General features: G+C 69.8%; 51 protein-coding genes and 4 pseudogenes (2 of these 55 cut by a window edge). 38 read left to right on the top strand and 17 right to left on the bottom strand.

All coding sequences use genetic code 11. From position 1 onward, the window contains the following. Window positions 1-955 carry the 3' end of a nitrate- and nitrite sensing domain-containing protein gene (locus M2157_RS03355; RefSeq protein WP_280864353.1) on the top strand. Its footprint begins 1,049 nt before the window's first position, so only the last 955 of its 2,004 coding nucleotides appear in the window; its start codon lies beyond the left edge, outside the window; its stop codon occupies window positions 953-955. A gap of 63 nt (window positions 956-1,018) precedes the next feature. On the opposite strand, the gene M2157_RS03350 is transcribed toward M2157_RS03355, so the two are convergent. Then, the gene (locus tag M2157_RS03350; RefSeq protein WP_280864352.1) at window positions 1,019-2,110 is read right to left on the bottom strand and encodes an alpha/beta hydrolase-fold protein; all 1,092 of its coding nucleotides are present in this window, start codon (window positions 2,108-2,110) and stop codon (window positions 1,019-1,021) included. A gap of 106 nt (window positions 2,111-2,216) precedes the next feature. Here M2157_RS03350 and M2157_RS03345 point away from each other — a divergent pair, with 106 nt between their 5' ends. The 4 genes from M2157_RS03345 (at window position 2,217) to M2157_RS03330 (ending at window position 6,960) form a co-directional block, all read left to right on the top strand. Then, on the top strand, window positions 2,217-2,429 hold the full coding sequence (locus M2157_RS03345; RefSeq protein ID WP_280864351.1) for an MbtH family protein: 213 nt from the start codon (window positions 2,217-2,219) through the stop codon (window positions 2,427-2,429). An 8-nt stretch (window positions 2,430-2,437) separates the two neighbouring features. Further along, a complete protein-coding gene (locus tag M2157_RS03340; RefSeq protein ID WP_280868158.1) occupies window positions 2,438-4,015 on the top strand; it encodes an amidohydrolase in 1,578 nt (525 codons plus the stop codon). Then, a complete protein-coding gene (locus M2157_RS03335) occupies window positions 4,012-4,242 on the top strand; it encodes a hypothetical protein (protein ID WP_280860265.1) in 231 nt (76 codons plus the stop codon). Before M2157_RS03340 ends, M2157_RS03335 begins: the two co-directional genes overlap by 4 nt. Before the next feature lie 948 nt (window positions 4,243-5,190). Further along, window positions 5,191-6,960 carry a cation:proton antiporter gene (locus M2157_RS03330; protein WP_280864350.1) on the top strand — a complete coding sequence of 590 codons (1,770 nt, stop codon included), beginning with the start codon at window positions 5,191-5,193 and terminating at the stop codon, window positions 6,958-6,960. A gap of 24 nt (window positions 6,961-6,984) precedes the next feature. Here the strand turns inward: M2157_RS03330 and M2157_RS03325 are convergent, their stop codons facing one another. Next, window positions 6,985-8,832: a glycoside hydrolase family 15 protein gene (locus M2157_RS03325; RefSeq protein ID WP_280864349.1), complete on the bottom strand. Its 1,848-nt coding sequence runs from the start codon at window positions 8,830-8,832 to the stop codon at window positions 6,985-6,987. A 289-nt stretch (window positions 8,833-9,121) separates the two neighbouring features. On the opposite strand from M2157_RS03325, the gene M2157_RS03320 reads away from it, so the two are divergent. Beyond that, window positions 9,122-10,414 (top strand): DUF2254 domain-containing protein, encoded by a 1,293-nt coding sequence (locus M2157_RS03320; RefSeq protein ID WP_280864348.1) that lies wholly within the window; start codon window positions 9,122-9,124, stop codon window positions 10,412-10,414. Between the two features lie 50 nt (window positions 10,415-10,464). Here M2157_RS03320 and M2157_RS03315 read toward each other — a convergent pair whose 3' ends face one another. Then, window positions 10,465-11,841, bottom strand: a complete 1,377-nt coding sequence (locus tag M2157_RS03315) for a chloride channel protein (RefSeq protein ID WP_280860260.1) — start codon at window positions 11,839-11,841, stop codon at window positions 10,465-10,467. Between the two features lie 846 nt (window positions 11,842-12,687). Here M2157_RS03315 and M2157_RS03310 point away from each other — a divergent pair. Further along, the gene (locus tag M2157_RS03310) at window positions 12,688-13,422 is read left to right on the top strand and encodes a translation initiation factor IF-2 (RefSeq protein WP_280864347.1); all 735 of its coding nucleotides are present in this window, start codon (window positions 12,688-12,690) and stop codon (window positions 13,420-13,422) included. Between the two features lie 247 nt (window positions 13,423-13,669). Here M2157_RS03310 and M2157_RS03305 read toward each other — a convergent pair. Further along, a pseudogene (locus M2157_RS03305) lies at window positions 13,670-13,777 on the bottom strand (IS5/IS1182 family transposase); the annotation flags it as partial. 329 nt (window positions 13,778-14,106) lie between these two features. On the opposite strand from M2157_RS03305, the gene M2157_RS03300 reads away from it, so the two are divergent. After that, window positions 14,107-14,982 carry a nuclease gene (locus M2157_RS03300; RefSeq protein WP_280864346.1) on the top strand — a complete coding sequence of 292 codons (876 nt, stop codon included), beginning with the start codon at window positions 14,107-14,109 and terminating at the stop codon, window positions 14,980-14,982. A gap of 342 nt (window positions 14,983-15,324) precedes the next feature. On the opposite strand, the gene M2157_RS03295 is transcribed toward M2157_RS03300, so the two are convergent. Continuing rightward, window positions 15,325-15,783, bottom strand: a complete 459-nt coding sequence (locus M2157_RS03295; RefSeq protein WP_280860256.1) for a MarR family transcriptional regulator — start codon at window positions 15,781-15,783, stop codon at window positions 15,325-15,327. A gap of 63 nt (window positions 15,784-15,846) precedes the next feature. Here M2157_RS03295 and M2157_RS03290 point away from each other — a divergent pair, with 63 nt between their 5' ends. From M2157_RS03290 to M2157_RS03280, 3 genes and pseudogenes are all read left to right on the top strand, one after another. Then, window positions 15,847-16,215, top strand: a complete 369-nt coding sequence (locus M2157_RS03290) for a VOC family protein (protein WP_280860255.1) — start codon at window positions 15,847-15,849, stop codon at window positions 16,213-16,215. Window positions 16,216-16,639: 424 nt separating this feature from the next. After that, window positions 16,640-17,077: pseudogene (locus M2157_RS03285) on the top strand (inositol monophosphatase family protein); the annotation flags it as partial. A 47-nt stretch (window positions 17,078-17,124) separates the two neighbouring features. After that, window positions 17,125-17,769: an NAD(P)-binding domain-containing protein gene (locus tag M2157_RS03280; protein ID WP_280864345.1), complete on the top strand. Its 645-nt coding sequence runs from the start codon at window positions 17,125-17,127 to the stop codon at window positions 17,767-17,769. Between the two features lie 566 nt (window positions 17,770-18,335). Here M2157_RS03280 and M2157_RS03275 read toward each other — a convergent pair. After that, a complete protein-coding gene (locus M2157_RS03275; protein WP_280864344.1) occupies window positions 18,336-19,307 on the bottom strand; it encodes a WYL domain-containing protein in 972 nt (323 codons plus the stop codon). Window positions 19,308-19,443: 136 nt separating this feature from the next. On the opposite strand from M2157_RS03275, the gene M2157_RS03270 reads away from it, so the two are divergent. The 6 genes from M2157_RS03270 (at window position 19,444) to M2157_RS03245 (ending at window position 24,796) form a co-directional block, all read left to right on the top strand. Further along, complete coding sequence (locus M2157_RS03270) at window positions 19,444-19,839, top strand: RidA family protein (protein ID WP_280868157.1); 396 nt, start codon at window positions 19,444-19,446, stop codon at window positions 19,837-19,839. A gap of 1,172 nt (window positions 19,840-21,011) precedes the next feature. Further along, window positions 21,012-22,070, top strand: coding sequence for a YihY/virulence factor BrkB family protein (locus M2157_RS03265; protein ID WP_280860251.1), 1,059 nt, complete (start codon window positions 21,012-21,014; stop codon window positions 22,068-22,070). Window positions 22,071-22,485: 415 nt separating this feature from the next. Then, window positions 22,486-22,905, top strand: coding sequence for a phage holin family protein (locus M2157_RS03260; RefSeq protein ID WP_280860250.1), 420 nt, complete (start codon window positions 22,486-22,488; stop codon window positions 22,903-22,905). After that, window positions 22,902-23,369, top strand: a complete 468-nt coding sequence (locus M2157_RS03255; RefSeq protein ID WP_280864343.1) for a DUF3618 domain-containing protein — start codon at window positions 22,902-22,904, stop codon at window positions 23,367-23,369. The genes M2157_RS03260 and M2157_RS03255 overlap by 4 nt, the downstream gene beginning before the upstream one ends. Continuing rightward, window positions 23,369-23,635, top strand: coding sequence for a DUF4235 domain-containing protein (locus tag M2157_RS03250; RefSeq protein WP_280860248.1), 267 nt, complete (start codon window positions 23,369-23,371; stop codon window positions 23,633-23,635). Before M2157_RS03255 ends, M2157_RS03250 begins: the two co-directional genes overlap by 1 nt. A gap of 480 nt (window positions 23,636-24,115) precedes the next feature. Then, the gene (locus M2157_RS03245; protein WP_280864342.1) at window positions 24,116-24,796 is read left to right on the top strand and encodes an adenylate kinase; all 681 of its coding nucleotides are present in this window, start codon (window positions 24,116-24,118) and stop codon (window positions 24,794-24,796) included. Between the two features lie 98 nt (window positions 24,797-24,894). Here M2157_RS03245 and M2157_RS49075 read toward each other — a convergent pair. The 3 genes and pseudogenes from M2157_RS49075 to M2157_RS03235 all read right to left on the bottom strand — a co-directional run bounded on the left by M2157_RS49075 (window position 24,895) and on the right by M2157_RS03235 (window position 26,175). Next, a pseudogene (locus M2157_RS49075) lies at window positions 24,895-25,347 on the bottom strand (transposase). Between the two features lie 91 nt (window positions 25,348-25,438). Then, entirely contained in the window at window positions 25,439-25,651 is a 213-nt protein-coding gene (locus M2157_RS03240) for a hypothetical protein (protein ID WP_280864341.1), read from the bottom strand. Window positions 25,652-25,734: 83 nt separating this feature from the next. Continuing rightward, window positions 25,735-26,175 (bottom strand): AAA family ATPase, encoded by a 441-nt coding sequence (locus tag M2157_RS03235; protein WP_280864340.1) that lies wholly within the window; start codon window positions 26,173-26,175, stop codon window positions 25,735-25,737. Window positions 26,176-26,589: 414 nt separating this feature from the next. Between M2157_RS03235 and M2157_RS03230 the strand changes: the two genes are divergently transcribed. Further along, window positions 26,590-27,108: a hypothetical protein gene (locus M2157_RS03230; RefSeq protein WP_280864339.1), complete on the top strand. Its 519-nt coding sequence runs from the start codon at window positions 26,590-26,592 to the stop codon at window positions 27,106-27,108. On the opposite strand, the gene M2157_RS03225 is transcribed toward M2157_RS03230, so the two are convergent. Continuing rightward, window positions 27,100-28,413: a DUF6348 family protein gene (locus M2157_RS03225; protein WP_280864338.1), complete on the bottom strand. Its 1,314-nt coding sequence runs from the start codon at window positions 28,411-28,413 to the stop codon at window positions 27,100-27,102. The two genes, M2157_RS03230 and M2157_RS03225, sit on opposite strands and share 9 nt — an antisense overlap. A gap of 1,105 nt (window positions 28,414-29,518) precedes the next feature. Further along, on the bottom strand, window positions 29,519-30,067 hold the full coding sequence (locus M2157_RS03220; RefSeq protein ID WP_280864337.1) for a MarR family transcriptional regulator: 549 nt from the start codon (window positions 30,065-30,067) through the stop codon (window positions 29,519-29,521). Window positions 30,068-30,212: 145 nt separating this feature from the next. Between M2157_RS03220 and M2157_RS03215 the strand changes: the two genes are divergently transcribed. From M2157_RS03215 to M2157_RS03205, 3 genes are all read left to right on the top strand, one after another. Next, window positions 30,213-31,700, top strand: coding sequence for a carotenoid oxygenase family protein (locus M2157_RS03215; RefSeq protein WP_280864336.1), 1,488 nt, complete (start codon window positions 30,213-30,215; stop codon window positions 31,698-31,700). Between the two features lie 464 nt (window positions 31,701-32,164). Then, the gene (locus tag M2157_RS03210; protein WP_280864335.1) at window positions 32,165-33,682 is read left to right on the top strand and encodes an aldehyde dehydrogenase family protein; all 1,518 of its coding nucleotides are present in this window, start codon (window positions 32,165-32,167) and stop codon (window positions 33,680-33,682) included. Between the two features lie 16 nt (window positions 33,683-33,698). Continuing rightward, window positions 33,699-34,319 (top strand): nuclear transport factor 2 family protein, encoded by a 621-nt coding sequence (locus tag M2157_RS03205; protein WP_280864334.1) that lies wholly within the window; start codon window positions 33,699-33,701, stop codon window positions 34,317-34,319. 225 nt (window positions 34,320-34,544) lie between these two features. On the opposite strand, the gene M2157_RS03200 is transcribed toward M2157_RS03205, so the two are convergent. Continuing rightward, window positions 34,545-34,709 carry a hypothetical protein gene (locus tag M2157_RS03200; RefSeq protein WP_280864333.1) on the bottom strand — a complete coding sequence of 55 codons (165 nt, stop codon included), beginning with the start codon at window positions 34,707-34,709 and terminating at the stop codon, window positions 34,545-34,547. On the opposite strand from M2157_RS03200, the gene M2157_RS03195 reads away from it, so the two are divergent. Further along, window positions 34,708-36,132 (top strand): MFS transporter, encoded by a 1,425-nt coding sequence (locus M2157_RS03195; protein ID WP_280864332.1) that lies wholly within the window; start codon window positions 34,708-34,710, stop codon window positions 36,130-36,132. The two genes, M2157_RS03200 and M2157_RS03195, sit on opposite strands and share 2 nt — an antisense overlap. A 110-nt stretch (window positions 36,133-36,242) precedes the next feature. On the opposite strand, the gene M2157_RS03190 is transcribed toward M2157_RS03195, so the two are convergent. Together M2157_RS03190 and M2157_RS03185 are read right to left on the bottom strand one after the other, a co-directional pair. Continuing rightward, window positions 36,243-37,448 carry an MFS transporter gene (locus M2157_RS03190; RefSeq protein ID WP_280864331.1) on the bottom strand — a complete coding sequence of 402 codons (1,206 nt, stop codon included), beginning with the start codon at window positions 37,446-37,448 and terminating at the stop codon, window positions 36,243-36,245. 162 nt (window positions 37,449-37,610) lie between these two features. Then, window positions 37,611-38,555 (bottom strand): LysR family transcriptional regulator, encoded by a 945-nt coding sequence (locus M2157_RS03185; RefSeq protein WP_280860233.1) that lies wholly within the window; start codon window positions 38,553-38,555, stop codon window positions 37,611-37,613. Window positions 38,556-38,684: 129 nt separating this feature from the next. Here M2157_RS03185 and M2157_RS03180 point away from each other — a divergent pair, with 129 nt between their 5' ends. The 13 genes from M2157_RS03180 (at window position 38,685) to M2157_RS03120 (ending at window position 51,224) form a co-directional block, all read left to right on the top strand. Beyond that, window positions 38,685-39,683, top strand: coding sequence for a fumarylacetoacetate hydrolase family protein (locus tag M2157_RS03180; RefSeq protein ID WP_280860232.1), 999 nt, complete (start codon window positions 38,685-38,687; stop codon window positions 39,681-39,683). Continuing rightward, window positions 39,680-40,636 carry a cyclase family protein gene (locus M2157_RS03175; RefSeq protein WP_280864330.1) on the top strand — a complete coding sequence of 319 codons (957 nt, stop codon included), beginning with the start codon at window positions 39,680-39,682 and terminating at the stop codon, window positions 40,634-40,636. The genes M2157_RS03180 and M2157_RS03175 overlap by 4 nt, the downstream gene beginning before the upstream one ends. Window positions 40,637-40,701: 65 nt before the next feature. After that, window positions 40,702-41,832: an FAD-dependent oxidoreductase gene (locus M2157_RS03170; RefSeq protein ID WP_280864329.1), complete on the top strand. Its 1,131-nt coding sequence runs from the start codon at window positions 40,702-40,704 to the stop codon at window positions 41,830-41,832. Further along, window positions 41,829-42,878, top strand: coding sequence for an amidohydrolase family protein (locus tag M2157_RS03165; RefSeq protein ID WP_280860229.1), 1,050 nt, complete (start codon window positions 41,829-41,831; stop codon window positions 42,876-42,878). Before M2157_RS03170 ends, M2157_RS03165 begins: the two co-directional genes overlap by 4 nt. A 38-nt stretch (window positions 42,879-42,916) precedes the next feature. After that, window positions 42,917-43,855 carry a VOC family protein gene (locus M2157_RS03160; protein ID WP_280864328.1) on the top strand — a complete coding sequence of 313 codons (939 nt, stop codon included), beginning with the start codon at window positions 42,917-42,919 and terminating at the stop codon, window positions 43,853-43,855. A 121-nt stretch (window positions 43,856-43,976) separates the two neighbouring features. Continuing rightward, entirely contained in the window at window positions 43,977-44,936 is a 960-nt protein-coding gene (locus M2157_RS03155; RefSeq protein WP_280864327.1) for a fumarylacetoacetate hydrolase family protein, read from the top strand. Beyond that, entirely contained in the window at window positions 44,933-45,685 is a 753-nt protein-coding gene (locus M2157_RS03150; RefSeq protein ID WP_280864326.1) for an SDR family oxidoreductase, read from the top strand. Before M2157_RS03155 ends, M2157_RS03150 begins: the two co-directional genes overlap by 4 nt. A 43-nt stretch (window positions 45,686-45,728) precedes the next feature. Continuing rightward, window positions 45,729-46,511 carry a CoA transferase subunit A gene (locus tag M2157_RS03145; protein WP_280864325.1) on the top strand — a complete coding sequence of 261 codons (783 nt, stop codon included), beginning with the start codon at window positions 45,729-45,731 and terminating at the stop codon, window positions 46,509-46,511. Further along, a complete protein-coding gene (locus M2157_RS03140) occupies window positions 46,511-47,161 on the top strand; it encodes a CoA transferase subunit B (protein WP_280860224.1) in 651 nt (216 codons plus the stop codon). The genes M2157_RS03145 and M2157_RS03140 overlap by 1 nt, the downstream gene beginning before the upstream one ends. A 36-nt stretch (window positions 47,162-47,197) precedes the next feature. Further along, on the top strand, window positions 47,198-48,178 hold the full coding sequence (locus M2157_RS03135; protein ID WP_280864324.1) for an NAD(P)-binding domain-containing protein: 981 nt from the start codon (window positions 47,198-47,200) through the stop codon (window positions 48,176-48,178). After that, window positions 48,175-49,680, top strand: a complete 1,506-nt coding sequence (locus M2157_RS03130; protein ID WP_280864323.1) for an NAD-dependent succinate-semialdehyde dehydrogenase — start codon at window positions 48,175-48,177, stop codon at window positions 49,678-49,680. Before M2157_RS03135 ends, M2157_RS03130 begins: the two co-directional genes overlap by 4 nt. Before the next feature lie 20 nt (window positions 49,681-49,700). Next, window positions 49,701-50,720 carry a dihydrodipicolinate synthase family protein gene (locus M2157_RS03125; RefSeq protein WP_280860221.1) on the top strand — a complete coding sequence of 340 codons (1,020 nt, stop codon included), beginning with the start codon at window positions 49,701-49,703 and terminating at the stop codon, window positions 50,718-50,720. Between the two features lie 138 nt (window positions 50,721-50,858). Further along, window positions 50,859-51,224: a helix-turn-helix domain-containing protein gene (locus tag M2157_RS03120; protein WP_280864322.1), complete on the top strand. Its 366-nt coding sequence runs from the start codon at window positions 50,859-50,861 to the stop codon at window positions 51,222-51,224. Here M2157_RS03120 and sulP read toward each other — a convergent pair. After that, window positions 51,218-52,930 (bottom strand): sulfate permease, encoded by a 1,713-nt coding sequence (gene sulP, locus M2157_RS03115; protein WP_280864320.1) that lies wholly within the window; start codon window positions 52,928-52,930, stop codon window positions 51,218-51,220. The genes M2157_RS03120 and sulP overlap by 7 nt on opposite strands. 251 nt (window positions 52,931-53,181) lie before the next feature. Between sulP and M2157_RS03110 the strand changes: the two genes are divergently transcribed. From M2157_RS03110 to M2157_RS03100, 3 genes are all read left to right on the top strand, one after another. Then, a complete protein-coding gene (locus tag M2157_RS03110; protein WP_280864319.1) occupies window positions 53,182-54,087 on the top strand; it encodes a universal stress protein in 906 nt (301 codons plus the stop codon). A gap of 26 nt (window positions 54,088-54,113) precedes the next feature. After that, window positions 54,114-55,010: a universal stress protein gene (locus M2157_RS03105; RefSeq protein ID WP_280864318.1), complete on the top strand. Its 897-nt coding sequence runs from the start codon at window positions 54,114-54,116 to the stop codon at window positions 55,008-55,010. Window positions 55,011-55,389: 379 nt separating this feature from the next. Further along, window positions 55,390-55,887 (top strand): flavodoxin domain-containing protein, encoded by a 498-nt coding sequence (locus M2157_RS03100; protein WP_280864317.1) that lies wholly within the window; start codon window positions 55,390-55,392, stop codon window positions 55,885-55,887. Window positions 55,888-55,956: 69 nt separating this feature from the next. On the opposite strand, the gene M2157_RS03095 is transcribed toward M2157_RS03100, so the two are convergent. Continuing rightward, window positions 55,957-56,640, bottom strand: coding sequence for a universal stress protein (locus M2157_RS03095; protein WP_280864316.1), 684 nt, complete (start codon window positions 56,638-56,640; stop codon window positions 55,957-55,959). Between the two features lie 113 nt (window positions 56,641-56,753). Next, window positions 56,754-56,848, bottom strand: a pseudogene (locus tag M2157_RS03090) (BON domain-containing protein) (it continues 306 nt past the right edge of the window).

The raw sequence follows: 56,848 nt of genomic DNA, 5'->3' as shown, positions 1-56,848 counted from the left end.
GGACCTGCGCAACTCCGCCCTGGAGGTCGCCGGGCGCCGGCTGCCGCGGGCCATGCGCAGACTGCACGCCGGACAGGGCGTGGACATCGACGCGGAGGCCCCCATGCGGCGCCTCGTCGGCGACGAACTCGCCCAGGTGGGCACCGCGCTCACCGCCGTACAGCGGGCCGCGCTCAAGGCGGCCTCCGAGCGCGCCGAACTGCTCAGCGGCATCTCCGGGGTGTACGTCAGCCTCGCCCGCCGCAGCCAGGTGCTGCTGCACCGCCAACTCGACCTGCTCCACCAGCTGGAGCAGCGCCCGCGCGACCCGGCCGAGACGCAGGACCTGTACCAGGTCGACCACCTCGCCACCCGGATGCGCCGCCACTCCGAGAGCCTGCTCATCCTGTCCGGCGTCGCACCCGGACGCGGCTGGCGCGACCCCATACCGCTGGCGGACGTCCTGCGGGCCGCGGTCGCGGAGATCGAGCAGCCGGGCCGGGTCCAGATCTGGGCGGTACCCCGCGTCTCCGTGCACGGCGGCGCCGTCGCCGACGTCATTCACCTGCTCGCTGAACTCGTCGAGAACGCGGCCTCCTTCTCACCGCCCAGCGCCCATGTGCAGCTGCGGGCCGCCCGGATGCGCGAGGGCCTCCTCATCGAGATCGAGGACAGCGGCTTCGGCATGAACGAGGAGGCGTTGGCCGATGCCAACCGCAAGATCCAGTCCGAGAACGTCGACCTGCTCGACGCCAAGCAGATCGGACTCTTCGTGGTCAACCGCATCGCCGCCAGGCAGGGCCTGAGCGTCGAACTGCGCTCCTCGGCGAGCGGAGGCGCCACGGCGGCCGTCCTCATCCGCGAGAACCTGATACGGGACGACATGCCGGTGCACGACGCGGTGCTCTCCGACGGCCAGGACGACGGCCGGGCACTGGCCCCGGCAGCGGCGTTGATCCCACAGCAGCGGGGGTGACGAGGACCGTGGGCAGAAGACCGTTCCGCCGAGCACGGTGTCCCGCTCGGCGGTCGGCACACCCTAGGCGAGCGCCCAGGCGACGTCCCTGAGCAGAGCGTGCCGCCAGCCCGCCCGGTCGTGGCCCGAGGGTGACCGGGAGACCCGTACGGTCGCGCCGGCCTGTTCTGCCAGGGTCTCGGTCAGTTCGCAGTGGGGCAGCATCCGCGTCTCGTGTTCCCCCACGTCGAACGCGATCCGCAGACCGGACAGGTCCGGGCGCTCCCGCAGGCGCGCGGCCACGGTGCCGCCGACCGGGCCGCCCAAGGGGTCGGCCAGACCGAGCGCGTCGGGCGTCCACCAGAACGACCCCGACTGGCAGGCGACGCGGGACACCAAATCCGGGAACTCCAGTGCCGCGTACAGCGCGCTCAGCCCGCCGAGACTCTGCCCGGCGACCACCAGCCGGTCCCGGACCGCAGGCACGCCGGTCTCCGCCACCAGCGGCAGCAGTTCGTCCCGGATCGCCTCCCACAGCTCGGGTCGGCACCCGAACTCGCCCTCCCTGTCCGTGGCCGGCAGGAAGACGAGCGTGACCGGCGGCATCTCGCCGCCGGCGACGGCCGAGTCGAACGCGGTCATGGCCGGGTGCAGGTACAGCCAGTCGTCCCCGTCCAGCAGCAGGACCACTGGCCCGCCGCCGCCCGCCGGATGGACCCGCACGGTGCGCCGCCCGCCGAGCCGTGCGCTGTTCCAGCGGATCCGGGTTCGCGGGACGGGCAGGACGTCATCGGCGTCGAGGTCGGGCCAGTGCGGCTGGGCGGGGGCGTCCGGGGTGGCGGCGACGGACCGGTCCCCGCCCGCACCGACCGGGTTGAGCGGGTCGGCGTACGCCGCGTCCCCGGCGAGGAACTGGTAGGTCACCCGCAGCCGCGCGGGCATGCGCACCTCGGCGTACCAGCAGTCCGTGTCACCCCACCGGCGCAGGGGAACCGGCTCCGACCAGCTCTCGAAGCCGACGCTCGCCGGTTCGGACCCGCGCCGCAGGAACAGTGTCACCCACCCGTCGCCGTCGGGTATCGACGTGGGTGTCCTCGCGGTCGCCCAGAACACGTCGGTGCCGGGCGCGCCGGGCAGTCCGAACGCGGCGAAGGTGTCGTCCCCCACCCACCTCATGAACGCACCAACCTCATGAACGTCTCCTTGTGGAGCGGAAAGCGAGAAGGCTAAGCTCACATTTGATTAGGCGAGCCTAACCTTATTCTTTCAGGAGGCACCGCACATGAGCACCAACCCCTTCGACGACGCCGACGGCCGTTTCCTCGTCCTGGTGAACGACGAGGGCCAGCACTCGCTCTGGCCGTCCTTCGCGGAGGTACCCGGCGGGTGGACGGTCGTCTTCGACGAGAACACCCGCCAGGCGTGCCTGGACTACGTCGAGACCCACTGGACCGATCTGCGCCCCCGGTCCCTCGCGACGTCCATGGACGCCTGACCTTCATGGTGCTCTCCACCAGACTGACGAACGCCCGTTTCCTCACCATGGACCCCGACCACCCCGTCGCCCACGACCTCGGCATCTGGCAGGGCCGGATCGTCGGCCTGGACGAGGCCGTGACCTCCCTGCCCGCACGCGAGGTGATCGACCTGCAGGGCGCCACCGTGCTGCCCGGGTTCATCGACGCCCATGTGCACCTGGCCTGGACCGGGTTCAAGGAGAACACGCCCAGCATCGCGGGGTGCACGCGCATCGAGGACGTGCTGGCCGTCGTGGAGGAGGCCGTCCGCCAAAAGGGCACCCCCGGCGCCTGGGTGAGCATCGCCGGATACGACCAGCGGGCCCTGGGACGCCACTTGACCGCCGCCGAACTCGACACGGTCAGCCACGGACACAAGCTGTTCCTGCTGCACGACTCCGGCCACGGCTGCGTCGTCAACTCCGCCGTGCTCGACCTGCTCCCCGCCGACCTGTCCCGCGACGGCGGCTTCCTGGCCGAGGGAGCCATGGGCGCCGCCCGCGCCCTGCGCCTGCCGTACTCCCAGCGGGAGTTGGCCGAGGCGATCGGGCGCGCCGCCCGGACCTGCCTGGCCGAGGGCGTCACCGCCTGCGCCGAGGCGGGCATCGGCGGCACCCTCGTGGGCCACAGCCCGGTCGAGCTGGGCGCTTACCAACTCGCCCGCGAGGAAGGCCTGCTGCCGCTGCGCGTGCAGCTCATGGTGTCCGCCGACCGGCTGCACCCGGTCGCCGCACATGGAGCCGACGGCATTCCCCGGTCCCTCGACCTCGGCCTGCGTACCGGGTTCGGCGACGACCGCCTCTCCGTGGGCGCACTGAAGATCTTCACCGACGGCGGCATGATGGCCCGGACCGCCGCGCTCAGCAGCCCCTACGAAGGGCTCGACCACGCGGGCCAGTTGCAGGACGACCCGGACGTCCTCGGGGACACGATCGTGGACGGCCACCTCGCCGGATGGCAGCTCGCCGTCCACGCCATCGGCGACCGCGCCGCCGACATCGCCCTGGACGCCCTGGAACGCGCCCAGCGCCTGCGGCCGCGCCCCGGCGCCCGGCACCGCATCGAGCACGCCGGCCTGATCCGGCCCGACCAGCTCCCGCGCTTCGCGCGGCTGGGTGTCAGCGCGGTCGTCCAGCCCAACTTCCTGCGCTACTTCGGCGACGACTACGCGGCGATCATGGGGGAGGAGCGGGCTCCCTGGCTGTACCGCGGCAGGGCGTTCCTGGACCAGGGGATCACCCTCGTCGGAAGTTCGGACCGCCCCGTCACGGACGGATCCCCGCTGCGAGCCATCCAGTTCATGGTCGAGCGCGCCTCCGAGTCCGGCCAGCTGATCGGCCCTGACGAGGCCCTCACCGTCGACGAGGCCCTGCGCGCCTACACCGTCGCCGGCGCCTTCGCCTGCCACTGGGACGACCGCCTGGGTAGCCTCACCCCGGGCAAGCTCGCCGACCTGGTCGTAATCGGCGACGACCCCCGGCGCGTCGATCCGTCGCGCATCGGAGACATCGAGGTCGTCGCGACATACGTCGACGACCGCTGGACCGGAAATGCGGCGTCGTGAGCCGGAAGACGACGGCTGTGGAGAGCTACGCGCACCTCTGGGACGCCGGCAGGTCCCGGTATCGCTGGGTCATCTGGCACACGGCGGGGGAGACGCTGGTCTTCGACCGGGAGACCAACTGCCCGGCGGACACCGGCGACGAGTCGCTCCTGCCCGAGGTGCTGCGCAGGATGCGCGAGGCGGGCGTACCCGAGACCGACGACTATCCGGGCCGCCCCTGCGGGTGAGCGAGACGCCGAGCGCGCGCCGGCAGGCCGAGGCGCGCGAACAGCCAGGTGAGAGGCCGTACCTTTACTGCGTCTTTCAGAGGGGCAACCCGCCCGGGGATGCCTGCCGGCTCGATGCCAACGCCGCACTGCGTGTCGACGCCTGACAAGCGGTCGCCCGGTCGAACGCAAGGTGCAGCAACCCACGCCTGCGCCAGTCCTGCGGAGCAGGTGCCGGTCTCATCAGCCATGGCCGGCGATCCTCGTCGCGCAGACCGCCACTGGTCCGACCGGGGGAGATGCTCCGCTCAACGGCCCAACGGCGGCCGGCCGGACAGGCGGCGCGGCGAGGCCGGTGATTGCGTGACCCCCGTGCCAGGCCGGCTGCGGCCAGGCGGAACCGGAGCCGCGCAGCGAGGAGGCAGACCATGGTGGATTCCACCGCGGGCGCACGGCCGGGGACAGAGTTGGTGCGTCTGCCGAAAGGGCGGACGGCACTGTCCATAGTCGGCCTTCACTGCCGGGGCCTCGGCTTCGGGCGGGTCCCCATCACGAGCACGGCCTTGGCCGGCGCGGCGCACCTCCCAGCGGAAGCCGGCGGATTCGATGCGCCCGATCTGATGGGTTACGTCCGGCGGTGCGCGCTGGCCAGGCGGGGCGCCTTGGACCGGCTGCCGTTGGAGTCGTCGCCTCCACTGTCCCTGGCACGGCCCAGCGCCCTGGCTCGCTCAGGTCTCGCCGACCGAGCCCGACGGAGGGCGCGCACCCGCGATGCCTGCCTGACCGGCGTTCGTTACGCCGGTGGCGTTGGTGATCGTCGTGCCGGCCGTCGGCTTGCCTTCTTGGAAGTACTCGCCGCCGCCGACCCGCGAAGAAGGGGCACGGACGGTAACCGGCGGCAGACGACGGCTGACCGCACAGGCCCCGGCCAGATCCCATGGCGCCCGGACTCCGAGGGAGGAAGCAGCTGTGACCGACGACGAGATCCTGCTCGGACTCGCGCTGACCGTGGTACTCGCCACCGGCTCACAGGTCCTGGCCAGCAAGCTGCGCATTCCCGCCCTGATCGTGCTGCTGCCCGCCGGATTCACCGCCGGCGCCCTCACCGATGTCGTCCACCCCGACAAGCTGATGGGGGCGAACTTCTCCAGCCTGGTGTCCCTGGCCGTGGCGGTGATCCTCTACGACGCCGGTCTGGGCCTCAACCTGCGCAACCTGACCGGCCGGACGCGATGGATCGTGGGCAGACTGCTGCTGTTCGGGGTGCTGGTGACCTTCCTCGTCACCGGCGCGGTGGCACCTGCCATGTTCGACATGCCGCTCCGGGTGGCCGCGATGCTCGGCATGATCCTTGTCGTCTCGGGACCGACGGTCGTCGGCCCACTGCTCGACTATGTGCGGCCCAACGACAAGGTTCGCCGCATCCTCATCTGGGAAGGAACACTGACCGACCCGATCGGCGGCATTCTCGGCGCTCTGACCTTCCACGCCATCGCGTCGTCCCACCAGGTCGACATCGGCCGCGGCTACCAGCTGGGCCAGTTCGGCATCAGCCTTGCCGTCGGTCTGGTCGGCGGGGCGGTGGGAGCGGCGCTGCTGTGGTGGACGCTGCGCGTCCTGCGGCTCGGGGAGACGCTGGGCACTCTGGCGCAGCTCGCGACCGTCATCGCCGTTTCCGCCGGTTGTGACATCGTCCGGGACGACACGGGACTCATCGCCGCGATCGTCACGGGACTGGCCGTCACCAACCTCCGCGGCTTCGACATGCCTGCTCGCCGCCCCTTCTTCGAGACCCTGGTCCAGCTGATCATCGGCTTGCTGTTCGTCTCCATCTCCACGACCGTCACCCCGTCCTCCCTGGTCCCCGTACTGCTCCCCGCCCTCGTCCTCATCGCGATCCTTGTCCTGGTGGTGCGTCCCCTTGTCGCCTTCGCCGCGACGGCACATTCGGGCCTGACCCAGGGAGAACGGGCCTTCATCGGGTGGATGGCTCCGCGCGGCATCGTCGCCGCTGCCACGGCGTCGGCGTTCGCCGCCAGCCTCGTCGACCGGGGGGAGAGCGGCGCCGCCAAGATCCTCCCGGTCACCTTCCTGGTGATCGTGGGAACCGTCCTGGTGTACGCGCTGACCGCGTCTCCGGTGGCCCGGCGGCTGGCCGTCGTCAAGCCGTCCGGCACTCGCATCCTCCTGGTGGGAGGCGAGCCGTGGGTGGTCGACATGGGGCGGTCCCTGCGCACCGCCGGACTCGACGTGCTGATGTGGGCGGGGCTCGACGAGGAACGGCAAAGAATCAAGGAGGCGGGGATCCAGTTGGCCAGGGGCGATCTGCTGGCCACGGCCACCAACCCCGGGGCACGGCTGGAAGGGGTGACAGCTGTGTTCCTGGCCACCGACGACGACGATTTCAACGCCCTTGCCTCGGTCGTGATGCAGGACAATGTCGAGGGCCCCGTCTACCGGGTCGGCCCGCCCCACGAAAGCCACGGCGTCGTCGCTCCCTACACCGGCGGCGCCATCCTCTTCGGCAGTTCGCTCGTCCGGCACGCCCTGGCAGCGCGCTACGAGGCGGGAGCCCGCTTCCTCGTCCAGTCCGCCTCCACCCCTGTGCCCGCCGACCACGACACGCTCTTCGTAGTGCGGGCCGACCGGCGACTCGAACCGGTCACTGGCGACGAGCCGGTCACTCCGCAGGAAGGCGACAGCGTCGTCCTGCTCGGCTCGGCCCCTTTTGCGCGGTGAGCCTGCCAGGAGACCGCCCTCGGGCTACCTCCCGCCCTCACGTGCCCGGTTCAGATGCGCGTCCAGGGTGATGGCCGCATCGATGAACGCGAGGTGCGTGAAAGCTTGCGGGAAATTCCCGAGCTGTCGCCCTGTCAGGTCGATCTCTTCGGAGTAAAGGCCCAGGTGATTGGCGTACGTGAGCATCTTCTCCAGTACGAGCCTGGCCTGATCGATCCGTCCGGCCCGTGCCAGGGCATCGACGTACATGAAGGTGCACAGGGAGAAGGTCCCTTCGGACCCGCGCAGTCCGTCGGGCGACGCTTCGGGGTCGTAGCGGTAGACCAGGCTGTCGCTGACCAGTTCGCGGTCCATCGCCTCCAGCGTGGACGTCCACATCGGGTCGTCCGGGGTGATGAAGCCCACCGTCGGCATCCGCAGCAGCGACGAGTCCAGGACATTGCTGCCGTAGTGCTGCACGAACGCCTCGCGCTTCGGATCCCACCCCTGAGCCAGTACCTGTTCGTAGACACGGTCCCGTTCGGTCGTCCAGCGTCCACGGGCTGCCGGTCGGCCGCTCGCGGAGGAGAGCCGCAGGGCACGGTCGAAGGCGACCCAGGACATCACCCGGCCGTAGGTGAAGTCCTTGCGGCCTCCGCGGGTCTCCCACAGTCCCTCGCCGGGCTGGTCCCAGTGGTCGACCAGCCAGTCGAGGAGTGTGTGCAGTGCGGTCCAGCCCTTGGTGTCGAGCTGGATTCCGTGCTGGTGCGCGAAGTAGATGCTGTCCAGGGCCTCGCCGTAGATGTCCAACTGCATCTGGCTCGCGGCCCCGTTGCCGATGCGCACGGGGGCGGAGCCCTCGTACCCCGCCCAGTGCTCCAGAGTCTCCTCCACCAGGTCGGAGGAGCCGTCGACCCGGTACATGATGTTCAGGGGTCCCGTGTCGGCGTCGCCTTGGACCTCTTCCCGCACGCGATCGCGCAGCCAGCTGATGAACGCCGACGCCTCCTCCTTGAAACCCAGGCCCAGGAGGGCATAGACCGAGAAGGAGGCATCCCGGATCCAGGTGAACCGGTAGTCCCAGTTGCGCTCGCCGCCCAGCTGCTCCGGCAGGCCCGCCGTGGGGGCCGCGACCAGGGCCCCGCTCGGCGCATAGGTCATGAGCTTCAGCGTCACGGCCGAGCGTTCCACGGCTTCGCGCCACCGGCCCGAGTAACGGGACTGGGCGAGCCATGACCGCCAGAAGCGGATCGTCTCCTCGTAGAGCTGCTGGAACTCCGCGACACGGATTTCATGGGGCGGCCCGTCGGGCGACGACTCCAGGACGACCCCGCGCTGCTGTCCGGCCCGCAGGCGCAGAGTGAAGTGGAGGTCCCTGTCTCCCGACAACAGGTTCAGCAGCCGCTCGTCCTCCGGCTCGCGGACGGCGTGCACCGCCAGTTCCAGTCCTTCCGAGGCGAACACCGCGCCCTGCTCCGTGATGCGCAGTTCGTGCGGCGCGCGGCCGTAGTTGAACCGGGGGGCGATGTCCCCCTCGAATGTCATGCTGCCACGCACACACCGCAGCATGCGGACGAGGCGATGGCGGTCGGTTGCGACGGATCCGGTCACCGGCATGAAATCGACCACTTCGCCCGTGCCGGACTCCGTCATGAAGCGGGTGACGAGAATGGCCGTATCGGGAAAGTACAACTGCTTCGTCGCGAACGTCGTGCCGGCAGGCCGCACAGTGAAGTGCCCGCCTTTTTCCCAGTCCAGCAGAGCGCCGAACACACTGGGCGAATCGAATCGCGGACAGCAGAACCAGTCGATGGTGCCGTCGGTGGTCACCAGAGCCGCCGTCTGCAGATCACCGATCAGGCCGTGGTTTTCGATCAACGGGGATTCATTCATCAAGAGCCCGCTTTCACCCAGGGGTGAACCAGACCGGCCCGACGGACACCGCGATGTCTATCGGAACTCGGCCGCACCAGATGTCGAGCGTGGTTCACCCGTCCAGCGTACGCAGAAAGGTGCCCTCGGTCCTGCTGGGCGAGTCCAGTGGCCGGACTGGTGGTGCCGTGCTCTGCGCGCGTCCGTTCATTGCCCTACCGTGGCTGTACCTGCAACGAAGGCCCTCCCGGGTGAGGGGTTCCGGTGTCGGCACCCGGAGCGTCGGTGCCGCGAGGGAAAGGGTGCGGGCATGCGCAGCATGATGTCCTGGGCCTCCGTATTCCGGCTGCGACAATACGTGAAAGCCAGCTTGTGGATCGCGCCGCTGTTCGGAATGGCACTGGGAGTCGTCCTCGCCGAATTGGCCATTGCCGCCGACGGGGTGGACTGGCCGCCGAGCGGCTGGCGTTACTCCGCGACCACCGCGAGTGGCGTGCTCAGTGCCATCGTCGGGGCGATGGTGGCCCTGCTCGGTTTCGTCGTGACGATCGGTGTGCTCGTCATCCAGCAGGCGACCGGAGCACTGTCCCCGCGGTATATGCGCCTCTGGTACAGAGACCGGCTGCAGAAAACCGTCCTTGCCACCTTCACCGGGACATTCGCCTTCGCTTTCTCCCTGCTGCGCAGCATCGAGTCGAACTCGGTACCGGACTTCGGGGTCACCCTCGCCGGCGCGGCCGTGGCCGTCAGCCTGCTGCTCCTGCTCGTCTACCTCAATCGCTTCACGCACAACCTCAGGCCGGTGGCCATCGCCGACCTCGTCGGGCGCATGGGAGAAGGTGTCTTCGCCCGCGGAGCCATGGCAGTCCGCGCTTCCGCGCCGCACGGCGGTGAACCCGTGACGGCGCACGGACCGGTGACGCCCATCCGCTCTCCCCACGGCGGGGCCATCCAGGCATTCGACCTGGCTGGACTGGTGGCCGCCGGCGTGAGCTACGACTGCACGTTCGTCGTGCCCCACCTCATCGGGGACTACGTCCGTCCCGGCGCCGTCCTCGTCGAGGTCCACGGCGGTACATCCGCGCCCGATCCCCGGCACGTCACCGGTCTCATCGCCCTGGGCGCCGAACGGACCATCGAACAGGACCCCGCCTTCGCCCTGCGGATCCTCGTGGACATCGCCATCCGTGCCCTCTCCCCGGCAGTCAACGACCCCACGACAGCCGTTCAGGTGCTCAACCACATCGAGTCGTTCCTCACCGTGATCGGCAGTGCGCGACTTCGGGACCGCTACGTGATGACCGACGACCGTGGCCGACCTCGTCTCGTCCTGCACGGACGCGACTGGGAGGACTACCTGCAACTCGCCGTCTCCGAGATCCGCGACTACGGGGCGACCTCCACGCAGATCTGCCGACGCCTGCGCGCCCTGCTCGACGGCCTCCTCGAAAGTCTCCCGGCGGTGCAACATCCAGCGGTGAAAACGGAGTTGAAGCTACTGCTCCAGTCGGTGGAGCGGGCATTCCCGGACCCGGACCGCCGAGCCGTCGCACAGTGGGCCGACAGTCAGGGCATCGGGGGCCGGTCCCGTCCTCACGGGTAGCCCACCACAGCGCGGCCCGCGAACTGCGGTCCGCCGCACCACCTGGCAGCTCAGCCGCCCGAAGGCCCGGCCGTGTCCTGCTTGGTGGCGGCTGCGGCGGTCGGCGGTGGGGTCAACCTGAGGGTGAGGACGTAGGAGACCACGACCGCCACGATCACCAACGGCATGACAGTGAGCCCATCTCGCCCCAGAAGCAGAGTGGCCAGCAACAAAGAGGTCATGGGCAACTTGAGCATCGCCGCCGACATTGCACCCACGCCCATCGCGAGCCCCGCGGTCACGCCGAGTCCGGGCAGGTGGGAGAGCGCGATGCCGCCGGCTGCGCCGACGAACATGGCGGGGAACACCGGGCCACCACGGAAAGCTGACATTGACACGCAGTAGGCCACCGCCTTGCAGGCGACGAGCACCACAAGGGCGCCTGCCGAATACTGTGCGTTCGCAGTGAGAAGGGGACCGAGGCCGCTCTGTCCCGAGTACAGGACTCCCGATGCCGGGTGGCCGGTCCACTCCGCGTAGAGCAGGGCGATCAGCCCCACGACGACGCCCGCGAGTACGGTGGCCATCAGCCGTCGCGGTTCGACCAGTTTCAGCAGGCCGAGGGCGAGCCACCGGATTCCGACGCCGAGCAGAGCCGCCGCTACCCCGATCAGGAGTGCCCAGCCGAACTCGGCGGCATCCGGCGCGGCGGCATGGGGGACGTCCGGCAGCGTCAGCGAGTAGGTGCCCAGGCCGGTCCACGAGTCCAGGCCGGTGAAGATGAGCGCGCCGATGCCGGAAGCGAGCAGTCCGGGTAGCAGGACGACGCCGAGCATCGCTCCACCCAAGCCGGACATTTCCATGAGCAGGAAGGCTCCGAGCAGCGGTGAGCCGAGCAGGGTGCTGATCGAGGCGAAGCTCCCGGAGGCTCCCACGACGGCGGTCGCCTGCTTCGGGAACGACTTCCGCGTCAGCCGCAGCGCGGCTACGGCGAGACCGCTGCCCAGGGCGATGAGCGGGGCCTCGGGCCCGATGACCGCCCCGAGGCCGAGCGAGGCCAGCGCGGCGAGCGCCACGCCGGGCAGATTGACTGTGGGGGTCGGGCCCGAGGCCACGAACCCGAGGGCCGGCTCGTGGCCACCGTTGCCGGGGAGGTATCGGACGATCGGTCCGACAAGGAGCCCGGCCACGGCCAACAGCGGCACCGGCCACCAGCTGGGCGTGCTGTGGAAACCCAGGGCCTGGGGCAGGTCTGTGTAGGTGAGCGTCTGGAGCTTGTTGACGAGTGCGAGAAAACCGAAGGCCGCCGCCGAGATCGGGACGCCGACAACCGCCGCGATCAGGAGGAGAACCACGTATCCGCGGCTGCGGACGAGTGAGAGCGGGTCCGGGGCGGCAGCTGGGGGCGTTTCCACGTCAGGCTCGACCGGACGGCTCGCAGAGTTCACGCCGAAACCTCCGTGGTGAGCACGTCACAGCGGGATGGGGCCGTGATTCCGGAGCTGAGGCAGCAAGCCGTGATCGCCGCAGTTTCCTGGTGGATCCGGAATGAGGACTGACTGGGCCGAAAGGGGTCGTCGGGAGTTCCAGCATCCGGTGGGGCAGGCCGCTCCTCCCACGGTTCGCAATGTGCATGGCGGGGCCGAGAACCACCGCGCCGGGCACCCCTGCCACCGGGTCGTCCGCTCCTCGAGAGCGGCGCGGCCCGCTGGGTGTGGAGCAGCACTTGTCTCCTGCGACATCACGACTCTCCCGGACGTAACGTTGACCGTGATCGTCTGGTGGTGGTGACCAGTACAAGGCGACGATCAGAGCACACGGCGCGGACTCGTTTCCCGCCCACGCGCTCGCCCTCAAGACCGATCATGGTGGGCAGTGCCCGATTCGGCATCACGGCACTGCGACGCGCAGGCCGCGTTCATCCGTGCGCAGCCATGTCGGGGCGGGGACGGTCAGCACCGCTCGGCCGACGAGGCCGGTGCCCGCGGTGACGCAGGGGTGAGCCCGTCGGTGTCTCACGGAATCCGTCCGAGGCGGGTGGCTGACGGTGTGAGTGGCGGTCGCCCTCCAAGGGTGGCCGAAAGACGTATTGGAGTGGCTCTGACTACAAGTTGAACGCGGCGAGCCCGGCAGCACCGCGACCGTGCCACAGCGGGAAGTTGCAGGCATGGCCCGCCACTTGATGCCGTTGTCGACGGCGCCAACAATCGCCGCTCCGCCTGAGTACGATCACCTACGCGGGTCTGGGGATACGAGCGGTTGCACGCCGCGCGCACCCCCGCAAGGGTGGGCACATGCGCCGACTGCTGCTGCTCGCCCCGCTGTTGCTGCTCACCGCCGGCTGCGGGGTGGCGCAGTCCTCCGAGGACGAGGCCACGGACGCCGCACGGGAGGTGGCCCGGAAGGCGGGCGAGCGGCTATACGGCCAGCGTCCGCGCACGGCGGAGGAGGTCGGGCGCTCCGCCTCCGGCATCGAGGGGGTGGAGGTACTGCGGGTGACGGGTACCTCGACACACGACGGGGACGGCATCGACGTGGTCGTTCGCACGTCCGGCTCGGCGTACAGCGGATGGCTCGACGCCGAGGAGGTTGCCGTGCGGCGCTGTTTCGCGGTGCGGGTGTCGCCCAAGTCGGAGTGGCGTGAGGATCCCCGTGACGTGGACTGCCCGGATGGCCCTCCGATGGCCTTCGCTCCGCCACCCGAACCGCCCCGGCTGCCGTACGAGGAGCTCCGCGCGAAACTTCCCCGGGTGCCGGAAGGCGGCCGGGCGGACGAGGCCGAGGTGCGCCGTACGCTCGCCGCCCTGGATTTACACCCGGAGATCCGTACCGAGGTGAAGGCAGCCGGCGGCCGGGTCGGCATTCTCCTGTGGGTAAAGGGCAACGGCTTCGACGCACAGGACTGCCTGCTTGCCCGCGTGGGCCCCGGCGCCACCGAGGTATGGGTGCCGCCCCGGATCCAGCGGATGCCCGGAGAGGGCGGCTGCACCGTCGGCAACGCCCTGGACCCGATCCCGTCACCGCACTGAACGGGGTGCCAGGCTCGCTTGAGCCAGGGACCGGCGTGCCCCCAGGATCGACAGCAGGGGTGACGCGGCACCGATCGCCGCGAAGTGCGCCGGGTTGGACAAATCGGTCCGTACTGGCTGGGGACAGCACCAACACGCGGCGCTCTGCGGCGATCTCGAAGACCGGAGCGTTTGCGCTCCAGTTCAGCTCAACTTCGTGTACGTCGGATGCGGCAGCGTGACACTGAGCCTTTTCCATCCTCACTCTGAGCTGGTCAGACTTGAGGGTGGCGATGGCCTGCTCGACGAGGGCCCGGATTTTTGCGTGGGACCGGTTCACCGCCTTCTGGCCTGGGGACAGGGTCCCCAACCGTCCCCAGCGAGGCGGCGGCCCAGCTCGGTGACGTACGGGGCGTACTGAGGGCCCCGTACGCCGTCGTCGGCGCGGCATCGTGCTCAACCACAGCGGCGACTGGCCGCTCTGGCCGCTCCGGGATCTCTACAGCCTGGACGGCCTGCTGGCCGCGGAGTGCTGAGGGCGGTGAGAACCCCGTGAGCGCCCGGCGGCGGTTCAACGTCTCCCTTCGCAGACGTTGAACCGCCAACAGGACCCCGGGGCGCCGCGAACGCATAGTGAGAAGTGGCCGTGCGGCGTCCGTCCGCGCATTTCCGGCCGCTACCAGGCGTCCGTGAGGAGGCCCCCTCATGCCGTACACCCGCATCCAAGGCGAATTCCGGATCGTGGGGACGAGCCCCGACGGGGACACGGTCCGGTTCTACCCGGACGACCCGGCGGTGTGGGACACGATCCCCGGCCCGGTTCCCATTCAGATCCGCGGCCCCGGCGGAGCCAATCTGCGCCTGGAGGGCATCGACGCCCTGGAGACGCACTTCGATCCCCCCTTCGTCGGCGGGGGCGTGCTGCACCAGCCCAAAGCGCAGGCCGAAGGGGCGGCCGCCGAACTGCTGCGCCTCCTCGGGTTCGACCCCGTACAGCGCACTCCGAGCGGGAAGGTCAAGGCCCCCACCAACCCCGCCGCCGTCCGCGGATACGTCCTGACCCGCGGCGGTGACCGGCTCGGCCGCTGCGTCGCCTTCACCGGGCCCGGAGCAGGACCCGACGCCGATGCGGACGGCAACGTCTTCTTCACGCCGGCCATGCTGCACGAGACCGTCAACCACAAGCTGCTCGCCAAGGGCTTCGTCTACCCGACCTTCTACCGGTCCCTCTTCCCCGACCTGCGCAACGACATGACCGCGACCGTGCACAAGGCCCAGGCCGACGGCGAGGGTCTGTGGCCGCTCGACAAGACTCAGAAGCCCACGGTGGTCGTGGGCCCTCCGGAGGTCAGCAAGGACGTCATCCTGCCCAAGTTCTACCGGCGGCTCGGCGAGTACGTGCTGCTGAACGACGGAGACCCCGACCTCGGCGGTTTCGTGGTGTTCCTGCGTCGCAAGGCCGACACGTTCACCATCCTTTCCACCGGGCACACCAGCACCGGCCTTGACCTCATCATCGAGGTCAACGACAGCAAGGTCCGCTGGACCCACGACATCGAAGACATCGTCTTCGACAACTGAGCCCGCGGGCCGAGTGATCCCGCAGACCGGGCGAGCCCGTGCACCGGCGGGAAGGAGACATCCGGAACGCCCCGGCTGGAGATGGACAAGCGGCTCGCCTCGGTCTGCCGGTCATCGTCCCCAGCCCTCGGCGGCCCTCAGTGCGGTGGCAATGGACGGGATCCCGGGTCGTGGGCTGGGTGCGCAATCCGCCAGTTGTCGTCGGCAGCCCGATGGCGACGACGGTCCCGGCAACGGGTCCGGCCGGAGCGGGAGTTCAGTGGTTTTCGAGGTCGCTGACACGGATTTCAGGATCAGCTGCACTCCTGTCCGAGCGCGACGAGACGTGCGCCGCGGAACGAGTTATGCGCCCTGGTTGTCACCGCGCAGGGAATGGATCATGCTCTGCAGGTTCCGGAACGCCTCTGACTGCTCGGTCTCGGTCAGGCCGGCCAGCATTCTGGCCTCGACGGACCGGACGGCTGCGCTCGCCTTCTCGAGGCTTCGTCGGCCGCGAGGCGTGAGCCGCGTGGGAAGCACCTTCCCGACGGGCGCCTCCGCAGGCCTGGTCACGTAGCCGTCTCGTTCCAGGGTCTGGAGCAGCACGTTCATCGTCTGCCGCGTCACGAACGCGCCCCGCGCGAGCTCGGAGTTCGACAAGCCCGGTCGTTGCGCCAGCAGCTCGAGGCAGGAGTAGTGCGTCACGCTCATCCCGAGCGGCCGCAGCACTTCCTCCATGGCCGCGCGGAGGGCGCTCGACGCTTCTTTGAGCAGGTAGCCCAGTGACGTCTCCAGGTCGACGCCCACACCTTCTTGACTCATGTCAGCATTCTGACATAGGTTCATGCGTGTCAGGAAACTGACACGACAAGAAGGAGCGTCATCATGCCCGCCACCGGCCCCGACTTCATTTCGTTCCAGGTACGCGACCTCGACGCTTCGCAGGCGTTCTACGAGCAGTACCTGGGCCTCGTCCGCTCGCCGGCCGGACCTCCGCACGCCGTCGTCTTCGAGACGAAGCCGATCGCGTTCGCGCTGCGCACTGTCATTCCCGGCACCGATCTCGCATCCGTCGCTCAGCCTGGCATCGGTGTCGCGATCTGGCTCCACGCCACGGACGTCCAGGCCATCCACGATGCTCTCGTCGCCGACGGTCACACCATCATCTCCGCACCGATCGACGGCCCCTTCGGTCGGACCTTCACCTTCGCCGACCCCGACGGCTACCAGGTCACGCTCCACGACCGCGCCTGATCGGCCAAACGCCACCGGACGATCATCAGCGGTGGCGCCCTGGGCTCGTGCGGGACGCCACTTGGAAGGGGTCGGCCAACAGGCTGCGTCCCTGCCACGCCATGTTGCTCTGTCGAGCCGTGTTGCTCTGTCGAGTGGTCGACCCTGATGACCGGTGCCATGCCTGGGGCTGCCTGGTGGTGCCGCGGGACAGCGTGCTGCGCCGGACTGGCGCACGTCCCGCTCGGTTGGCGGGCTACGATCCGGCAGAGTGTCGTCATCGACCGGATGTCGCTCGCCGGGGTCGCCCGCCGGGCCCGGGGTTTCCTGGCGCGCCGTCAATGACGCCGTCCTGGAGACCGGCACCTCGACGCGGTCCTCGCCGGCCTGGCCCTGCCATGGAGCTCAGGCGTCGTCGAAGGACACGTCAACAGGATCAAGATGGCCGCTGACCGGCGACACCTACACCGCGGTCGCCGGCGGCGGGGCCCGCCTCAACGACCGGCCCCTGAAGGTGTCCGCCAAGACCGACCTGGGCGCGGCGCTCATCGGCACCGGCCAGGCCAAGCCCGGCGAGGACGAGCGCACCTTCCGGCGGATCGGTGGCTCCGTCACCGCGATGCTCATCAACGGGCTGGTCGTGCGGGTGTCCGTTCCCGCCACGATGCAGCTCATCCATGTCGCCGCCGGACGCATGGACGCGTTCTGGCAGTTCTCCGACGTCCGCTCCGGACTGGTCGCCGGCGCCCTGTTGGTCTCCGAGGCCGGAGGCACCGTCACCGACCTGACGGGCGACCCCTGGAACACCGGCAGCCGCGACTTCCTGGCCGCCGCCCCCGGCCTCCACAGCGCCGCCCTCAAGGTCCTCTCGCCCATCGCCTGACCGGAAGTCCCTCCTCCTCACCCCGAAACCGCAAGGAGCATCACCGCATGACCAGCATCGGCATCCTGGGCGCCGGCCGCGTCGGCACCCACCTCGCCGGCAAGCTCTCCGCAGCCGGACACCATGTCACCCTCGGTGTCCGGAACCCCGAAGACACCGCCGCCCGCACCGCCGGTCCCGCCCCGCGGATCGCCCTCGCCGACCAGCGCACCACCGCCCGCACCGCGGACATCGTGATCAACGCGACGCCCGGCGACAGCTCCCTGGACCGCCTCACCGACCTGCGCACCGACCTCGCCGGCAAGATCCTCATCGACGTCTCCAACGCCACCCGCGACGACAGTGACGGCCTGCCCGGCGACCTGTGCTATCCCGGCAGCAGCCTCGCCGAGAAGCTCCAGGCAGCGCTCCCCGACACCCATGTGGTCAAGACCCTCAACACCATGCTTTTCACGGTCATGACCGCTCCGGAAACCCTGGCCACCCCACCGACCGCCTACCTCTCGGGCGACGACGAACACGCGAAGAAGACCGTCACCGGCCTGCTCGGCGACCTGGGCTGGCAGCCCGAACGGATCGAGGACCTCGGCGACATCACCACGGCCCGCGCCACCGAGGCCATGATCCTGGTCGTACCGCACGTTCTGCGCCGACACGGCTTCAAGCCCTTCGCGGTCTCCCTCGCCCGCTGACCCACCAAGACCGGGATCAGACCAAAACCAGGTAGCGGGCTCGTGCGAGGCGGCTGGGTGCCTGCGGGGACAACGCCCGCTGGGCTGCGGTTGATCCCCGAACTCGGCTCTGGCGAGGATCTTTGGGAGCGCTTTCGGATTACCCGGGCAACGGCACGAGTTCTGGGCCAGCCCCAGCCCCAGGGCCAGGGGCACAGGGCAATCTGCCGGGGTTCATATTTCCGGGCACCCTCGTGAGCAGTGCTGGCATCGTATGCATCATGGCAGCGACAGAAGACACGCCCCAGCCCGACAGGCCCGTACGCGGCGTACTGAAGCAGGAACATCTTGCGGAGAGTTCGAATCCGGCGCGACCGTGGGGCTGTCTTTTGTCTCTTGATGCGGTTCACGGTGCCTTTTGGGCCGCCGGAGCTCCATCGCAGAGTGAGGCCGGTGGTCACTGCATCGAGGGCCGAAGCAGGCGGAGTGCGAAGTTGGTGAGGCCGGGTAGTCGGTGCTGCGGCCGTCGAGCTGGGTTTTGACGGGGAGCCGCGTGGAAACCAGCCAGCGGGGGAGGAGCACCGGGCTCAGGACGAGTCTGCGTAGCGGGTGGCAATCGCGGCGGCGCGGTTGCGCAGGGCGGTGCGCAACGACTGCGGGGCCAGGGCTTCCGCGTCCGTGCTGAGCTGCCAGAGCGCCCATTCGGCGTGTCGTAAATCCTGGAAGGTCACCTCCAGCCGCAGCCAGCTGTCTGCGTCGGGTTCTTCTGCGCGGACGGCCACCGCAGCGTCCAGCAGGTCCTCTCGCCGCGCCGGGTTCACGCGTACCCGCACAGTGATGTGGTCGCCGGAGAGAAACCGCGCGGAGCGCTCCTGCCAGATCCGGTCCAGATCGACCCGGTTGGGTCGCTGTGCCGATTCGTCGAGTTCCTCGGCGGCCAACACCCGCGACAGCCGGTAGGTGCGGTCCGCGCCGGATCTCGTGGCCAGCAAGTAGACCCGGTCTCGCACGGTGACCAGGCCGATCGGATCCACCGTGCGCCACTGTGGTGTCTGGCCGGTGGCAGCGTAATGGATGCGCAACTTGTGCCCGGCGAGCACCGCGCGCCTGACCTCGATCATTGTGGTGTCGGGCACCTCCTCGGTGACCAGCCGGCGTGAGAGCAGGTCGGTCTCCGGGTCGACGAGAAATCGCTGGGCCGCGTCGCTCGCGGTGGCCCGGTGGCTTTCGGGCAGCGCGTCGACGACCTTCCGCATGGCCGAAGCGAGCGCCGAGCCGAGGCCGAACACCTGCTCGCCGCGCCCGGATCCGGCGGTCAGCAGGGCGAGCGCCTCGTCGTGGTTCAGACCGGTGAGTTCGGTCCGGAAGCCGGGCGACAACGCAAAACCGCCGTGCCGACCGCGTTCGGCGTAGACGGGCACGCCGGCCGCGGACAGTGCCTCGATGTCGCGCAGCACGGTGCGGGTGGATACCTCCAGCTCCCGGGCCAGCGTGTTCGCGGTCAGCCGACCGCGCTGACGCAGCAGCAGCACCAGCGATACCAACCGGTCGGCGCGCATACGAGAACTCTATCGACATACATGACTAAGGATGTCGTGTTTCTTTGCGAGGCTCATCAGCACGACGTCGAAGCCGGCGGCTACCGAGCCGATGGCCGTACGTACTTCCCGTGAATCGAATGGAGCTGACGTGGCAATGCAACGAACGGCGGTCAACCCGGTGACGTGGTCGACGGAGTTGGGATTCAACCAGGGTGAAGTCGTCTCCGGGCACGCCCGGACCCTGTACATCTCAGGGCAGACCGCCATGAGCGGCGACGGCAAGCCCCAGCATGACGGCGACATGGCGGCGCAGTTGGCGCTGAGCATCGACAACCTCCAAGCCGTGCTCGGCGAGGCCGGCATGTCTCTCGCGAACCTCGTACGGCTCAACGTCTACACCACCGACGTCGATCTGCTTTTCCCCCACTACGGCGTGCTGGCGGCGCGGTTGGGGGCTGCCGGGGTGGCGCCGACCACCACGATGCTCGGGGTGACGCGGCTGGCGATCCCCACCCTGATGGTCGAGCTCGAGGGGACCGCCGTCGCGTGATGTGACCTCGCCACGCCGGCTGCTCGTGCCGGCTCAACCGGCACGCGCAGCAGGCAGATGCGTGATTTCCGGTGCTCAGAGTGCGGGATGTGAGTGCCTAGGTGATTTGTCGTCACCTAGTCGTACGGCAGTGGGTGGCGCTGACGGGGAGGAGGGCTGTGACCTGGGAAGGTCGAAAAGTCCTTCCCCGTGCTCAGTGCTGTTGGGTGGCGGGTGGTGTGTGCGCAGGGCTGGCTGGTACGGCGGCGGCGACCTCCTCACGGCGCCCCCTACCGTCGCGGACCTTGTTCGATACCGTGGGAGAGGATCTCGCCGTAGGCCTGACCGGTGAGCGGCCTTACCGTGACCGCTGACGCCTTGGCTGCCTGGTGCCATGTCAGAAACCAGATCGACTGGGCTTTCGCGGTCGGTGAGACGCCGGCCCCGGTTGAGGCGGCCGTGGACGGCCTCGGTATCTGGCGCCGTGTGGGGGACGCTACTCGAATCCGGCTCGAGGCGACCGATTGCTCGCGGCGCTGGCTCAGTCGCGCGCAGACGCTTCTCGTAGGCGCCCCCTCACCTGCGCGCTTCTGGCGGAGTGGCAGCGGCTTGTCCTTGGCATGCCTGAGGTTCCGTTCCGACAGGGCGACGCCTCCGCCAAGGGTGGCCGGTGGCCAGGAACGCTACGCACTAACACCCCACCCCCAGCGGGACTTTGGGCGCTGTCTGCGCGAGAGCGCTGACCCGAGAGTCCCCCTGGCCTCGCGTGCGGCCAAGGCCTGTCTGGACGTATGTCCGGCTGGGATAAGGCCGGCCCCTTGCAGACCAAGCGTTACCCGGACGACGCCGCTGGCGCGGCAGACCTGGCTGCCCTGGCCTCCGTCCTCATCCGCTCGACCCATCGGCGGGCGACCAGAACCCGTCACTGAGTACGAAGCAGTACCTCACCTCTCGAGCGCGCTGCCGCCGCCGGACGCGGCGGCACACCGCGCAGGATGCCATCGCCCTCCAGGGTGCCGGCGGGAGGCATCCTGCCGGGCCCCCCTTGCTCGCCCCTCCGGTCTTGCGCGCTCTTCCTTCTGCGGTCAGGGCAGGGCACGACCACCGCCACAGCCTTCGGCGAAACGCCCAAAAATCTTCCGTTTTGTCATGAATGTGTGTGTGGAGCCTGCGCGCCCGGCTACCCGTGCGAAATGGTACGGACTTTGAAACAGCATGGAAGGCACGGCGGCCCCGCGGCGCCCGGCCAGGAGGCCGGGGTCGGGCGGGGGACGGGTCCCGGGCCGGATGAGCAGGTGGAGCGGCAGGCGCCGGACACTCCGACGGATCTGCCCAAGGGCTCCTGGGGGGCGGTGCTCAAGGGCACCATGAAGGAGTTCAAGAAGGACGAGCTGACCGACCGGGCGGCGGCACTGACCTACTACGGGATCCTGGCGCTGTTCCCCGCGCTTTTGGCGCTGATCTCACTGCTGGGTATCGTCGGGCAATCGGCGACGCAGCAGGTACTGGACAACATCCAAAAGCTCGCCCCGGGTGCGGCGCGGGACGTCCTCAGCAACGCGGTCAAGCAGATGCAGGGCAACGCCGGCATTGGTTCGATCATGGCGATCGTGGGTCTGGTGCTCGCGGTGTGGTCGGCGTCCGGGTATGTCGCGGCGTTCATCCGCAGTGCGAATGCGGTCTACGACATCCCGGAGGGCCGTCCCGTGTGGAAGGTGCTGCCCGTCCGGGTCGGCGTGACGGCGGTGCTGATGGTGCTGGCCGTGATCAGTGCGGTGATCGTGGTGTTCACCGGCGGCCTGGCCCGCCAGGTCGGCACCGCGCTGGGTGTCGGGGACACGTTCTTGACCGTGTGGTCGATCGCGAAGTGGCCGGTGCTGGTCCTCCTGGTCACGGTCATGATTGCGATCCTGTACTGGGCGACGCCGAACGCGCGGGTGCGCGGCTTCCGCTGGATCACCCCGGGCAGCTTCCTCGCGCTGCTGATCTGGATGATCGCCTCGGCCGGTTTCGCCCTGTACGTGGCGAACTTCGCCTCCTACAACAAGACCTACGGCACCTTCGCAGGAGTGATCATCTTCCTGGTGTGGCTGTGGATCACCAACCTGGCGATCCTGCTCGGCCTGGAATTCGACGCCGAACTGCACCGCCGGCGCGCCGTCGCGGGCGGTCATCCGGCCGAACAGGAGCCGTACGTGGAGCCGCGCGACACCCGCAAGTGGGACGAGGAGGACCACCGCCGCCTCGACTGAGGAGGCGGGCCCCGAGGGCCCTCTCCGCAGCGACGGCCACACTCGGCGGGTGCCGCGGCCGTACGGCCGACGCCGCGCGGGCGGGCGAGGAACGTGATGAGCGCCCGGACAGCCCCTCATTTCCTTCCGGGCACAGCCCCACCGCTGTTTGGCTTCGCGGGCGCCGTCGGCCGGTGTGGCCTGCCGCCGGTGCCGCGTGTGTGGGGTATCGGCGGCGATGGCTGCGGAGGGGGCACAGCGGTGGGCACAACCCCACCGACGCGGCCGCCGACGGCGCGATCGCGATCACCGTGGCCGCCCTGGCCCGGAGTGCACTCCACTGCCATGGCGACGGGTGCTGTGACGAGCGGTGATGCGTGGCTGCCGGGGTACTCGGGCAGCCAGCTCGACGAGAACGAAGGAGAGGTGAGCACTCATGACAGCAGACGGCTCTGCCCGCCCGGGCAGCAGCGCGCAGGAACCGGTGAGCGAGCTGGTCCAGCGTGCCTCGCAGCAGCTGTCGCAGTTGGTCCGCGACGAGATGCGCCTGGCACAGGCGGAGATGACCGAGAAGGGCAAACGGTTCGGCAAGGGCGGCGGCCTGTTCGGCGGCGCCGGCCTGGGGGCGGTGCTCACCCTGCAGGCCCTGGTGGCCACCGTGATCGCCGCACTCTCGCTCGCCATGGATGTGTGGGTGGCGGCGCTGATCGTCACCGGCGTGCTGGCGGCCGTCACCGCGCTGATGGCGGCGCTCGGCAAGCAGAAGGTCAGTAAGGCATCCCCGCCCACGCCCGAGCGGACGGTGGACAGTGTCAAGGCCGATGTGGCCGAGATCAAGGAGAGGGCACAGCGATGACCCAGGACAAGTCGCAGCCGGGCGACGAGGCAGCGCCTTCCCCGGAGGAACTGCGGGAGCAGGTCGAGGCGACCCGTGAGGAACTCGGCGAGACCGTCGAGGCGCTCGCGGCCAGGACCGACGTCAAGACTCGCGCGGCGGAGAAGTCCTCAGCCGTCAAACAGCAGGTCGCCGCCAAGACCACACACGTCAGGACCCAGCTGAAGGACACGGCCGCGCACGCCGCCCACGCGGTGCAGGACAAGACGCCCGAGCCGGTACGCGCCAAGGCCGCCGCAGCCACCGCACAGGTCCACGACAAGGCCGCGCACCTCGGCGAGCTCGCCCGGGACAAGGCCCCGCAACCAGTGCGGGAGAAGGCCGACCAGGGCATGCGGGCGGCCCGCGCCAACCGGGCCCCGCTGCTCGCCGCGGCCGGCGCGCTCATCGCGCTGCTGCTCATCCGCCGCGCCCGGAGGCACTGATGAAAGCCTCGAAGGTTGCCTACAAGCCGGTCGGCCTGGCCATGGGCGCCCTCAGCGGCGTCCTGGCCGGCGGACTGTTCAAGCAGATCTGGAAGCAGCTCGGACACGAAGAAGACGCACCCGACGCCACCGACGAGCACCGCACCTGGCGCGAGGTGGTGTCGGCAGCCGTCCTGCAGGGAGCGATCTTCGCCGGTGTGAAAGCTGTCGTCGACCGTGGTGGCGCCACCGCCACCCGCCGCCTGACCGGAACCTGGCCCGGCTGACAGGCACAACGAGGTGTCAGGGCCGCACCGCATGGATGCCGGCCCTGGGAGAAACCCACCACCTCCGACCGACTCACCCCCGCCCGGGCCCGGCCGGGGGTTCAGGAACATTGCGCTCACCTCGCCTGCCCGACCCGTGTGCCCAAACCCCGAGGAGCAGGCCCCTGACTCCCACCCGGTGCCAAGAACAAACACCGGGCACGCCGCTACGATGTCGGCAAAATCTTGGTCGACAAGGAACAGCTAAAGTACGTGTTTCTAAACCCTGATCTGCCGCCGGAAGCGTGCCCAGCGTTTTCGGCCTGGACCTGGCTCTGTTCGACCGATCGGCGTATCAACCTCAACGCTGCGATGCCCCATGGTGTGGTTGTCCCCACCACCAGGAGGTGGCTTACCGGATGGGCAATGACATCACTGCGCGGCAATCGTGTGTCACAGAGACGGCTTGATGGCCACGCATGACGAAGGGACACCTCATCGATGCGCATCCTCCTGATCGGGCCGCCCGGAGCCGGCAAGGGCACGCAGGCAGTGCGCCTTGCCGCGCATCTGTCGATCCAGCACATCTCCACCGGTGACCTGTTCCGCGAGCACATCGACCAGGGCACCGAGCTCGGGCAGAACGCCCACACGCACATACGCGCCGGCCTTCTGGCACCGGACGAGGTCACCATCGGGGTGATCAAAGAGCGCCTTGCCCGTCCGGACACCGAGCGCGGATTCCTGCTGGACGGCTTCCCCCGCAATCTTGCCCAGGCGGAGGCGCTGGACGGCATCCTGGCGGACTCGAAGTCGAGGCTGGATGCCGTGCTGGGCCTGGAGATTCCCGAGGCCCAGGTGGTCAGGCGGATCGCTGGACGACGGTTGTGCCGTCAGGACCGCGAACACATCTTCCACGTCGACTACAGCCCGCCCGAAGTGGCAGGAGCCTGCGACGTCTGCGGCGGTGAGCTGTACCAGCGCGACGACGACCGCGAGACAACCGTTCGTAAGCGACTGAAGGTTTATCGCAGTGAAACGGCGCCGGTCGTCGACCACTACCAAGCTCAGGGCCTGGTGACCACGATCTCAGCGCTCGGCCAGGTCCAGGAGGTCCTGGACCGCGCGCTGGTCGCGATCGGCCACGGTCAGGCCGATGCCTCCGGCGCGTCGAGCTGTTGACCCGTCCGCTGAGAGGGTGCGGGGCCGCTCGCCGTACGAACCGTGGGGTGATCGCCGCGGCGGCTTGGTTTCGTGAGAGTTTACTTTCTCCCGTTGTTTCATTCCGGCCTGCGGAGTTGGTCCGGCGATGTCGGGTCGCGCCAGGAGATGGTGGCCTCGCCGGTGAGACGGCGGGCCATGAGGTAGCCGTAAGTCCGTTCGGCGGCCCAGCGTCTCCGGGGGAGCGTTGGACGATTTCCATGTCGGTGCGGAGGGTGGCGGCATGCTCGACGAGTTGCTTGCGGTAGCCGCCGTCGCCCGAGCACGCAGGCGGACGGCTCGGCGTTCTGGCCCTCCTGCTGTCGCACCAACCCCTTGATCAGGCGGTTAAGTTGGACGAAGATGCCGTCGGACTGCCACTTGGCGAAGTAGCCTTCGACCTTGTTCCAGTTCGGGATGTCATGGGGCAGGTAGCGCTGGGGCGGGCTGCCGAAATTCAGGGCTCGGCCGTGGTGTTCGTGGGGTCAAGCCGCAAGGAGCGGCTCGACCAACTCCCAATGGGCATCGGACAGATCGCTCGGATGGGCGCTTCGCTCGGGTCGTGACCTGGGCGTACCGCCTGCAGGAGAGTGCGTCCCGGGCGCGCCACCGTCACGGAGGTCTTCATGACACATCTGCAGCCAGCACCGTTCGAATCCTGAGCTGGGCAAAGGGGCAGCTCAGGGTTGAAACAGGCATCAGGCGCACAAGGAACTCGTGGACGCGGGAGACGAACCATTCGGGTTGTGCCAGGTGCGGATAGTGTGTGCGCTTCGGTGCCCGCTCGGCCACGGCGGCGGGGGTGCGGTCGGCGAGCCAGTCGGCGGAGTCACCCACGACCAGGACGTGTTCGGCGGTTTTTGGACCCCATTTCCGGGCCCTGTGCTCGTGGCCGACATCGAGCGCCGCCGCTGTCTCAGTCAGCGGAAGGAAAAACGTTCGGCGGCTTCGCTGGGTGTGACCCCTTGTCGGCGTCCGGGGACATCGTGAACGGCTGCTGCGCCTTCTGAGCGCAGTTGGTCCGTGCCGGCGTCTCGCATCATGGTCGCGGCGTAGGTGCGGACCACCTCGGTGGTGATGTCTGGGCGGTTCCGCTCGCTGTGCTGCTGCAGGAGGTCGGTGATGTCGGAGGTGAATCGCAGCATTGTCACCGGCGCGTTGAAGCGCCTGGCGATGGTGAGGAGCCGTGCGCGGGCCTGCGGGGCGACGTTCGTCGATTCGGCGATTGCGCTTCGTCCGGCAGCGAGCCTGGCAGCGATCCTTCGGTCGCGTTCCTCAAACACGCGTGCGTCCACCGCATCGGAGTCACCTTCGTCGAGCGGGACGCCGATGAGCTCTGCGCGGATCTCGTCGCTGGACACCACAGTTTCGGCATCGATTCTGCCCCCGCGCGATCAGTGCCCGAACGAAACTGGTCCTGCCCGAGGCCGGTGGCCCGACAGGGACGACGAGTCCCACCTGCACCCGGATCAGCCCGTCGCCGGCGGACGCGGGAGCGTCGGTCACCGCGCGGAGCCGGTCGAGGTCAAGGTCGCAGGCGCAGTCCAGCCCTTGCCCAGGTTCCGGACGTACCAGTCCAACCAGGTGCCATCCTCGGCGCAAGCGCGCTCGCGATAGACAAACCCGGCCCGGAGCGCGACGGCGGCGGATACGGAGTTCTCCGGCTCCACCCGGATCACCGCCACGGCCGCGCCCTCACTCGCCGCATATTGGGACACCAACTGGACTGCGCGGGCGGCCAGGGTCTGGCAACCACCTTCTTCGATCCTGACTTGATGGGGTCGCTGCCGGACGTGCGTGTCCCGAATGCCTCGGTGGAGGACTGGCAGGAGGTCCTCGATCTAGTCGCGGAAGAGGGCTGGAAGTGCCAGTACTCCGAGGGAGAGACGGTGTTTCCGATGCCCCGGGCGGAAGCCGTGCTGTCCCGCCCGGCGGATGCCGAGTGCCCGCACTTGCGGGTGTGGCCGACTGCCGCCGTGTTGGCGATCTTCCGATTCCGTGCCGACGATGAAGTCGACTTCGACGTCGACCTGCGGGAGTTGCAGGGCCAGGATCGACTCGATGTGTTCTGCGGCTCCCTTCGGAAGATCGGGGGCAAGCCAGTGCTGATGGACCCGGAAGGCGATTACGGCTGTCCGGTGCTCGGGTTCGATGTTGAGGCCGACCGAGTCGTTCTCCTCGCAGACCAGCCTGCGGGTGTGTTTGCTCGTGCCTGTCGAGCGCCCAACGCCAGTCCTGCTCGGTCGAGCTCTGCGCCCTCGTGCCCCGCTTCCCCTGCCGGCACCTCAGCTTGACGGCGAGCGGGGAAAGCGGTCGCCGAGGACGAAGGCAGCGGGCCAGGTCTCGGTCAGCACCTTGCTGAGCAGGGGGTCGCTGGACTCCAGAACCTCGCTGCGGCGGACCGAGCCGTCCTCGTTGATCTGTTGGCCACCGAGGACGACGGGGGCGCGCAGGACGTCCTCGCCCCAAGGGCCGATGGCGTTGCACAGCAGGCCCTCGAAGCGGTGGCCGGCCAGGTTGTCCTCCTGGACTCGGTGGACGAAGTCGTCGATCACGGCTGCCTGGAGGTAGACCCAGGCGAGGTAGACCACCGTGCGCCCATCGTCCAGACGGATCCGAAGGCGGACCTTGAGGAAGTTGCCGACGCCCTCCGCGATGATGATCGCGCCCGTGTCAGACTTCACGCGGCGCCTGCGCTCCTCCGCTGAGAGCTCGGCGACCAGGTGGGGCAGGGCCAGGTCGAAGCCGGGGTGCTCCGGGTCGAGGTGGTCGCCGCAGTCGCAGGCGGCGCCGTGGGTGTGGGCATTGGCTCGCACCGAGGCAGGAACGAGATCGAGCCGGGCCGTCGGGTAGCTCGGCTCGCCGCCGCCGTCGCCCGCCGGTACCGGAAGCAGCAGTGCGTAGAACCGCACTGCAGTGAATGTCGTTGGCTCGGGCAGTCCGAGTGCCGTCATCGCTGCCGAAGCGGCCTCGTGGCGCTCACCGTTGACGCGGATCTCGGCCTGCATTGCGCCTGGGCGACCGCCGTAGAAGACCTTGACGCCGTTGAAGAAGGGGGATTCCAGGTCCGCAGTGAACGAGCCCGCGATCCGGTGCAGCACGTTCGCGTCCAGCAGCGCGCCCTGCAGCCGCCGGTTCTCGTCGGCGTCGCTTCCGAGACCCACCGCACCCGACGTGATCACGTGCCAGCCGGGCACGCCGCGCTCGTCGTCGGGGCCCGCGTGGTCCGCGAAGTGCTCGCGGCGGTCGAGGAGTTCCAGCAGGCAGGCGCCCGCCGTCTGCACCCACGTGTTCGCCGCGTCCTGCGGATCCGCGGACATCGACACGACGCAGTCCATGAAACAGGGTACGTCCGGCTGGAGACCGACGTCCGGCAGCGCGACGAGGTCGTAGTGGTGGCCGCCCCCGTGATGTGGCGGGGCTACGGCCACGGCCCAACCATGTGGGCTGGTCAACGAGTTGGCCCTGAGCTGGGCGCCCTGCGTCACTCCGGGCGCGATCTCTTCGAGCCCGGCTTTGACCAGAGCGAGGAACTCCAGGTCGGGCAGCCGCTTCGCCGGCGGCTCCTCTTTGCGCGTACGACGTCGTATCCAGGACACCCGTGGATGGTACTGAGCCCGGCCCCCGGACAGGGCTCCGGCTGGGGCCCGTCGCGTACGTCCACGCGCTTCGCACGGTTCCGTTCGACATCCACTGCGGCGAGAAACCGGACCAGCGAAGCAGGTCAAAGGCATGGGAACGGCAGGATGCCGGAGTGTTGCCGCAGACCGGGAGCTCCGCAGGAACTCGCTGCCCGGTGTGATCACACGCCCGCCACCGTCGAGCATTACCCAGGTCAGCGTGGCGGTAGTGGTCGCCTGCACCCTGCTGACCTGTGCCACCTACAGGCCAGAGGCGTCGCCTTCGGCTATCACCACACCATGATCCAGCACATCTCCGTCTCATCGGGAACATCCGAACGGAGACTCCTCGCCCTCACCACGCCGACACGTAGGACACGCCGGTAGTGCGGTCAACGGGTCGGTGCACGGCCTTGCCCGAATACGACAGTGCATCGCGAACACGACGCAGGTGACCTGCTCACCGGCCAGGCATGCCTTCACGTCGCCGAAGTCCACCTCGGCCTCGACTCCCGGCCGGGGGGCGGACTGCGGAGTGAACGTGTATACCACCCCGCGGCCGGTCTCAACAGCGATCTGGGGGCGTCGTCCGGCGTCCAGGCGGGCCCCGCGCGGCCGCGGCTTCTTCCGGGGCTTCGGCCAGACCGACTGCCCGGGCGTCACGGCGGATCGCCGCGTACAAGTCGACCTCGGACTTCGGTGGCGCCATCGCAGCCTCATCCCGCAGGGCACGTCAATGCTCCCGCCGCAAGCCCCCGGGTGTTGTCAGAACTCAGAGACAGCTTCCTCCGGCGAAACTGTCGGACTGTGCGTGGTCGTCATGTGTGGGGGCGAAGGGCGTGGTGGCAGTGCTCACCGGCGATCTCTCGCGCCTCATGGGCCATCCGACCGTCGGCGTCTGGCCGCACAACGCGCCGATTCCGTCACGGCGGCGCTCAAGTCGCTCGAGCGCTGAGCATTCTGCCTGATCCGCGACGGCGGCGGAGTGGGGGAGTGGCGCGGTGGCCCCCTGACGTGTGATGTCCAGCCTCCGCCGCCGAGCGAGGCACCCTCCCCGCAAACCGGGCGCCCCGGGCTCAGGGCGTCAGCGCGGCGGAATCAGCCGTCGCTGGGGTTCGGCGAGCGGCTGGGGCTCATGCCGGGAGACCTTGGCGAGCAGACGCGCGAGGGTGAGTTCCTCGTCGGGAGTCAGGTGCTCCAGCCAGCTCTTCTGGCGATGCGCGGTCCACCAGTGCAGAAACTCGTCGATGACGGTCTCGCCCTGCTCGGTGAGGGTGACGACGAGCATGCGTCCGTCGTCGGGCTGGGGCGTCCGAGTGAGGAGGCCGGCCCGTTCCAGGGTGTGCAGTGCCGAGGTGACGCTCGCGGTGGAGATGCTCAGCAGGTCGGCGAGTCTGCGCGGGGACATCGGACCGTCGTACTTGAGCGTCGTCATCAGCCGGAAGCCGGCGAAGGTCAGCCCGGCGGGGCGGGCGAAGTTGGTTTCGATGTCGCGTTCGATCTTCTTCGCGACCCGGACCAGGTTGAAGCCCACCGACGTGGATGCCAGGTGCGGGTCGACGTCGGGCAGGTCGAAGCCGGAGGCGGCGGCCAGACGTTCGCCGTGGCGCTGCGCGGCCGGATCTTGTGTCACGGGCACCACTCTGCCTTCGTCACCAGCACCCTCACAAGGGACTCACACTTCATTTCCTGCCCGCCAGTGTCTTGACATATCGGTTTCGGGAGCCTTCTACTGCACCTCAAGTCGCTAGAAGTCTAGCAATCTCCGGAGGTCCTCCATGACAGCGCCGTCCACGCCCTCCCCCAGCCGCACGGGCATGCGGTTCCCCGACCAGCCGGTGTACTCGGGCTGGTCGATCCCCTCGCGCATCGAGGCCGACATCTTCGAGATCGAGGCCGACGGGGAGATCCCCCGCGACCTGCGCGGCCGCTACTACCAGATCGCTCCCGACCCGGCCTTCCCCAACCGCACCGGCGACGACCTCCCCTTCAATGGCGACGGCATGCTGCGCATGTTCACCTTCGCCGACGGCCACGTCGACTACCGCAGCCGCTACGTCCAGACCGAGAAGCTGAAGCTGGAACGCGCCGCCCGCCGTTCGCTGTTCGGCGCCTACCGCAACCCCTACACCGACCACGTCACCGTGGCAGGCAAGAACCGGGGGGCGGCGAACACCAGCGTCGTCTTCCACGCCGGGAAGCTCCTGGTCCTGAAGGAGGACGCCCGCCCCACGCGACTCGACACCGACTCCCTGGAGACCTACGGGGAATGGGACTTCGACGGTGGGGTCAGCAGCCCGACCTTCACCGCCCATCCCCGCGTCGACCCCGTGACAGGTGAGATGTTCGCCTTCGGGTTCGAGGCCAAGGGCCTGGCCAGCCGGGACATCGCGTACTACGTCCTCGACGCCCACGGCAAGGTCCTGCACGAGGTGTGGTTGGAGGCCCCGTACACCAGCATGATCCACGACTTCGTCGTCACCCAGGACTATGTGATCTTCCCGGTGATGCCCAACGCCGCCGACCTCGACCGGATCAAGGCGGGCGGGCCGCACTGGCAGTGGGACCCGTCCAAGGAAACCTGTCTGGGAGTGATGCCGCGCTACGGCACCGCAGACCAGATCCGCTGGTACCGCGGCCCGGCCCGGTTCACCTACCACTTCTTCAACGCCTACAACGAAGGCACCACGATCCACATCGACGGCTGTGTCGCAGAGGCTCAGCCGGCCCCGTTCCTGTACCCCGACACGGTCCCGTATGACGTCACCAAGGGCGTGTCCAGGATCACCCGCTGGACGGCCGACTACGCGGCCGACGACGGCAAGGGCTTCGAAGAGCACGTACTTCAGCCGGAGTTCGCCGAATTCCCGCTCATCGACGACCGGGTGGAAACGGGCCGGCACCGCATCGGGTTCACGGGGGCGCGTGTCATCGGTGACGAGTACAAGAGCGCTGACGGCATACAGTCCCTCAACACGATCATCCGCTATGACTTCGACAAGCAGCAGGCCACCGGCCAGTACGTCCTGCCCGAACACTTCACCTTCCAGGAGCCGGTGTTCGTGCCCCGCGGCGACGACGCCCCCGAGGGCGACGGCTATCTCCTGGCCCTGGCCAACAACTGGACCACGATGCTGAACGACCTGCTCATCCTCGACACCGCCGATCTGGCCGCCGGTCCTGTGGCCACTCTCCACCTCCCCCTCCGCCTGCGCGCGGGTATCCACGGGACCTGGGTCCCCGAGCACCTCATCCAGGCCGGCTGATCCGGCGGAAGGGCGAAGACCGTCTCTACGCGGTCCAGGACCCGGCCGCACCCGAGCATTACCCGCGGGGTCGCTTCCGCACCTGTGAGGAACGGGTTACGCGTTGTTGGCCGTAACCCCATCCCGCGTGACGGGCCGGTCGACAGGATGCCGGGCCCCACCGGGCGCCAGTTGTGGCAGCCCGCCCTGATCCACTCGAACGTGGACGCCCCCGGATACCGGTCGCTGACCACGCACATCCACGACGAGGACGGCGACCACCTCGACTCGGACACCGCCTTCGCGGTCAAGCCGTCCGCGGTCCGCTCCTTCGTCTCCCGCACGCATCTCCCGCACGGCCGACGACCCGGGCCGTCCCACCGGCGTCGTCGGCCCGTGGTTCTCGGTCGAGTACGACCTCGTCCTGACCCGTCGCGGCCCCAGCAACCCAGCAATCCACCAACCGTCAAGGAGCAGCAGCGCCGATGGGCACCATCAACTCACCCCAACCCCAAGCCGCCACCCCGGTCGTGATCGTGTCCGAGCCGGACGACGGCACCCAACGGCTGCTGATCGGCGGCCGGTGGAGGGCGGCCGAGGGCGGCCGTACGACCTTCACCCTCAGCCCCATCACCGAGGAGCCCCTGCAACCCGTCGCTGCGGCGTCACGGGCCGATGCCGCAGCAGCGGTGGAGGCGGCCCGCGCGGCGTTCGACAGCTGGTCGCACACCTCTCCCGCCGAACGGCGAGCGATCCTGTCGCGGGCGGCAGACCTGCTGGAGGAACGTGCTCCCTCGATCGCCGCCAACATGACCGAGGAGAACGGCGCCGCGGCGTCCTGGGCCCACTTCAACGTCCACGTCGCCGTCGGCATCATGCGTGAGGCAGCCGTGCAGGCCTACGGCCTGATCGGCGAGGTGCTGCCCTCCGACGTCCCGGGGCTGCGGGCCACGGCCGTGCGCCGGCCCGTGGGGGTGGTCGTCGGCATCGCGCCGTGGAACGCCCCGCTCATCCTCGGTGTCCGCGCCATCGCGTGGGCCCTGGCCTACGGCAACACCGTCGTCCTCAAGGGATCCGAGGAGTCGCCCCGCACACACGGCGCGATCGTCGCCGTACTGCGCGACGCCGGCATGCCCGACGGCGTGGTGAACCTGATCACCAACGCCCCCGAGGACGCCGCCGAGATCGTCGAAGAGCTCGTCGTCCACCCGGGAGTCGGCGTCGTGAACTTCACCGGCTCAACGAGGGTCGGCAGGATCATCGCCGAGAAGGCGGCCACCCACTTCAAGCGGACACTGCTGGAACTGGGCGGCAAGGCACCGCTGATCGTCCTCGACGACGCCGATCTCGCCGCCGCGGCGGCTGCGGCCTCCTTCGGCGCCTTCATGTACCAGGGCCAGATCTGCATGTCGACCGAGCGGATCGTCGTCGACCGGTCCGTGGCCGATGCCTTCACCGAGCGACTGGCCGCCCGCGCCAAGGCCCTGGTCACCGGCGACCCGAGGAACCCGGACACCCAGGTCGGCCCCGTCATCAACCGCCGGTCCCTCGCCCACCTGCGCGCACTCCTGGACGACGCGGTCGAGCGCGGTGCGCTGATCGCGGCCGGGGGCGGCTTCGACGGCTTGGTCCACCAGCCCACCGTCGTCACCGGCGTGACCCCCGAGATGCGCCTGTACCACGAGGAGTCGTTCGGCCCCGTGGTGAGCGTGGTCGTCGCGGACGGCGTGGACGACGCCCTCCGCATCGCCAACGACACCCCCTACGGCCTGTCCGGCGCGGTGTTCGGCAAGGACGAATCCCGTGCCATGTCCGTGGCCGAACGGCTGCACACCGGCGTAGTCCACGTCAACGGCGCCACCGTCCACGACGAGGTGCTGATGCCCTTCGGCGGCGTCGGCGACAGCGGCTGGGGCCGCTTCGGCGCACGCGCCGCATTGCACGAGTTCACCGATCTGCGCTGGGTCACCGTCTCCCAGCAGCCGCGCCACTACCCGATCTAGCAAGGAGATTTCGCACGTGAACAATCTGATCGGTCCTGAGGCGACGGAGCGCCTGGCGATCCGCGAACTGATCGAGAACTGGGCGCTGTGGCGGGACGCGGCCGACTGGGACCGCTTCCGAGAGGTGTGGCACCCGGAGGGCCGGATGATGGCCACCTGGTTCCAGGGCACCGGCGAGGAGTTCATCCGCGTCAGCCGTGAGGGCTTCGACCGAGGCGTGCGCATCCTGCACTTCCTCGGCGGCACCACCGTCGAGGTCGGCGGCAGCCGGGCGGTGGCGCAGACCAAGATGACCATCTCGCAGCGTGGCGAGGTCGAGGGTGTCGTGTGCGACGTGGTGTGCACCGGCCGCTTCTACGACTTCCTCGCGCAGCACGACGGACGCTGGACCATCGTGCTGCGCCAGCCCATCTACGAGAAGGACCGGCTGGATCCCGTCAGCATGTCCAACGGCCCCGATCTCGACCCCGACCTGCTCGCCGCGTTCCCCGAGGGCTACCGGCACCTCGCCTACCTCCAGAGCAGGATCGGCTACCAGGTCAAGCCCGACATGCCCGGACTGACCGGACCCGCGGTCGAGGCACTGTACGCCCGAGGGGCGGCCTGGCTCGACGGCTCGGCGTCCCCGCTTCTGTAGTACCGCCGGGTCACCGAGGCACCGGTGCCGGACTGACACGGCAGGGCCACGACGGACGTCCATGGCGCCCTCGTAAGGCCAGAAGGCCTCCTGCACGTGGCGCCTCCGGCATCGGACCGGCCGAACCACAGGCGATGCGGACCGTGTGCGAGCGCGACTCCCACCCTGCACCAGGCGGCCGCAGACGCCGCATCGAACCATTTCGCCGGTGTGCCATCACCGGCCTCATCGAGGACTGATGTAGTTGATACCCAACGTCGCGTCGTCACCTTCCCGTTCCTCAACATCCGAGCCGGCGGCACTGAGCACCGGCACACTCCTCGCCGCTTGCACCGCGGTCTTCATCGCAACGGTCGGGATGGGCCTGCCTGCAGCGATCACCGGCGTCATGCAACAGACACTGCATGTGTCCGGCCCCCAGCTGTCCTGGATCAATGCAGCCTTCCTGGTGCCGACCGCGACGCTGGGCCTGACGTTCGGCGTACTCGGCGACCTCTACGGGCGCAAGAGGATTCTCGTAGGCGGTGCGAGCCTGATGGCGATCGGCTATGCGGTCGCCGCGATCGGCGTCTCGGTGCACGCCCTGTACGTGGGGCAGGCGCTCTCCGGTATCGGCGCCGCGGCCCTGTTCGCCTCGTCACTCGCGTCGATCACCGCTGCGACCCCCGGGGCGGCCGAGCGGGCGCGCGGGCTCGCGGCCTGGACGACCGCGCTGTCCGTCGGCGCGCTGGTCGCTCCTGTGATGTCCGGCGCCGTCGTGGAGTTCACATCGTTCCGCTGGGCCTTCGTGGCGGTGGGGCTGTTCGCCGTCATCAGTCTCGGACTGAGCCTGGTGTTCGCCGGTGACTCCCGTGCGCCGCAGGGCAGATCGCTGGACCTGCCAGGACAGGCGACCATCACCGTGGCCATCCCCGCCCTGCTCTTCGGAGTCATCCAGGGTCCGACGTCGGGCTGGGGATCACCTGCTGTGGTGACCGCCTTCCTCCTCGGCGTCGTGTTCCTGGCCGCGTTCCTGGTCATCGAGGCCAGGTCGACGTCCGCGATGCTGAAGCTGGACGTGTTCCGGATCCCTGCCTTCTCCGCCGCGGCTGTCGTCGCGGTGATCGGGATGTTCGGCTCTCTCGGCGGAGCGTACGGGCTGAGCGTCCGGCTGGGGGTGATCCAGCACCGGAGTCCCTTGGAGTCGGCATGGCCGTTCGTGGTGATGCAGGGCGTCACACCGCTCATGGGACCGCTGCTGGTGCGCCTGCTCCGCAAGGTCGCTCCGCGGATGATGCTCGCCGCCGGTCTGGTGCTGACCGCAGCGGGGCAGCTGTGGCTGATGGCGCTGCCCGTGAGCGACACCAGTCTGCTGACCATGCTCCCGGCGCTCATCCTCAGCGGCATGGGCTTCGGCCTCCTGATCGGTGCGCTGACCGCCGCCGCGGTGAACACCGTGCCGATCGAACTCAGCGGGATGGCAAGCGCCGTCACGACACTGCTGCGCGGCTTCGGCCAGGCTCTCGGCCCGGCCATCATCGGCACCGTGGCGCTGACCTCGGCCGGAACCGCGCTGGCCCAGGCCCTGCCCCACGCCGGTCTGGCCGCCGCGCAGCAGCACGCGGTGCAGGCCGTCGCCGCCGGGGGAGGCCCGCTCGCCGTGGCCTCGGCGCCTATGGGACCGCGGGTCGGCACGCTGGTGACGGAGGCGCTGGCACATGGCTACAACCTCGGGTTCCTGGTGAGCGCCCTCGCCTGCGTGGTGGCCGCCGTGATCAGCGTGCTGTTCCTGCGCGGCGGTCGCAGCTCAGAGCTGGCCATCCCCCTGCCCTGAGCAGCGCCGTGCGCACCGCGCTGCTGTGCTCGGCGGCCGTGACCCTTCCGCAGACCGGTGAGGGGCGGGCGGCGTGTGCCCGCCGGACCCTCTCGGAGACCGAACAGCGGCTACCGGCGACGGCCGAGCAGCAACCCGCCGGCGACCAGGGCCGAGGCGAGTCCGAGGAGGCCGACGGCGTGGGCCATGCTGCCCGTGGCCGATTCCAGGCCGATCAGGACGAGCGGACAGATGAACTCACCCGCGAAGAAGGCGGCCGTCCACAGACCGGTGCCGCGTCCCCGGTCGGCGTAGCTGAGCCTGGACATCGCGATGGTCAGCAGTGAGGGCAACAGCATGCCGGTGCCAAGGCAGTTGAGCACCGCACCGACGATCACGATCACCGGGCTGTTCGCCAGGGCGATCAGCACGAAACCGGCCGCGCACAGGGCGAACACCAGGGGCAGCCTGCGGTCCGGGCTGCCGGACAGTCTGGTGAAAGTGATGGAACCGACCACAGTGGCGGCGCTGGCGACCGCGGTGGCCAGGCCGATGACGCCGGTGGACTTCACGCCCAGGTCGTCGAGCAGGTAGGACATCTCGACGGGCACGGTGTAGAAGACCATCGCGCCGAACACGGTGAGTGCGCAGATGCCGGCCAGCAGGCGCACGGGGAACGGCCTGGTCTCGCCTGCGGGTTCTTCGGCTTCCGCGGCGCCGGCCGGCATGGGCTTGGACAGGGTGAGCGCCATGGCGGGGGCCAGCAGCAGGCCCACGGCGTAGATCCAGAAGGGTGCGCGCCAGCCCGCCGAGCCGAGGGCGCCGCCGATGACGAAGAACGCGGTGGCGGAGATGGAGGCGCACATGGTCTGCAGGGCCAGGTAGCGTTCGCGCGTCCGACCGCTGTAGTAGTCGCCGATCAACGTGGTGCAGCAGGTCATGATGGCCGCCTCGGCGATGCCGACCAGCACCCGGCTGATCACGATGGCGCCGAGCGAGTCCAGCCACAGCGGGGCGGTACCGAGCAGCGCGTACAGAATCGTCGCCCCGACCAGCAGCCGTACCCGGCCGAGGCGGTCCACGATGACGCCCGCGAAAGGGGCGAGCAGTGCGAGCGCGAGCGCGGGGATGGTCAGGACGACCGGGACGAGGGTCTTCACTCCGGGCACGGTCGCGAAGTGTTCCTGCATCTTCGGCAGGACCGGCGCGAGAAGGACGGCGCCCAGCACCGGCAGACAGCTGCCCGCCATCAGGAGCACGGCGCGCAGCGGCCCCGCGTTCTCGGTATTCGGGCGGAGGCTGTCGGCGGGCGCGGGCGGGGAAACGGGTCTGGACATGCCGAACTCCACGAGTGGTGGCAGGGGTGCGGCGCAGAACCGCTGCGGCCATGACACGCAGCGGGGCACCGGCGCACCAGAGGGGACACGCCCGGGACAGCGGGCGTCGGGGACTGCCCCGACTATGGGCCAGGCCGTTCCCGGCGACTACCCCTCACGTGATCACACTGCCGGATCCTCGCCATTCGTGCCGCGGATGGGGCCTGCCCGCACGGCCGACGCCACCCGGGCGGCCGTGGTCCGCAGCCAGATGTGCCCGGCGTCGTGGGTGTGGACGGGGTGCCACCAGAGCGCCTCGCGCAGGGGGACCGTCTCGTACGGCGGCGTCATGATCCGTACCGGTGCGGTGCCGCGCAGGCGTTCGGCGAGGAGTGCCGGGATGAGGGCGATCCGGTGGGTGCCGGCGACCAGGAAGGGCAGCACCGTGAAGCTGTCGACGGAGACGCTCACCCGCGGTTCGATGCCGAGCATGCCGAGCTGGTGGACCGCGGGGGTGTCGTAAGCACGCAGATATGTCACCCACGGCAGGCGCGCCAGGTCGTCGCGGGAGAGGTGGTCGCCCACCTCGGGGTTGTCCTCGGCGACGAGGAAGACCCAGCCGTCCTCGTACAGCTCGGTGACGGGGAAGTCGCTGATGATGCCGTGCGGCATGATCATGCCGTCCAGGCTGCTCAGCACGGCAGCGGCCACCTCGGTGATGCGGGGCGGGATCTGGACGAAGCGCACGCGGACGCCGGGCGCCTCGCGGTCGAGGATCCGGGTGAGCTCGGCGCCGAAGACCGCCACCGAGTAGTCGCTGACGCCGAGGGTGAATTCGCGGGACTCCGTCGCCGGATCGAAGTCGGCCTGGCTGGTGAAGAGGCGTTCCAGCTGGTCGCAGACGGTGGAGGTGCGGTCGAGCAGTACTTGGCCGAGGGCCGTCAGTTCGTAGTGCCCTCCGACGCGGGCGAGCAGGTCGTCGTCGAAGTGCCGGCGCAGCCGGGCGAGCGCGCCGCTCATCGCGGGCTGGCTCAGACCGACGCGCCGGCCGGCCCTGGTGACGTTGCGCTCCTCCAGCAGGGCGCGCAGGGCGACGACCAGATTGAGATCAAGGCTTGCCAGGTTCACGGCGGCACTCCAGCGTGCGAGGGCGTCGACGGGATAAGTCCGACGGATGACGGCCATCCGGATAATCGATTTCCCTTATTCCAAAGGCTGCGGCCAGATTAGTCCCATCGCAATCAGGAGGACACGTTCGTGAAACCCGCAGCCACGTCGGTCCCTTTCGCCGGACCTTTTGCACTCGGTACCCTCTCCGCCCCTGACGGGGTCCCGTTCCCCGCTCTCGTCACGCCGGACGGCCGCGCCCTCGACCTGCGCGCGGCCTTCGGCGAGCGGGAGCTGACCACCCGTACGCTCCTGGAGAGCTGGGCCGAGACCACGCCTCGCCTGCACGCCCTCGCCAGGGACGACAAGGCCGCCTGGCAGCCTCTCGGGGACCTGCGGGTGCACGCTCCGGTGGAGCCCCGGCAGGTCTTCCAGTCGGGCGCGAACTACCGGCAGCACGTGATCGACCTGGAGGTCGCCCACCGCGCCCCCGACGACCCACGCACCGTCGAGGAGGCCCGCCAGGAGATCGCCGCGCTCATGGACCGGCGGGCGGCCGAGGACCTGCCGTACGTCTTCATCGGCCTGCCCAGCGCGATCACCGGGCCGTACGATGACGTACACCTTCCCGACTGGGCCGAAAAGCCGGACTGGGAACTGGAGTTGGCAGCCGTCATCGGCAAGCCCGGCTACCGGTTGTCCACGGACGAGGCGCTGGAGTACGTCGCCGGCTACACCATCGCCAACGACCTCACCGACCGTGCCACCGTCTTCCGCCGCGACATGCCTGCCATCGGCACCGACTGGCTGCGCAGCAAGAACGCCCCCGGTTTCACCCCGCTCGGCCCGTGGATCGTGCCGGCCGAGTCGATCGCCGACCCCGGCGATCTGCGGGTCACGCTCAAGCTCAACGGCGAGACCATGCAGGACGAGTCCACCAAGGACATGCTCTTCGGAGTCGCCAGGCTGGTGTCGTACATCTCCCGGACTTCCCAACTGCTGCCCGGCGACCTCGTGTTGACAGGCAGCCCGGCCGGTAACGGCATCCACTGGGGGCGGCTGCTGCGCGACGGCGACGTCATGGAGGGGTCCATCACCGGTCTCGGCGTGCAGCGCACCCGATGTGTGGCCCAGGAGACAGGTTCATGAACCGGAACGACCCCGAGGGCACGATCGCCGAGGCCGCCAAGAAGTACTCCAACTGGGGCCGTTGGGGCGAGGACGATGTCCTCGGCACCCTCAACTTCCTCGACGAGAGCAAGCGACGCGAGGGTGCCGCCCTCGTCCGGCGGGGCGTCAGTTTCTCGCTGTCACAGCGGTTCGACATGGACGGCCCGCAGAAGGGCTGGCGTCGCCGCACCAACCCGGTGCACACCATGCTCGACACCGGAACCGACGCCGCCCTCGGAAACCAGGGCTTCCCGCACGGCATCGGCGGCGCCGACGACGTGATCGCGATGCCGCTCCAGTGCTCAACCCAGTGGGACGGCCTGGGGCACATCTTCGACCACGGCAAGGCGTGGAACGGCCGGGCTGCCGAGAAGGTCGTCACCTCCGACGGCGACCTCGTCACCGGCATCGAGCACATGGCGCCGCACGTCGCCGGGCGCGGCGTGCTCCTCGACGTCGGCCAAGTCCACGGGCAGAACGGCGAGTTGCCCGACGGGTTCGCCGTCACCGAGGAACACCTCACCCAGGCCGCCGCCGCCCACGGGGTGCGGGTCGGCCGCGGGGACATCGTCGCCGTACGTACCGGACAGCTCAGCCGGGTCCGCCGCGACGGCTGGGGCGACTACGCGGGCGGCGCGGCACCCGGCCTCTCGTTCACCACGGCCGGCTGGCTGCACCGCACGGAGATCGCCGCGATCGCCACCGACACCTGGGGCTTCGAGGTCCGGCCCAACGAGTTCGAGCACGCCTTCCAGCCGCTGCACCAGGTCGTCATCCCCAACATGGGCCTGCTGATCGGCGAGATGTGGGACCTCGACACGCTCGCCGCGGACTGCGCGGCCGACGGCGTGTACGAGTTCTGGCTCACCGCCGCCCCCCTCCCGATCACCGGAGCCGTCGGCTCTCCCGTCAACCCGATCGCCGTCAAGTAGCCCTCGCCCGGAGCAACCAGAGGAACACCTCGCCCGGAGCAACCTGAGGACAAAGGACTTCCCCTATGAGAACACCCCGCACCGTCCTGGTCGTCGGCGGCGGATCGGCCGGCAACGCCGTCACCATCCTCCTCCGCCGGGCCGGACTGACCGTCGACCTCATCGAGGCCAGAGAGGACTGGAACGCCACCGCGGGCTCCGGCATCACCGTCCAGGGCAACGCCCTGCGCGTCCTGCGCGAACTGGGCGTGTGGGAGCAGGTGCAGGCCTCCGGGTTCGGCTTCGGATCGCTCGGCATCACCGGTCCGGACGGCACCGTCCAGCACGTCGTCGAGGACATCCGCACCGGCGGTGACGACCTGCCCGCCACCGTCGGCATGCAGCGCCCGCAGTTGCAGTGCATCCTCATCGACGCGGTCCGGGCGAGCGGCGCCTCGGTGCGGCTCGGCACCCGCGCCGAGAGCTTCGACCAGGACGCCGACGGCGTGCGGGTGCGTTTCACCGACGGCAACGACGGCCGCTACGACCTGGTGATCGCCGCGGACGGCATGGGATCGAGCACACGAGCCGCGATCGGCATCCCCGACCGTCCCGTGCCGACCGGTATGGCCATCTGGCGCATCGCCGCTCCTCGTCCCGAGGGCCTGGAGCGCACCGACCTCGCCTACGGCGGCCCCGCCTACATCGCCGGCTACTGCCCCACGAGCCGGAACACCATCTACGCCTACGCGGTCGAGGCCAACCGCGATCGCGCGTCCATACCCCCTGAGAGCTACGCCGACGAGATGCGCGGCCTCGTGCAGGGGTACGGCGGCCACTGGACCGAGATCGTCAAGCACATCGACGATCCGGCGAAGGTCAACTACACGTGGTACCACCGGCTGCTGGTGGAAGGCTCCTGGCACCGCGGACGGGTCGTGCTGATCGGTGACGCGGCCCACAGCTGCCCGCCCACCCTGGCCCAGGGCGCCGCGATGTCCCTGGAGGACGCGCTGGTCCTCGCCGAGCTGCTCACCGGTAGCGACGACTGGGGCGACCAGTTGTTCCAGAGGTACTACGAGCGCCGTATCGCGCGGGTGCGCCCGGTGGTGGACGCCTCCGTGCAAATCGGGCAGTGGCAGCTCGACGGGGTGCGTGACGCCGATCTGCCCGGCCTGGTCAACCGCATGTCGACCATGCTCAGGGACCTGCCGTGACCTCCTACCCGCGCCCCGGCCACCAGCCCACGACGAGCACTGACCCGTACCCCTGGCCAACGGTCGATGTGCACGCCCACGTCCTGCTGCCCGCGATTGAGGCGCTGGTGGGCGGCTTGCCGGGCCTGGCCGAGGCGAGGGCGCTCGACGCCCGCCGCAACGGGCCGGCCGCGCTGGCCGTCAACGGGCCGATGGTGCACGAGCGGTTGCCCCGGCTCACCGACACCGGTGTGCGGCTGGCCGCGATGGACGCCCAGGGCGTCGATGTGCAGCTGGTCAGCCCGTCCCCGTCGCACTACCACCACTGGACGGACGAGGCGACCTCCGACAAGGTGTGCCGGCTGGCCAACGAGGGCACAGCTGCCCACTGCTCGGCCGCACCGGACCGGCTCAAAGGGCTGGGCCTGGTCCCCTTGCACCACCCCGCCCTGGCCGTCCCGGCACTCGAACACGCCCTGGAACAGGGCCTGTTGGGCGTGGAGATCTCCAGCCACGCGCCGGGCCGCGAGCTGTCCGACCCCGCCTACGAGCCCTTCTGGCGGCGGGCCGAGGAAACCGGCGCGGTGCTCTTCCTCCACCCGTTCGGCTGCACCCTCGACGAGCGGCTCGACCGGTGGTACCTGTCCAACACCGTCGGCCAACCCACCGAGAACGCCGTCGCGCTGTCCCACCTCATCTTCTCCGGGGTCCTGGACCGCCATCCGGCACTGAAACTGATCGCGGCGCACGGCGGCGGCTACCTCCCCACCCACATCGGCCGCGCCGACCACGCCTGGTCCGTCCGCACCGACGCGGGCGCGGACTGCGCCCACCTGCCCAGCAGCTACCTCAAACGACTCTTCTTCGACTCCCTCGTCCACGACCCCCACGTCCTGCGCGCGCTCATCGCCGCCGCGGGCGCGGACCGGGTCCTGCTCGGCTCCGACTTCCCCTTCGACATGGGCACCGAGGACCCCGTCGGGGCACTGCGCTCCGCCCACCTGCCCGAAGCCGACTTCCAGGCCGTACGCGGCGGCAACGCGGCAGCGCTGCTGCAGCTCACCTGACCCCCACGCTCACCTGCCCCCACGGGAGGAAACCCATCATGAGTGCACGCCTGCTGACCCACCTCCGCCACGTCGACCTCGCCGTACCCGACTACGACAAACAGCTCGACTTCTACGCCGGCGTCTGGGGCCTGACCAAGGTCGCCGAGGACTCCGGCATCTCCTTCCTGGCCGCCGAGGGCAGCCCCGAGCAGTACGTGGTCCGGCTGCGCAAGGCCGAGGAGAAGCGCCTCGACCTCGTCTCCTACGGCGCCGCGAGCCCGGCCGAAGTGGACACACTCGCCGAACAACTCCTCGCGGGCGGCGTGCAGTTGATCTCCCAGCCGGGCAAGGTCGACACCCCAGGCGGCGGCTACGGCTTCCGCTTCTTCGACGTCGACGGCCGCACCATCGAGGTCTCCGCCGACGTCGAGGCCCGGCAGCACCGCAGGATCGAGGAGAAGGAGTCGATCCCGGTCAGGCTGAGCCACGTCGTCCTCAACTCCCCGGACCTCAACCGCACCCGCGAGTGGTACGAGCGCCACCTCGGCTTCCGCCTGACCGACACGCTCAGCTCACCGCACATGGGCGAGGTCATGCACTTCATGCGGATCTCCAACCAGCACCACTCGATGGCCGTCGCACAGGGCCCGCACACGTCCGTGCACCACGTCTCCTTCGAGATGCGCGGCATCGACGAGTACCTGCGCGGCACCGGCCGCCTGCTGCGGGCCGGAGTCCACAAGGTCTGGGGCCCCGGCCGGCACACGGCGGGCGACAACACCTTCAGCTACTTCCTCGACCCGCACGGCAACACCGTCGAGTACACGACCGAGCTGGAGGTCGTCGACGAGGACACCTGGCACCCGCAGGTCTACGACTTCTCCCAGCCCGACGTCGCCGACCAGTGGGGCACGGCCAACCCGATGAACGAACTCGTCGCCAAGGAGTCGTTCAACGACGTCGACCGAGGCGTGTTCGTCGCCCCGCCGGTCTGATCCCCCTTCATTTCCGGGGGCGCGGCACGTCCTGTCCCGCCCTGGCTGCCCGCCGCGCCCCCGGTGCCTCCCGCCCCCGAGAACCCCGAAACCCCCGTATCCCAGAGCCTGGAGCACGCACATGCGTTTCGCCGCATACGAGCACCGACACCAGCGCCAGGTCGCCGTCGTCGGCGAGGACGGCCGCCTCCACCCGGTCCCCGGCGAGCGCACCCTCACCGAACTGATCACAGCAGGAGCCCTCTCCGAAGCGGGGGCCACGGCCCTGGACGCCCCGGCCGGACCGCACGTCGCCGAGGTGCGACTGCTGCCACCGCTCCGGCCGGCCTCCATACGGGACTTCGTCACCTTCGAGGAGCACGTCGAGGGCGTACGAAGCTCGGTCGACGGAGCGAGCGGAGTGCCGGACGCCTGGTACGCCGCGCCGACCTTCTACTTCACCAACCCCCACGCCGTGTTCGGGCCGCACGACGACATTCCCATGCCGCCGGGGTCCCAGGCCCTGGACTTCGAACTCGAAGTCGCCGCCGTCATCGGCCGCGAGGGCCGCGACCTCACCCCCGAGCAGGCCCGTGAGCACATCGTCGGCTACATGGTCTTCAACGACTGGTCCGCGCGTGACCTCCAGTCCGCCGAGATGAAGGTCGGCCTCGGCCCCTGCAAGGGCAAGGACACCGCCACCACCCTCGGCCCGTACCTGGTCACCGCCGACGAACTGGAGCCGTACCGGGACGCGGAGGGCTTTCTGCGGCTGGCCCTGACCGCCGAGGTCAACGGGCAGGTGGTCGGCAAGGACCTGCTGTCCAACATGAGCTGGACCTTCGAGGAGATGGTCGCCTACGCCTCCCGTGGCACCCGGGTCGTGCCGGGTGACGTCCTGGGCTCCGGCACGTGCGGGAACGGCGGCTGCCTCGCCGAGCTGTGGGGGCTGCGGGGCGAGCGGACTCCGCCGCCGCTGGAGCCCGGCGACACCGTCTCGCTCACCGTCGAGGGCATCGGCACACTCACCAACACCGTCGTCCCCGGCGCCGATCCCGTGCCGCTGCCGGCCGGCCGGCGCCGCAGCCGGGAGCGGCCATGACGGACCTGCACGCCAAGCGGCTGCTGGGCAAGGTGGTCGTGGTCACCGGCGCGGCCCGCGGCCAGGGTGCCGCCGAGGCCGAGGCACTGACCCGCGAGGGCGCCCGGGTGATCGCCACCGATGTGACCGAGGCACCCGGCTGCCGCCGTCTCGACGTCACCAGCGAACAGGACTGGGCCGATCTCGCCGCCGAGTTGAAGGAGGCGTACGGGCAGGTCCACGGCCTGGTCAACAACGCGGGCATCACCTGGCGGGCCCGGCTCGGAGACGTACGCCCCGAGGACTTCGACCGCGTCCACGCCGTCAACGTCACCGGCCCGCTGCTCGGCATCCAGCACCTCGCCCCGCTGATGCCGCCCGGCGCCTCGATCGTCAATGTCGGCTCCTCCGCCGCGCTCACCGCCCACTACCCGGTGGCGTACACCGTCAGCAAGTGGGGCCTGCGCGGGCTGTCCCGGACGGCGGCGCTGGAACTCGGCCCGCGCGGAATCCGCGTCAACACGATCCACCCCGGCTACATCGAGACCGAGATGACCGCCTCCGCCGCCCCCGCCTTCCGCGAGGCCAACATCCGCGAGACCCCGCTCGGCCGCACCGGCACCGTCGACGAGGTCGCCCCACTGATCGTCTTCCTGCTGTCGGACGAGTCGTCGTTCATCACCGGCGCGGAGATCGCCGTCGACGGCGGCCTCACCGCGCACGGCGGAGCCAAGTCCGTCTCGGACGCCCTGCGACCGGCGACGCCATGACCGGCACCCTGGGCCGTGCCGCCACCAGAAAGGGCCTTCGCAAATGAACAAGGTCAGCACCAGTGCAGCGAGGGCGGTCGCCGACATTCCGGACGGCGCCTCGCTGGCCGTCGGTGGCTTCGGCCTCAGCGGCGTACCCGAAGTCCTCGTCCGTGCCCTGCACGAACAGGGCGCGGACGGTCTGAAGGTCGTCTCCAACAACTGCGGAGTCGACGGCCGCGGTCTCGGCGTTCTCCTGGCCGCGGGCCGCATCGCCCGGGTGACCGGCTCCTACGTCGGCGAGAACAAGGAGTTCGCCCGCCAGTACCTGGCCGGCGAGCTGGAGGTGGAGCTGGTTCCGCAGGGCACGCTGGCCGAGCGGCTGCGCGCGGGCGGGGCGGGCATCCCCGCCTTCTACACCCCGGCCGGCGTCGGCACACAGGTGGAGCGGGGTGGACTGCCCTGGCGCCATGCGGCCGACGGCTCGGTCGTCGTGGCCTCGCCGCCCAAGGAGACCCGCGGCTTCGACGGCCGTACCCACGTCCTGGAGCACGGCATCACCACCGACTTCGCCCTGGTACGAGCCTGGCGCGGCGACCGGCACGGCAACCTCGTCTTCCGTAGGTCCGCCGCCAACTTCAACCCGCTCGCCGCGATGGCCGGCCGCATCACCGTCGCCGAGGTGGAGGAACTCGTGGAGCCGGGGGAGCTGCGTCCCGAGGAGGTGCACCTGCCCGGCATCTTCGTCCAGCGGGTCGTGGCCCTCACCGCTGAAGAGGCAGCCGACAAGCCGGTCGAGCGCCTTTCGATCTCCGCGTCTCCGACACGAGGAACGGTACGTACCTGATGGCCTGGACCCGCGACCAGATGGCCGCCCGCGCCGCCGCCGAACTCACCGACGGCTCCTACGTCAACCTCGGCATCGGCCTGCCGACCCTGATCCCCGGCCATCTGCCGGCCGGTGTGCATGTCGTGCTGCACTCCGAGAACGGCATCCTCGGCACCGGGCCCTATCCCACCGAGGACGAGGTCGACCCCGACCTGATCAACGCCGGCAAGGAGACCGTGACGGTGCTGCCCGGCGCCTCGTTCTTCGACTCCTCGCTGTCCTTCGGGATGATCCGCGGCGGGCACATCGACACCGCCGTCCTTGGCGCCATGCAGGTGTCGGCCAACGGCGACCTGGCCAACTGGATGATTCCCGGAAAGATGGTCAAGGGCATGGGCGGCGCCATGGACCTCGTCCACGGCGCCCGGCGCGTCATCGTCCTGATGGACCACATCGCCAAGGACGGCACGCCCAAGATCGTCGAGGAATGCTCCCTGCCGTTGACAGGGGAGCGGTGCGTCCACCGCATCATCACCGACCTCGGCGTCCTGGACATCACGCCGACAGGCCTCGCGCTCGTCGAGACAGCACCCGGAGCCACCGTCGAGGACATCCGCGCCCGCACCGGCGCGCCGCTGCACACCGTCGCCGTCACGGCCGCCTGCTGATTCCCGCCGCCCTTTCATCCCGCACGGAGCCCCGAGATGACCGTCTTTCTCACCGACGCCGACGTCAGAGCCGCCTTCGACTGGGCCCATGCCATCGCGGCGCTGCGCAGCGCCTACGCCGCACCGCCCGACGAGTCCCGCTTCCCGTCGCGCACGATGGCTCGCGGAGACGGCCTGTGGCTGCGCACGCTCAGCGGTGTGCCCGGCGACGGCGGTCCCATGGGGGCCAAGCTGATCGCCGCCTCACCGCGGCACCGGCGTGCCTCGTATCTGATCCCTTTGTTCGACCAGGAGAGCATGGAGCTGACGGCACTTCTGGACGGTCACTCCATCACCGGTTTCCGTACCGCCGCCACCTCGGCGCTCGCCGCCGACCTGCTCGCCCCCGCCGGCCCCCTGCGCGTGGCTGTGATCGGATCCGGCTTCGAGGCGCAGAACCACGTCCGGGCACTGGCGGCGACCCGCACGCTGTCGTCCGTCACGGTGTTCAGCCCCAACCCGGCCAGCCGCACCCGCTTCACCCGGGAACTCGCCGATCTCGGGCTGCCGCTCGCCACCGCGGAGAGCCCCGAGGCGGCCGTCGCCGATGCCGACCTGGTGATCTGCGCGGCCCGCTCCCGCGACGAGCAGCCGACCCTGCGGGAGGTCCCGGCCGGCGTCACGGTCGTGTCGATCGGATCCACCCTTCCCGAGCAGCGCGAACTGTCGACCGAGGTGATCGCCCGCGCCGAGATGATCGTCGCCGACATGGCCGACGAGGTCACCGAGGACACGGGGGACCTGATCGCGGCGAGGAAGGCGGGCGTCGACCTCGCCGGAAAGGTGGTCCCGCTCGCCGACGTCGTCTCCGGTCGCGCGTCCGGCCGACCGGCGGACGACCCCGCCGCGGTCGTGATCTACAAGTCCGTCGGCTCGGCGGCGCAGGATCTCGCCGTCGCCGCGATGTGCGTCCGGCGGGCCGCAGAACTGTCCCTGGGCACCGAACTGCCCGTCACCATCTCCCCGGTCTCGAAATGAGCGACCCCGTGAGCAATGCCGTGCGCAGAGAACTCGACGACCCGTCCCTGCTGAAGAGCGCCGCCTACGTCGACGGCACCTGGATCACCACCGACGCCACCCTCGCCGTACACAACCCGTCCACCGGCGACCTGCTGGCCGAAGTGCCGCTCCTGGACCGCACTTGGACCACCGCGGCGATCGAGGCGGCGCACCACGCGCTGCCGGCCTGGCGAGCACGCCCGGCCAAGGAGCGGTCCCGGCTCCTGCGGCGCTGGTTCGACCTGGTCACCGAGCACGCCGAGGACCTCGCCCGGCTGATCGTCCTGGAGGAGGGCAAGCCGTATGCGGAGGCCGTCGGCGAGGTCGCGTACGCGGCGTCGTTCCTGGAGTGGTTCGCCGAAGAGGCCAAGCGCATCCGGGGTGACGTCATGGAGGCGCCGGAGGCATCGCGCAGGATCGTCGTCCTGAAGGAGCCGGTCGGCGTGTGCGCGGCGATCACCCCGTGGAACTTCCCCGCCGCGATGATCACCCGCAAGGCGGGACCCGCGCTGGCCGCGGGCTGCACGATGGTCCTCAAGCCCGCCGAGCAGACCCCGCTGACCGCCCTGGCGCTCGCCGAACTCGCCGACCGGGCGGGCATCCCGGCGGGCGTGTTCAACGTGGTCACCGGTGACCCGCGCGAGATCGGCCCCGAGCTGACGGGCAACCCTCTGGTCCGCAAGATCACCTTCACGGGCTCCACCGAGGTCGGCAGGCTGCTGCTGGCCCAGGCGGCGCAGACCGTGAAGAAGACGTCGATGGAGCTGGGCGGCAACGCGCCCGTCCTCGTCTTCGACGACGCCGACCTCGACGAGGCGGTCGAGGGCCTGATCGCCACCAAGTACCGCAACACCGGCCAGGCGTGCATCAGCGCCAACCGTGTCTACGTGCAGGACGGGATCCACGACGCGTTCGCGAAGAGACTCGCCGAGCGGGTCTGCGCCCTCGCCGTCGGCGACGGCTTCGACGAGGGCGTCCAGCAGGGCCCGCTCATCGACGAGGACGCGGTGGCGAAGGTGGAGTCCCACGTCGCCGACGCCGTTGCCCACGGGGCCGTGGTCCTGCACGGCGGCAGGCGCCACGCACGAGGCGGCCTGTTCTACGAGCCGACCGTGCTGACCGGCGTCACCGCCGAGATGGCCGTCACCCGCGAGGAGACCTTCGGCCCGGTCACCCCTTTGCTGCGGTTCACCGAGGAGAGCGACGCGGTCCGCATGGCCAACGACACCGAATTCGGCTTGGCCGCCTACCTGTTCGCCAAGGACGCCGAGCGCATCTGGCGCGTCGCCGCCGCCCTGGAAGCGGGCATGGTCGGCATCAACACCGGTCTGATCTCCAACGAGACCGCCCCCTTCGGCGGGGTCAAGCAGTCCGGCGTCGGCCGCGAGGGCTCGGTCTACGGCCTCGACGAGTTCCTGGAGCTCAAGTACCTCGCCTGGGAAGGCGCGAAGACCCCCGCCTCCGCCCACGAATCCACCTGATCACCTGCAAGGAGCGCACCATGGCCCGCTACACCCGCGCCGAAGCCCGCGACTGGGCGCGCGAGAACCTCGTCGGCGTCGTCAACTGCACGATCCCGTCCTTCACGGCCGACCTGACGGCGATCAACGAGAAGGCGATCCGCCACGACACCCGCCTCGCCATCGAGCACGGCTTCATGGGCACCCTCGGCGTCTCGGAGGTCTCCATCCAGCTCCCCGAGTACCTGGACTTCCTGCGCGTCATCAAGGACGAGGCCGGCGACCGGCTGCTGCTCACCCACCACGCCAGCTGGAACAACCTGGAGCAGAACATCGAGGCCGTGAAGGGCGCGGAGGAGGCGGGCGCCGAACTGGTGCTGCTGTCGTACCCGCCGAACTTCTACCCCGAGTCCGAGCAGGAGATCTACGACTACACCAAGGCCGTCTGCGACGCGACGAACCTCGGTGTCATGCTCTTCCCGATGTACCTGTGGGGCTTCAGCCCGCGCATCCACCCCTCCGACATCCCCGTACACCTGATCCGTCGCCTGCTCGACGACTGCCCCAACATCGTCGCCATCAAGGCCGAGGGCGGCTTCCCCAGCATCCAGAGCGTCATCGAGTGCCACCGTCACTTCGGTGACGAGGTCGTCATCTCGATGCCCATCGAGGGGGAGTTGATCCCGCTGTCGCAGATCATGCCGCTCCAGTTCTCCGCCACCAGCGACCACGAGTACTACGGCCCGATGATCCCGCGCGTCTTCCAGCTGCTGCGGGAGGGCAAGTACGACGACGCCGCCGAGATCTACTGGCAGCTCCACCCGGCCCGCAAGATCAAGGGAGGGCTCGCCCCGGCCCTGCACGGCGGCGCCTTCATCAACCGCCAGGCATGGAAGTTCCAGGGCTGGCTCCAGGGCTACAACGGCGGCCCGCTGCGCATGCCCACCCAGCGCATCCACGACGCCCAGATGAACGCCCTGCGCAAGGGCCTCGTCGACGCCGGTCTCGAACCGAGCATGGACCCTTTCCGCGAGTTCTTCATCGGCCGCAACCCGGCCTGAGCCGCGGAGGCTGCGGTGCCCCCCACGCGAGGTGATCGACCTGACGTCTTTTTGCGGCGGACGCCCCCTGGTGCATGAGCCTTGACTGACGGTCGCCCTGTCGACCGTCTCCGCCGACGTCCGGCCGTCTATCGGAGGATGGAGCGAAGGCGACAGTCCGACCTGTGCGGCGAGGCCGTCTCGCGCGCCCGGTCAGTCGCCCCATCGACTTGGGAGGGCGGGTACGACGCTTTCACCATCGCGGCCGTCTGCGAGCGCGCCCAGGTCGCTCCACGGACCATCCACGACCGTACGCCCAGCAAGGAGCCTCCCTTCCGCGCCGTCTCCGAGCACGGTCTGCTTCTCGGTACGGCGCTCTCCGACCTCCACTGCCGACACCCCTTGCCGGGCTCCACGCCCTCGGTCCTTCGGCCCTGTCCGCTGCAACCGACGTGGGTGAGCGGCGACATCAGGCGCCCTGGCAAGCGTGGCGCTGTGCAGGACGGCTCCCCGGCGGCCTACTGATCGCCGCTCCACGTCCGGTAAGCGGTCACGGCCGTGGGCAGGGTCGGGAAGATCCGCTCGCTGCCGACGGTGTCCGCCAAGCCGTACGCCGTCAGGTCGTCCAGCAGGTCCTGCTTGACGCGGGCGAGGGCGAAGACGATGCCGCGGTGGGCGAGCTCGCGGCGGAGTTCGTCGACCGCGTCCAAAGCGGTGATGTCGACCTCCACATTGGCCTCGGTGTTGAGGACGAACCAGCGGACCGGTTCGGTCTGTTCGTCGACGGCGGCCAGGGCCCGGCGGCGGAAGTTCTCGGCGTTGGCGAAGAAGAGAGGGGAGTCGTAGCGGTATACGAGCAGGCCGGGGATGGTGCGGGCCTGCGGGTAGTCGTCGATGTCGTGCATGCCGGCCACGCCGGGCACCAGGCCCTCGACGGCGTCGTGCGGGCGGGCCACCCGGGTGAGCAGTTCGGCCACGGACAGACCGACAGCGACCAGCACGCCGTACAGGATGTCGAGGGCGAGGACCCCGGCCAGGCAGCCGAGCGCCAGAAGGAGTTCCCGGCGGCGGAAGGACGCCAGCCGTCGGAAGCCCGCCAGGTCGATCATGCGGACCGCCGCGTAGACGACGAGCGCGCCGAGGACTGCCGTTGGCGTGCGAGACAGCAGGGGGCTCAGGAAGAGCAGGACCGACAGGACAGCCGCGCCGGCCACCAGCGAGTACGCCTGGCTGCGACCGCCGGCTGAGGAGGCCAGCGCGGTACGGCTGGCACTGCTGCTGACCGGGAAGCCGTGCAGCGTGCCCGCGCCGAGGTTGGCGGCGCCCAGTGCGAGGAACTCCTGGTTGGGGTCGAGCCGGGAGTCCCCGTCGTCGCGCTTGGTGAAGGCCCGCGCGGTGAGGATGAAATCCGTGTAGCCGACCAGGAGGACACCCAAGGCCGGGAGCACCAGGTGCGGCAACTCGGTCAGGTCCGGCACAGCCACGGTGGGCAGGCCCGAGGGGACATCGCCGATCACCTTGATGCCGTATCGGCCGTCGAGGTCGAAGACGGACACCGCGGCCGTGCCGAACACCACGACGAGCAGGGGACCGGGAACGGTGCGGAAGAGGTGGGCCACCGTGAAGAGGACCCCGAGCGCCGCGACGGAGAACAACACCGTGGCCAGGTGGATCCGCGGCAAGTTCCCTGCAAAGGACCACAGTTGAGTGAAGAATGCCGAGCCTGTCGTCCGGACACCGGTGAGTTTGGGGAGCTGGTCCACGATCATGATCAGTGCGACGCCCGCCAGATACCCGATCAGCACCGGCCGGGACAGCAGGTCCGCGACGAAGCCGAGCCGCGCCGCCCATGCCACCACGCACAACAGACCGACCGCGATCGCGAGCGTGGCCGCCAGCGTCGCGTAACGCGCCGGATCTCCTGCGGCCAACGGACCGACCACTGTCGCCGTCATCAGCGCGGTCGTCGACTCGGGGCCGACCGAAAGGAGTCGGGAGGAGCCCAGCAGGGCGTACAGGGCGAGCGCGGGCAGGATCGCCCACAGTCCGGCGACCGGCGGCAGGCCGGCCACGCCCGCGTATGCCATCACCTGGGGCACGAGATACGCGGCCACCGTCACTCCGGCCAGGACGTCGCCCTTCAGCCACGAGCGCCGATAGCCGAGCAGCGCAGCGAGCCCGGGCACGAGACGGCGCCACATGCGAGCACTGCCGACCGAGCTCTGGGACATGATCCTCCTCGGGCCGAAGGATCTCATGATTCTCCGGGGCCCTGGACGGCCTCGAGATGCCGAACGGCCCGCGGACGCTGCTCCTGCAGACCGGATCCTCGCTTCCGTAGGTGTTCTCCGGGCCCTGCGCCGGCGCGGACCCCATCGGCCGATGGGGCCTGTCGGCCCCCGACCGGGGACCTGCGGTCTCTGCACCCGGTCTCTTCTCGTCGCCACTCTGGAGTCGGAACCCCTACCAGGAGGTGGACAACATGTCCCGCAACGTCACCGTGGGCCTCGACGGCTCGTCCGAGAGCCGCGCCGCCGCCGAGTGGGCGGCCCGCGAGGCGAAGCTGCGCGGACTGCCGCTGCGGCTGGTGCACGTCTGGGAACCCGCCCCGGAGCCCATGGCACAGGCCCCGCTCCTGGGGGCCGAGACGCAAGCGCACTGGAGCGAGCGAATTCCGCGGGAGACGGCCGAGGGACTGCGCCTGCGCCATCCCGGCGTGCATGTGGACGTGGAGCAGATTCCCGGCAGGCCGGCGGATGCGCTGGCCGGGGCGGCGAAGGGCGCCGAGCTGCTGGTCCTCGGCTCGCGCGGGCTGAGCGGGATCGGGGGATTCCTCGTCGGATCCGTGGGCATGGCCGTGATCGCGGACACGGAGACCCCCGTCGTCCTGGTGCGGGCCGGAGAGCAGGCAGCCGACGAGCACGAGACGGATCCCGCGGGCATCCCGTCCGCCGCCACCGCGTACCGGCCCGTGGTGCTCGGCCTCGACACCGGCCACCCCCATGCCACGGTGATCGCTTTCGCCTTCGAGGAGGCCTCCCGCCGCGGTACCTCGCTGAGGGTCGTGCACGGCTGGAACCTTCCGCTCTACTCCGCCTACGGCCTGCCCGCCGACCCCGAGCTCAACGCCGAACTGGGCCGACAGGAGGCTGCCGCGCTGACCGAGGTGCTGCGCCCCTGGCGGCAGAAGTACCCGGACGTCGAGGTCGCCGAGGAGTCCCGGTCCGGAAGCCCTGCCAACCACATCATCGACGCCTCCCGCGACGCATCGCTGGTCGTCGTCGGCCGCAGGATCCGTCGCAGCCCGATCGGCGCACACATCGGATCCGTCACGCACGCCGTACTGCACCACGCCACCGCCCCCGTCGCCGTCGTCGCGCACGACTGAACGCATCCCCCGAAGGAGTCGAGATCATGAACGCAGCGGTGGAACGAGCCCTCGGCGGGCCCTTGGTCGTGGGCGTGGACGGTTCCGAGCCGAGCCTGCGGGCCGTCGACTGGGCCTCCGACGAGGCCGTGCTGCGCGGGGTGCCGCTGCGGGTGGTGTACGCCTGCCTGTGGGAGCGGTACGAGGGTGCCGCACTCGCCCGTGACATCGGCAAGCCGACCGCTCTGCCGTTGGCCCAGGACGTTGCCGGCGCGGCCGCCGAGCGGGCACGTGTCCGGCATCCGGATCTGAAGGTGACCGCGGACGTGGTGTTCGAGGAGCCGGAGTACGCCCTGGTGCGCGAGGGGCGGAACGCCTCGGCGCTGGTCGTGGGCACCCGCGGCCGCAGCGGCATCGCCGAGATGCTGCTCGGCTCCGTCAGCCTGGCTGTTGCCGCCCATGCCGACTGCCCGGTGATCGTGCTGCGCGGCAGCCACGACAACCAGGCGACAGCCCCGGTACGCCGCCGCGTCGTCGTGGGCGTCGGCGAGGACGTGAAGGAGTCGGAAGCCGTCAGGTTCGCCGTCGGGGAGGCACGGCGACGCGGGGTGCCTCTGGAGGCCGTTCGCGCGTGGCGGTGCCCCGCGCATGAATCCACCGACCATCCGCTCATGTCCGGCGAACCCGCCCGCCTGCACGAGGAGCGGGCGGTCGAGGATCTGGAAGCGGCGTTGCGGGACGTCCCGGCGGACATCGATGTGTGCCGGCGGACCGTCGAGGGTCATGCCCGCCGGGTGCTCTTGGCCGCCTCGCGAGAGGCCGACCTGCTGGTCGTCGGTGCCCGGCGCCGCGAGGGGCATCTCGGGCTCCAGCTCGGCCGGATCGCCCACACGGCGCTGCACCACTCCGCCTGCCCCGTCGCCGTCGTACCGCAGCAGGCGTGATGACGGTGACCGGCTCACAGACGCGCCGCGTGGTCGGGGACTCAGGTCCGCAGATCGCGCGGCGGGCGCTCGTCGCCGGTCGGTGACGGCCTGGCCGGCGGTCCGAGCACCGGCGGCGGGCACCTCGCGGTGCGCGACCACCAAGCAGCGGAGCACCTGAACGTGCGCCGTCAGGCATGCCTCCCGCGTCCGGGCCGGGGACGACCGGCGACATGTTGGGCCGACCGGCCCTCATGTTGCCCCCGGACAGCCCATGGGACTACTCCCCGATCCGCCGGATGCTCGAAATGACAAGAGGTTTGGAGGAGTTCCGCGATCGCGCGGATCGACGGCGTGGCCGACGACTGGCTGCGCAGGATGTGAGAGGAGGCGTACCGCCATGACCGGCACCGTGTTGGTCACCTACGGAACCACGAACGGATCTACAGCGCAGATCGCCGAAACGATCGCCGACGTCCTGCGCAAGAGCGGGCTGACGGTCGAGGCCCTCCCGGCCCAGTCGGTCGCGTCGGTCGCGTCGTACGAGGCGGTGGTGGTCGGCGGCGGACTGTACGCCGGGCGCTGGCAGAAGCACGCGCGCCGGTTCCTCCGCCGGCACCGCCACGCCCTGGCCGAACGCCCGCTGTGGCTGTTCAGCAGCGGCCCGCTCGACGCCTCCGCCTCGGAGCGGGAGATCCCGCCCGTGCCCGGAGTGCAGAAGGCCATGGTCGAGCTCGACGCCAGGGAGCACGTCACCTTCGGAGGCTCTCTGGAGGAGGGTGCGAAGGGATGGGTGGCACGGATGATCGTCCGCAATGGAAAGGGCGGGGACTTCCGGGACTTCACCGCGATCGAGACGTGGGCTGCACATGTCGCCGACGAGCTGACGCGCACATAGAGGCGGGCCGGAATGCTCCGTTTCACCCAGACCCCGGTGCCCGGCACCGGGGTCGCCGCACAACCGTGCCTACGACGGCACCACAGCTACGGGGCATGTGGCCTCTCGCAACAAGGACCGAACCACGCACCCCCACTCGGCGTCGGGCCTCCTGCCCACCACGACCAGTGCGGCACCCGCGGAGCAGTGGAGCAGGGCCTGCGCCGGCGCGAGCAGGACGACGTCCTCGAGCACCGGCACCTCCGGATGTTTCTCGCGCCACGGCCGCAGCGCATCGGTGAGCTGCTGCACCTCCTGGTCCTCCCAGGCGGCCCGGTCCTTCTCCGGTATGGCGAAGGGCAGTTCGGCGGCGTCGGCGGGAAGCGACCAGGCGTGGACAGCGTGCAGGCGTGAGCCTCGAATCCGGGCGCTCTCGAAGGCGAAGTCGATCGCCGCGGCCGCGGGGTCGCGGGCGTCCACGCCGAGCGCAACCCCCTCGGAGCGGCACCCGCCGTACAGGTCCTCCTGGACGAACACGAGCGGCCGGCCCGCGGCTTCGACGTCTGCGGGAAGGGACGGGCAGGCCGTTCGAGAGTCGGCGACATCCTCCGGGCGCAGGCCGCACACGATCATCTTTGCATCGCTCACGTCGTGCGGTGGGCCGGGGACCACGCGAAGCGGCAGACCGCGCAGCCGTGCTTCGTGCGCGGCCCAATCGACCGCGTTCCGGCTGAGCGCCGACGGGTCGATGGAGGCAATGATCACTTGTTCCACGGCAGTCCGCCTTTCCCCGCGACGGGACGCCACCAGCCTTGCGCATGCCTGCCGGCGTGCACCGACGTCGTGAGTACTGCGCCGCGATGTTTCAACGTCCCCTGAGGGGCGGTTCACGACGGTGAGGCATCCTCGGTGTGACTCGACGGGAACTCCACGTCCACGACCCCCTCGACGGCCCGGATCAGCCGTGCTGCCACGGGCACCA

This window comes from Streptomyces sp. SAI-127, assembly GCF_029894425.1.
Taxonomy (GTDB): domain Bacteria; phylum Actinomycetota; class Actinomycetes; order Streptomycetales; family Streptomycetaceae; genus Streptomyces.
Note: the sequence above shows the minus strand (reverse complement) of the source record. Positions and strands in the feature narration are given on the sequence as shown.

Excerpts from the sequence above, each read along its gene's own strand:
- M2157_RS03350 (WP_280864352.1), bottom strand. The coding sequence starts at position 2,110 with ATGAGGTGGGTGGGGGACGACACCTTCGCCGCGTTCGGACTGCCCGGC.
- M2157_RS03345 (WP_280864351.1), top strand. The coding sequence starts at position 2,217 with ATGAGCACCAACCCCTTCGACGACGCCGACGGCCGTTTCCTCGTCCTG.
- M2157_RS03325 (WP_280864349.1), bottom strand. The coding sequence starts at position 8,832 with ATGAATGAATCCCCGTTGATCGAAAACCACGGCCTGATCGGTGATCTG.
- M2157_RS03320 (WP_280864348.1), top strand. The coding sequence starts at position 9,122 with ATGCGCAGCATGATGTCCTGGGCCTCCGTATTCCGGCTGCGACAATAC.
- M2157_RS03310 (WP_280864347.1), top strand. The coding sequence starts at position 12,688 with ATGCGCCGACTGCTGCTGCTCGCCCCGCTGTTGCTGCTCACCGCCGGC.
- M2157_RS03300 (WP_280864346.1), top strand. The coding sequence starts at position 14,107 with ATGCCGTACACCCGCATCCAAGGCGAATTCCGGATCGTGGGGACGAGC.
- M2157_RS03295 (WP_280860256.1), bottom strand. The coding sequence starts at position 15,783 with ATGAGTCAAGAAGGTGTGGGCGTCGACCTGGAGACGTCACTGGGCTAC.
- M2157_RS03290 (WP_280860255.1), top strand. The coding sequence starts at position 15,847 with ATGCCCGCCACCGGCCCCGACTTCATTTCGTTCCAGGTACGCGACCTC.
- M2157_RS03280 (WP_280864345.1), top strand. The coding sequence starts at position 17,125 with ATGACCAGCATCGGCATCCTGGGCGCCGGCCGCGTCGGCACCCACCTC.
- M2157_RS03275 (WP_280864344.1), bottom strand. The coding sequence starts at position 19,307 with ATGCGCGCCGACCGGTTGGTATCGCTGGTGCTGCTGCTGCGTCAGCGC.
- M2157_RS03270 (WP_280868157.1), top strand. The coding sequence starts at position 19,444 with ATGCAACGAACGGCGGTCAACCCGGTGACGTGGTCGACGGAGTTGGGA.
- M2157_RS03265 (WP_280860251.1), top strand. The coding sequence starts at position 21,012 with ATGGTACGGACTTTGAAACAGCATGGAAGGCACGGCGGCCCCGCGGCG.
- M2157_RS03260 (WP_280860250.1), top strand. The coding sequence starts at position 22,486 with ATGACAGCAGACGGCTCTGCCCGCCCGGGCAGCAGCGCGCAGGAACCG.
- M2157_RS03255 (WP_280864343.1), top strand. The coding sequence starts at position 22,902 with ATGACCCAGGACAAGTCGCAGCCGGGCGACGAGGCAGCGCCTTCCCCG.
- M2157_RS03250 (WP_280860248.1), top strand. The coding sequence starts at position 23,369 with ATGAAAGCCTCGAAGGTTGCCTACAAGCCGGTCGGCCTGGCCATGGGC.
- M2157_RS03245 (WP_280864342.1), top strand. The coding sequence starts at position 24,116 with ATGCGCATCCTCCTGATCGGGCCGCCCGGAGCCGGCAAGGGCACGCAG.
- M2157_RS03230 (WP_280864339.1), top strand. The coding sequence starts at position 26,590 with ATGGGGTCGCTGCCGGACGTGCGTGTCCCGAATGCCTCGGTGGAGGAC.
- M2157_RS03215 (WP_280864336.1), top strand. The coding sequence starts at position 30,213 with ATGACAGCGCCGTCCACGCCCTCCCCCAGCCGCACGGGCATGCGGTTC.
- M2157_RS03210 (WP_280864335.1), top strand. The coding sequence starts at position 32,165 with ATGGGCACCATCAACTCACCCCAACCCCAAGCCGCCACCCCGGTCGTG.
- M2157_RS03195 (WP_280864332.1), top strand. The coding sequence starts at position 34,708 with ATGCAACAGACACTGCATGTGTCCGGCCCCCAGCTGTCCTGGATCAAT.
- M2157_RS03200 (WP_280864333.1), bottom strand. The coding sequence starts at position 34,709 with ATGACGCCGGTGATCGCTGCAGGCAGGCCCATCCCGACCGTTGCGATG.
- M2157_RS03190 (WP_280864331.1), bottom strand. The coding sequence starts at position 37,448 with ATGTCCAGACCCGTTTCCCCGCCCGCGCCCGCCGACAGCCTCCGCCCG.
- M2157_RS03175 (WP_280864330.1), top strand. The coding sequence starts at position 39,680 with ATGAACCGGAACGACCCCGAGGGCACGATCGCCGAGGCCGCCAAGAAG.
- M2157_RS03170 (WP_280864329.1), top strand. The coding sequence starts at position 40,702 with ATGAGAACACCCCGCACCGTCCTGGTCGTCGGCGGCGGATCGGCCGGC.
- M2157_RS03160 (WP_280864328.1), top strand. The coding sequence starts at position 42,917 with ATGAGTGCACGCCTGCTGACCCACCTCCGCCACGTCGACCTCGCCGTA.
- M2157_RS03155 (WP_280864327.1), top strand. The coding sequence starts at position 43,977 with ATGCGTTTCGCCGCATACGAGCACCGACACCAGCGCCAGGTCGCCGTC.
- M2157_RS03150 (WP_280864326.1), top strand. The coding sequence starts at position 44,933 with ATGACGGACCTGCACGCCAAGCGGCTGCTGGGCAAGGTGGTCGTGGTC.
- M2157_RS03145 (WP_280864325.1), top strand. The coding sequence starts at position 45,729 with ATGAACAAGGTCAGCACCAGTGCAGCGAGGGCGGTCGCCGACATTCCG.
- M2157_RS03140 (WP_280860224.1), top strand. The coding sequence starts at position 46,511 with ATGGCCTGGACCCGCGACCAGATGGCCGCCCGCGCCGCCGCCGAACTC.
- M2157_RS03135 (WP_280864324.1), top strand. The coding sequence starts at position 47,198 with ATGACCGTCTTTCTCACCGACGCCGACGTCAGAGCCGCCTTCGACTGG.
- M2157_RS03130 (WP_280864323.1), top strand. The coding sequence starts at position 48,175 with ATGAGCGACCCCGTGAGCAATGCCGTGCGCAGAGAACTCGACGACCCG.
- M2157_RS03125 (WP_280860221.1), top strand. The coding sequence starts at position 49,701 with ATGGCCCGCTACACCCGCGCCGAAGCCCGCGACTGGGCGCGCGAGAAC.
- M2157_RS03120 (WP_280864322.1), top strand. The coding sequence starts at position 50,859 with ATGGAGCGAAGGCGACAGTCCGACCTGTGCGGCGAGGCCGTCTCGCGC.
- sulP (WP_280864320.1), bottom strand. The coding sequence starts at position 52,930 with ATGTCCCAGAGCTCGGTCGGCAGTGCTCGCATGTGGCGCCGTCTCGTG.
- M2157_RS03110 (WP_280864319.1), top strand. The coding sequence starts at position 53,182 with ATGTCCCGCAACGTCACCGTGGGCCTCGACGGCTCGTCCGAGAGCCGC.
- M2157_RS03105 (WP_280864318.1), top strand. The coding sequence starts at position 54,114 with ATGAACGCAGCGGTGGAACGAGCCCTCGGCGGGCCCTTGGTCGTGGGC.
- M2157_RS03100 (WP_280864317.1), top strand. The coding sequence starts at position 55,390 with ATGACCGGCACCGTGTTGGTCACCTACGGAACCACGAACGGATCTACA.